We start from the raw sequence: 44,359 nt of genomic DNA, 5'->3' as shown, positions 1-44,359 counted from the left end.
CGACCGATCTGCTCCCGAGGGATACCTCGACGAGGAGGACGAAATCGACTGGGAGCAATGGATGTCGGGTGGTCTCTGCCTGCAGGCGCGGCTCGCCGGAGTGGTTGCGTTGACGGCCGATCCGATCGACCCCGTCATCGTCGAGACATGCAACGAGGGGTGAGCTGAACCGCACGCCGGACCGAGTCGTAGTGCCCCGCGTTTCTACCCACGCATGTAGTCTTCAGAACACGGTGACCCCGACGCCCGCCACGCCTCGCCGTGCGGACTCCCCTACTGCGTCGGGAAATGCATGAACGCTTCGTCTACTCGCACCCTCAGAGTATTTGTTGCAGGCTGGGTAATACAGGATGGCTCCTTTCCCCGCGCATCGGTCGGTGATCTCGCGGACGTCGCCCTCGAGCACTACTCCTTAACGGATACACCTTCTCTTTGCGACGAAACGCGCACTGCCATAGCCAGACCCGCCTACAGTCGAGCACCCAGCATGCACCGCGATGGGCGTCTACTGTGGCTGCATCTCGTCTACGGCGACGGCTGGAGCGCCCAGTGGTGGAACGACGAACCCACCGATGGCGAGGTCACTCTGACCGGAACGTTCAACGCGATGCTCACCGACTTCGGTGTGGACGCGCCACCCCGCGTCCACGGTCGCATCCGCCTGATGCATCTCGTAGACGAACAAGTTCGACCGACAGAAAAAGGTTGGACCACTATCGATGGAACCGACCAGCTCACCGAGATCGATGCCATTCCCGTTGCACACGACTGGTGGCCGTCCAAGGACACCAAAGACGGCGACTTCATCGCGTCGGGTGTACTGATCGAAATAGATCTCGACGACCACCCGTCTTCGCTCACACCGTTCGCAGCTGGAGCTGTGACGATCAGGGGAGATTCGATCTGGGTGATGCACTCGTCGGAGCCGGTTCTTTTGCAGGTCGATACGGCGGGAACAGATCCGGTCACCACTCGCTATCTGCTGCCGCTGACCATCGAACCTTCGAACGACCGCTGGTCGCGTCGGATCCACGCCATCGACGACGGCCTCTGGCTCACCTCCGAGCACGATATCCATCTGTGCACCATTTCTCCCGAGGGTGAGCTGAGCATCGAGCGATACGCCACCGAAGGCAGCTGGAGCACCGCGGTCCACGAGGGACAGCTGTATCTCATGGGGCGGACACGGTCGTCCATGAACAGCAACCGACGTCATGGAGTGATCAGGACTTATCCCGATGAAGAGCGAGTTCGATTGCTGGACAGAGTTACCCGACGCATCGTGACCGTCGACGGCCCTGACGGCATCCGGGCTTCCCGAGCAGATCGCGCTACAGCGGCCGACGGCACGCAGTGGTCCGTCGACGGCACAAATATGTTGCGCCGCATCGACTCAGACGGTACGGCGTCGAAGACCGACCTGACAGCCGAGTCGGAGACGGTCACTGTTCGATCGACAACATCGGATGCATTCGCCGACCCTGCCAACGCCGACGTCGTCGCCGCCATCACGGTCGACGTCTCCCGTTTCGTTCCGAAAACACCGCCGAGCCCGTGACCAACGAGTCGATCGCGGGCAGTAATTCTCGAACGACCCGCACAGAGGGACAGCCTTGCGCAGCACTGGGGCGAATTTCCGATATCCGCAGGTGAGGACAAGATTCCTGACGTACTGCCGGCGGGTCGATGCCGTAAGTACCCAGAATATTCGTGAAGGTCCATTCGATGGCTCATGCACAACGGCGTTAAAGAACTGATGGGTTACGTCAGACCGAGCGAAAGCCTGACTTCCTGGACGCGCCGGGGTCTCTTGGCGAAAAGAGGTTCTTGTAGGCGGCTTCGCAGAACAGCGCGATACCTACTACGAGCTGAACGACGCCGAACAGGTCACTCATATCCGGCTCGCGAATCCACGCGATACCAGCACCTGCTATGAATATCCCGGCAAGCAAGCGCACCACCAAGATAACCATCGACCCTGCGGTGCGTGAGTTCTTGTCCATAACCTCTCCTGTCGACGGCGGCGGATCCAGTTTCGACCGGCCGGTCACCTTGGAATCCTCCCATCAGCCTACCGATTCGACACTCACTGCCCTTTCGAGCAACTGACACGAAGCCATGCCTCCGCTTCACTGTGGGCACCTGCGATGGCCGCTGCTGAGAAATCGCGCTGGGGCAAATACGTGCGCAGTGCCTGCACATCCGTAGGTCGACATCTACCGCAGAACCCAATACAGTCGATGAGCATGGGCAACCGACTTCGCCGCGCCGACCAATCCACGCGAGACTATTTGGGCGGTCCCGGAATCAGCCTGTTTGCGCTCGTGCTCGCATTCTTCTTCGTCGTGCCCGGCATCGGCAAAATTGCAGGATTGGATGAGTACGGCATCGCTATAGCTTTCGCAGCAATGGCCGTATGCATTATTGCGACCAGCCGCATACGTAGACGGTTCCGAAAAGAACATTGATTCGCTCGATAGGAGCTTGCGAGACGGCCCTCATACCACCCTACGATCCCTGCTCATAGGCAAGCCAGTTGTCGGCTGGCGAGTCCAGCGAACGCAATGTGTTCTCGTCAGGAGCGCATTGCGCTGTGTACATCCAGCCGTGTCGTGAAATCACGTCGCTTCGCTTGCCGTCCACGAAGTACACGCAGTTGTCTTCCCCGACATAGATGACGGAGAACTGCACACCAGCAATTTCGGTCGACGCGACGCGAGAGTTGCCGTCGCGCAGCATTGTTTGTGCAAGTTCTTCCATCTGGTCGTGTGCCCGATCGAAGTCCCGATGTACTGGCAGATCGATCAGCTCGAATGCAGCAACAGTGACCAAGACGAGCAGCGGTGCGAGCGTACTTGCCCACGTCAGTGTGCGATGTCGTGTCCAGTACTTGGACAACCTGACTGCCCACACGATTCCAGTGGCGATGAGGCCGAGAATTGCCAGCCATACGGTTGTGAAGTCGAGAAGTGTGTCCTCGGGTGAGGGGTATTCCCACCACTCGTACCGCATCCCGGCAAGGAGGCCGAGGAAAAGAGCAGCCGCAACTGCAGTGCCGAGCCCCGGACGACTTTCTCGCCGGGGTTGTTGATCGTGAGTCTCGCTCACGTGGCTACTCTGCGCGGGCGCGGCTTGTGCAGTGCAGCGGCGACCGATCCGAGGACGACCAGTGGAACCGCGGAGAGCAGCTCTCCCCAGTAAGAAGACCAGTTGATCAGCCCGGCGATCGACGCACACACCAGCATTGCGACGGCCGACCAGGAAACCCACTGTCGCATCGTCACTGCGGCGAACAGGGGCGGTGCTGCGAGCAACAACCCGAGACCGATCACCGGCCACACCCCGATTGTGTCGACGATGCGGTCTTCGCACCGATAGTAAGACCGGCTTTCGCCGATCTTCGAGCACTCCAACGACACATCACCCATCGACCCCGACGTCCACACCAAAGCAACGAAGGCCGACGCGACCACAACGGTCACCCACCATATTGCTCTCGACACGTCGGCAGCGTATCCGATCTCAGCTCCGTGCTTCGGACGTCTTCCTCAGACCGATCACCCTCGGCTCGTCGACTACGAGTCGATATTCAACGGTGTTTCAAAACCATGTTCCGTGTCAGCATCAGCACGCCCAGGCCGAGTCCCCAACCAATCATGCAGAGCAGCACGCCCACGCCCGACTGCCCTGTGATGTCCGTACTCGCATCGAAGCAGAACGCGGTCGAGAATCCAGCCGTAATACCCAGTGCTGCAACGCGGCTACCAGTCTTGGCCCAGCGCGACAGGTGTGCGGCGAAGAAGCACGCCAGCACCACCGTGGCACCGCACGCGACCATCTGCCACGTCGGGAATTGATTCGGTGCAGGAAGCCCGGGTCCGCGGAACTCACCTCGCTGCGCGGCCGACCAACTCAACCAGCCTGCGCACGAGAGGAAACCCAACACGAAAGCGAGCAGTCCGGTGGACCCCACACACCGAGCGAGCCGGTTCCGGCACCGTCGTCCGACTTGGATGATCTGAACCAGATGCTCAGGGCACAGAATGCTGAGGGCACGCCAACAAAGATGAAGACGATCCGCAGAAATTGCGACATCGAAAAGTCGACTGCCATGCGTTCGACGCTAACAAAACCTACGGCGCGATCCGACGGGCTCTTACGGTGCGGCACTCAGTAGTTGTCGGCTCACACGAGCTCTCCGCGTGCCGGATCATCCTCGTTACCTCCACGACCGCCAATCATGACGGCGATCCCGATACCCTCCAGAGATGGCTGTGATGAAAGAGATCGACAAGTGGGTCGGCAGCCGGTTGACGGGTGTGCCTACGCGGTCGAAGCCACCCGGCCCCATTCTGCTGGCGTTCGTCACGGTCGCAGTCATCGTGTGGGTGTGTGTGGACCGAAACTGGTGGCCGTCCCCTTTCGGTTCGTACGCGTGGCTCGATCCCCTCCTCGCCGCAATCGTGTGCGTGCTGGTATTTCTCGTGACCGGCCTGATCTGGGCCATTCGCACCCTCTACGTTCTCGGCCGCGATCAGCGATGGTCGTGGTGGGTGGTACCGGCCCCTGCTGTCGTCCTCGCCGGACTCGCCTTCCTTGCGCTGATGCCATCGACATCGTTGCTGGACGTGCGCAGCGAATTCGATGCCATCGCAGTCGACCTACATGACAATCCTGGAGTGTGGCGAGAGCGATTCGAGATCGGCCCGTTCGACATCAGAAGTGCCCACAGTTCACCATCGGGCGAGGTGTATTTCACCGACAATGCCAGCATTTTCAACACCACCATCGGATGGGTCTACTCCCCCGACGCCGAACCGTCGGGTCTCACCACTGTCACCCACCTCGACGGCCCCTGGTACGAGTACACGTCCGTGTGGCGTTGACTAGCTCACCTCTACTGAATAATAAGCGCAGCAATGATTTTCGAGCTGTGCGCCGATTCGACGCCCGAAAAACTGGGTCGACGTCCGAGCACAGCAATTCTCATGACAACGACAGCCAGGCAACAATGGACACGAGTGTCAGGCGACCGATCCGGCTACGGCCAACGCGATTGCTTGCAATAGAGGTCGGTCCACACTGGTTGCACGCGCCGCAATCTCCACGTCCACTCGGGTGCCCGAGGGTTTGACCAACGTGACCTCGTCGATCGGGTCGCCGTCGAGAGTCATGCTGCTCGCACCCGGATTATCGTCGCGAAACTGCGACCCATCCGGCAATGTCACCGCACCCCAGGGGTTCTCGGACGGCTCGTAGTCCGCGTCGATCACTCTGATCGTAAGGGTGCCGTCGCCGGCCATCACGGCTCCGCAGGCTCCGGCCGATCCCGATGGGGAGGTTCGCATCGAGCCCAGCGGCCTGTCCAGTTCGACTGGCACCCCGACCGCCCGCCAGAAGTCATCCAGCGAGGCATTCAGGCGATCGACGGCCCGGGACGAGAACTGCCCTGCGCCCTCGGAATTGGTGTCACACGAAATCGGAAGCGGGAGCATTCCATCCGGAACCGGTGTGGACCAGAGCAATTCCGGCCGCAGCGCTATCGTGCGCAACTCCTCGATCGACAATGGCACGGTACCGGTGGACTCGTAATCGGCGTTGTAGTCCGACGACGAGGCCACTACGACGGAACCATCGCGTGCATACATACGCACGACATTGGAGTAGATACGGTCCCCGTCGATTTCGGTCCAGGTGTCCCGAGTGTCGATAACGGTTCCGTCGGACAGGGTTTCGCGAGCATCGAGCCATCCGGCCTGGCACGGCTTGGGGCTGTCGGCGAGGCGGGTGACGTTGACCGTCACCGAACCTTCGACGCCGTCGCGAGAGACCAGTCCGTCCGCGGTGGTGCCAGGGTCATATGCCGCGTCCGCGCTGGGCACCGGCTGGAAAACCAGCGGATCGCCGAAGGACCAGACCACAGATCCAGCCAGCACGTCGACTCCCGCCGGCAGAGCATCGCGGACCGCGACCGACATCGCATTCGCCTTTTCCGGGGTCAACCACGGGTAGTCGGGGTTGTCGTAGCGCTCCTGGCCCGAGGTCGCGACGCCGTAGAACTGCTCTTCCTCGGGCGGCTCCACGGATTCGCATCCAGGAATATCCACCGGGTACTCGACCGGCTCACTGAGATAGCCCAATCCGGACTGCCCCATCGGTTGGTGGGTCAGACCTGCCGCAGCGACACCCAAGGCGACGACCACACCGACGACCACCCCATCGGTCCGCACACCGCCACGCCGCAAAGACATTCGCACGGCCGCAGCCTAACGCGGCCAGACTCGACCCGATCAGGTGCCAGGAGCGGAGCCCGCAGGAGCGACCCAGTTAGGTAATCGACACCAGTTGGGTGATGTCGTCGAAGGGCAACGGGCCGTCGACGACGGCTCCGACCACGGCGCTGTTGAGGATGATCGATCCGCCGTGGTTGTCCAGGAATGCGGTGTCGGATGCGTCTCGTCCGGTGGCGATGCGTACCAGGGTCGATCGCGGCGCGAGGCACGTTGCGTCCACCACTCGCCACTGGCCTTCGACGAACGCTTCGGCGACCGCGTGGAAGTCCATCGGATCGCAGCCCGGCGCGTACACCGCAACGAGGCGAGCAGGGACGTTGACGGCCCTCAGCAGTGCCACCACGAGGTGGGTGTAATCACGGCACACACCGGCACCGGCGAGCAGGGTGTCGACGGCGCCGTCGATGGGATCGCTGCTGCCCGGCACATAGCTCAGCCGTGCACCGACCCATGACGACACCTCGGCCAGCAACTTCTCCGACGGTGGGTAGGAGCCGAATTCCGTTGCTGCGAAACCGAAGAACTTGTCTGCCTCGGAGTAGCGGCTGGGCCGCAGATACAGCGAGAGATCGTAGTCCGAGACCGGAGCCGGCTCGGTGTTGCCGTAGATCGTTGCCGAGTACGACGCCTCGAGCTTGCCGACTCCGGCATACAGCTTGTGGATACGGGTGCCGTGAGCACCGCTGATCTCTTGAGCTTCGATCGGCTGACCGTCGAGTGTGAACGACAGTGCTTCCCACACGTCGGTTCCTGGATGTGGTGCGATCGCGATCTGGAACTCGAGGGTGCTGGCCTCGGTCACGTCGACATCGAGGTACGCGGAGACGTCACGTTTCATCGTGCCGATCCTGCCATCTTCGGGCCTTTCGCGCAGATCATGACTCATCGGTGAGACGTTCGCCGGTCACCAGGAATATGACGCGTTTGGCGACCTCGACCGTGTGGTCGGAGTAGCGCTCGTAGAATCTGCCGAGCAGCGTGATGTCCACTGCTGCCGGCACCCCGTGCGGCCAGTCGGGTGCAGAGGTCAGCATGAACAGGCTGCGATGCAGTGCGTCCATTTCCTGATCCTGAATTCGCAGGTTGGCCGCGAGTTCGGCATCTCTGGTTTCCAACACGCGCTGGGTGGCCTCGGCCTGCGCGACGGCCACTCGGCCCATCTCCTCGAACACACTCTCGACCTCAGGGGGGAGCACGTGCGCAGGGTGACGGCGACGGGCCAGCTCGGCGATGTGGACGGCCAGGCCACCCATCCGCTGCAGATCGGCCACGATGTTGATTCCGGACACGACCCGTCGGAGATCGTGCGCGACGGGTGCTTGCAGGGCCAGGAACCCGAATGCGCCGTGTTCCCACTCGACCGCGAGCATGTCGATTTCTTCCCGGTACTCGATTGTCCTCTCCGCGAGGACGATGTCCGCCGTCAGCAACGACGCAGTCGCGTCGATCATTGCCTTCTCGGCAATTCGCGACATCTCGGACAGATTCGACGCCAGTGAATCCAGCGTTTCCGCGTAGCTGTCCCGCATAAAGTACTCAACCCCTACCGCTCCGCCCGTGTGGGCGTGTAGGCCTTACCCCCGAACACACCTTTCTACACCCCCAGCGGCCCTGTGGGACTCTGAACCGCATGACTGTGTTGAAGTCGATCGCGCTCTTCGGCGTCGCCGCCCTGCTCGAGATCGGCGGCGCATGGCTGGTGTGGCAGGGAATTCGCGAGCATCGCGGATGGCTGTGGGCAGGAGCGGGGGTGATAGCCCTCGGTGCCTACGGATTCGTGGCCACCCTGCAGCCGGATGCAAATTTCGGACGCATCCTCGCCGCATACGGCGGGGTGTTCGTCGCAGGATCACTGCTCTGGGCGATGGCGGTGGACGGCTTCCGGCCCGATCGGTGGGACATCGCCGGAGCGTCGATCGCACTGATCGGTGTCGGGGTGATCATGTACGGCCCGCGCTGACTCGCACGGGCCGTACAGGGCAGATCAGCAGTTGGACGGTGCAGGCACTCCGTAGAACCGGTCCTTGATCCAGTTCTGCGCCTCGCCGAGGCCGAGGATATCCGGAATCAGGTGTCCGGCACCGGATCCCGGCACGATGGCCGGAACCTGCGCGGCGCTCAGCTGCACGGTGGCACCCTTGCCGCACCAGTCACCGGCCAGGCCGACGGCCTGTCCGTGGGGCACGATGTCGTCGGACGTACCGGACTGGATCAGCACCGGCGCATTCGGCGTGCGCTCACCGATCTTGTTCTTGGCCAGGATCTCCTGAGCCCTGGGCAACCGGTCGAGTACCACCGACAGCGGCTCGCCCGTCTTGGTGTACTCGTTGGTGCGGTGCAACCCCACGTTCAGAATCGTTTCTCCGACACACTGATCGGCGACCAGATTCAGCATGGCCTTACCCGCGTCGTTGATGTTCCCGTCGACGATCGGCTGTAGATCGGGGTCGGAGTTCAGCAAACCGTTGAGGGTGTAGCCGATGACGCCCGTCAGGATGGTGCCGTCGACCTGCTCGAGCGTCTGCTTCAGATCTGCCGGCGGTGCGCCCGCATAGGTGCCGACGAGGTTCATCTCCGGTGCGTACTCACCGGCGAGTTCCGCTGCGGCAGCGGCAGCGCCACCACCCTGCGAGTAGCCGTAGGCGGCCACCGGTCCGTCCGCGGAAATCTTGGTGCCCTGTAGTTTCTGGGCTGCGCGGGCCGCGTCGAGCACAGCGTGAGCTTCCGATGCCCGGTTGACGTAGGTGTGCGCGCCGGGAGTACCGAGGCCCTCGTAATCGGTGATGACGACGCCGTAGCCCTGAGACAGCAACGAGTACGCCGCGAGCACCTCGTACTCCACCATGAAGCCGAGCGGTGGGGTGTAGGTGATGAGGTTGTTGAGCATCTTCGACGGCGCGCACTGATCGCCCTGCCCCTGAGTGCCCGGTGCCAGTACGACGAGCGGACGAGCACCCGGCCCGGTCCACTCCGCGGCGGGATCGATGTAGGTGCCGGTGACGGCATTTGCGGCGTCGTTGGAGTCGTTGCTGCGGTACATGATTCGAGTCGCGGCACCGGGCAGCGGACCGCCGATTCCGGGTACCGACAGAGCGAGATTCGAAGGCTCCGAACGGAGTACGTCACCGGGCGAGCCGGCGGGCAGCGGGCTCGGTGGAATGTAGAAATCGGATTCGACGGACGAACCCGTCGACGGCGCTGCCGACACCGCCGGCGCCGTCACCCCGATGAACACAGCTGCTACCGCTACAGCCGAACCGAACACGCGCTTGGAACGCAACTGATAACCCCCAACGTCGAACACTTGTTTCCAAGTGAGCGCCACCCCGCGTAGCACTTATCGTGACGCACCTTACGTGATCGATCACACAACGCAAAGAGCTACTTCGGAATCCTCACGATCAGCGCCGACGACGGTGCATAGCCGTCTTCGCCTCGTCGACCTCATCGTCGGTGAACGGACGCCCAGGGAGTTCCGATCGCGGGACGCCGTCACCCCGAAGGCCGTCGAGCAAAACGGTGAAATAACGACGCCAGTTCGAGGCATCGACTGTGCCGGAGAACTCGACGGTCGAGCCGATCATGCCGAGAATCGGATAGAAGTCGTTGACGGCAATGTCGGGACGCAGCTGCCCGGACGCCAGCGCTCGATCGACGATCTTCTCGAAGAACGGATCGATACGCCGTCGTACCTGCGCGATGCCCCGGCACCCCTCGTCGGACCCCAATACGACGTCGCCGAGACCGCGATTCAACGACATTCCCTCGCAGACATCGGCCAGGAACTGCACCAGTCCCTGCCACGCATCCGGGGCTTCGAGTGCGCTCTCGGCGTTCGCGAGCATGTCTTCGAGGCGTTGCTCGAAGACGCCGTCGATGAGTTCTTCCTTGCACGAGAAGCGTCGATAGACGGTGCCGACGCCCACCTTGGCGTGGGCAGCGACGTCATCGAGAGTGATGTCGATGCCGCGTGAGGCGAACAGCTCACGGGCCGCATCCACGATGCGGCGTCGATTGCGTTCGGCATCCGCCCGCAGGGGCTTCGATGCCGTTGTGTCTGGCCTCACACTCATTCGATGTCCGTTTCACCCGATAAGCGGAGGACATTCCTCCACTTAGCTGCTACCTTGGCTCTACAACCGGAGGGTACACCTCCGCATAGTCGAACCGAGGACACTATGACCACCCTTTCATCGGAGAACGTGGGCGACGCAACATCGTCCACGACGCCGGTCGACGAGCGCTCGCATCGGAATCGCTGGCTGATTCTCGCGACGCTCGGGCTGGCCCAGCTCATGGTCGTGCTCGACGCGACCATCGTGAACATCGCACTCCCCGCTGCCCAGCTCGACCTGGGCTTCGACAACTCGGACCGCTCCTGGGTCGTCACCGCATACGCCCTCGCATTCGGCAGTCTGCTGCTCCTCGGTGGACGGCTCAGTGACCTCTTCGGACGGCGCAACACCTTCCTCATCGGGCTCGTCGGATTCGCACTGATGTCGGCAGTGGGTGGAGCAGCCGTCAACTTCGGCATGCTCGTCGCAGCCCGCGCCGGTCAGGGTGTCTTCGGTGCACTGCTCGCCCCCGCCGCACTGTCCCTGCTGGCGACCACGTTCACCGACGTCAAGGAACGCGCGAAGGCCTTCGGCATCTTCGGTGCCATCGCCGGCGGCGGCGGCGCCCTGGGACTGCTCCTCGGCGGCATGCTCACCGAGTGGGCCAACTGGCGCTGGAGCCTGTACGTCAACCTGATCTTCGCTGCGATCGCCTTCGTCGGCGCATTCCTGTTCCTGGCCAAGCACAAGGTCGACGTCCGCCCCAAGCTCGACATCCCCGGCACCCTGGCGGTCTCGGCTGCACTGTTCTCCATCGTCTACGGCTTCGCTCACGCCGAGTCCGACGGCTGGAGCGACCCCGTCACCCTCGGATTCCTCGCCGCCGGTGTCGTTCTGCTCGCGGTGTTCGTGACCATCCAGACGCGCGTCGAGCATCCGTTGCTGCCGCTGCGCATCATCCTCGACCGCACCCGTGCGGGATCGTTCCTCGCCGTATTCGTCACCGGCGCAGGCATGTTCGCGGTGTTCCTGTTCCTGACGTACTACCTGCAGAACACGCTGAACTACACACCCATCACCACCGGGTTCGCGTTCATGCCGATGATCGCGTCGCTGATTCTCACCGCGACGCTGTCCACGGCGCTGATCCTCCCGCGATTCGGACCACGCATCCTCATGACGACCGGCCTCGTCGTGGCCTCCATCGGAATGGGTCTGCTCACCCAGATCGACATCGACAGCAGCTACGTCACGCACATCCTGCCCGGCCTGATCATCATGGGACTCGGACTCGGTGCCACCATGGCGCCGGCCATGCAGGGCGCGATCTCGGGCGTCTCCCCGGACGATGCCGGAGTCGCGTCCGCCACGGTGAACACGATGCAGCAGGTGGGCGGCTCGATCGGCACGGCGCTACTGAGCACCGTCGCCGCCAACGCCGCGACCGGCTACGTCAGTACCAACATGGCAACGGCAACCGATGCCGCGTTACTGCAGGCCAACGCGGAGCTCGCGAGCTACACCACCACATTCTGGTGGGCATCGGGGATCTTCTTGCTCGGAGCCGTGCTATCGATCACGTTGCTGAAGAAGGGGCCGTTGCCGACGGCTCCCGAGGGTGCGGTCGTCGTCGGGCACTGAGAGCGGCTGCGCCGCATGTGAGCGGAACTTCGTAGTGGGCTACGAAGTTCCGCTCATGCGTTCAGCTCTCGAGCAGCTTTTCCGTCGCGGCCAGCAGCACGCAGGTCGCGACGCCGTCCATCGACTTCTCCAGCTCACCGAGTGAGGGGAAGCTCGGGGCGAGGCGAATGTTCTTGTCTTCCGGATCTTTACCGTACGGAAAGGCCGAGCCGGCGGCCGTCAGGGCAATTCCAGCGTCCTTGGCCAGCGCGATCGCACGTGCAGCGGTGCCGTCGAGGACGTCGAGGCTGATGAAGTAACCGCCCTTGGGTTCGGTCCACGACGCGATCTTCGACGCGCCGAGCCGGTCCTCGAGAATCTGCTGAACCAGCGCGAACTTCGGCTTCAGGATCTCTCGATGCTGGGCCATGTGGGCCCGCACGCCCTCGGCGTCGCCGAAGAAGCGTAGATGTCGCAACTGATTGAGCTTGTCCGGGCCGATGCTCTTCTTGCCGAGGTGCTTCTGGTACCAGGCGAGGTTCTCCTCGGAGCTGCCGAAGAAGCTGACGCCCGCGCCGGCGAACGTGATCTTCGAGGTCGACGCGAACACGAACGGACGATTGGGGAAGCCGGCCTCGGCTGCCATGCCGAGCACGTCGTAGGACGGCGCGAACTCCTCGGTCAACGGATGCACCGCATAGGCGTTGTCCCAGAACAGCCGGAAGTCGGGCGCAGCAGTGGGCATGGTTGCCAACGCGCGAACGACCTCCTCCGAAAACACCGCTCCGGTGGGGTTCGCGTAGTTCGGCACCACCCACATGCCCTTGATCTGCGGATCCGCCGCCACCATGGTGGCAATTTCGTGGACGTCCGGCCCGTCGGGACCCATCGGAACCGGGATCATCTCGATGCCGAAGCTCTCGGTGATCGCAAAATGCCGGTCGTAGCCGGGTGCCGGGCACAGGAAGCGCACGTTCGGCTCGGCCGACCAGGCGCGCGGAGAATCGGGCAGGCCGTGCAGCAACGCCCAGACCACCAAGTCCTGCATGATCTCGAGGCTCGCATTGTTACCGGCGAACAGATTCTTCACCGGTATACCGAGCAGCTCGCCGAAGATGGCACGCAGCTCCGGCAGACCCGCGAGGCCGCCGTAATTGCGGCAATCGGTGCCGTTGCCGTCCTTGAAGTCCGCGCCGGGAAGCGTCAGCAGATCTGCAGCGAGATCGAGCTGCTCGGGCGACGGCTTGCCGCGAGTGAGATCGAGGGTGAGCTTCTCGGCTTTGAGCTGCGTGTACTTCGCGCTCTGCCGCTCGTGCTCGGAGGCGAGCTCCTCATGGTTCATCAGACCCAACTGGGTTTGCGCTGGCATGCGGAGCGGCCTTTCGGTGACTGGTTTCCCCGGACAGTGTTCTTGTCACTGAAATTAAGGGGACCCCGCGCACCCGGCAGAGCCCATTGACCCTTGCTGCCTTCCGGCCCTGGGGGAGTTCACAGGATGCGCGCCGCGCGGGATCCGTTAGGAAGTGTAGCCGCCTCCCGCCGGGCACCGCATCACCACCCTTCGCGCCTCCCGATTTGGGAGATGGTGGGGGTAACCGGGTAAGCTCCCCCACGGAGGATTCGCCTAGTGGCCTATGGCGCTCGCCTGGAACGCGGGTTGGGTTAACGCCCTCAGGGGTTCAAATCCCCTATCCTCCGCCAGGGAAGCCCCTGTGACCCAGTCACAGGGGCTTCTTGCTGTTCTGGGGTAGGCACACCTCGGGCTCGTCCGCCCCGGAGTTCCGCGTCAATGGCACATTGACGCGCTCAGACGTATGCAGTGGACCATTGACGCGGCCGGGGGCCGCGGGGGCGCAGGATCGGGGGCAGGGGTGCCGAACCTAGCGAGCCGACCAACCGCCATCCATGGTGTACGACGCTCCGGTGACCATGCCGGCGTTCTCGGAGGTCAACCAGCCCACCAGCGAGGCGACTTCGGCTGGTTCGACGAGTCGTTTGATGGCGGCCTCGGTCAGCAGCACCTTCTCGAGTACCTCGTCCTCGGGGATGTCGTGCGCCTTGGCCTGTTCGGCGATCTGTTTTTCCACCAGGGGCGTTCGTACGTATCCCGGATTGACGCAGTTGCTCGTCACACCGTGAGCTGCTCCTTCGAGGGCCGTCACTTTCGACAGGCCTTCGAGTGCGTGCTTGGCGGTGACGTAGGCGACCTTGAATTCCGATGCCCGCAGTCCGTGCACCGAAGACAGGTTGACCACTCGACCGAAGCCGCGAGAGTACATGTGCGGCAACGCAGCTCGGATGAGTAGGAACGGAGCTTCGACCATCAGCGTCTGGATTCTGCGGAACGCGCCCGGGTCGAAGTCGACGATCGGTGCGACGGTTTGGATGCCGGCGTTGTTGACCAGAATGTCGACGTCCAACTTCAGACTGTCCAGGGCGGTGGTGTCGAGCAGATCCACCGACCAGACCTCCCCGCCGAGTTCGTGCGCCAATTCCTTTGCCGCCACGTCGTTGACGTCGGCGACGGTGACTCGGGCACCGCGGGCGGCGAGCTCACGCGCGCAGGCGGCCCCGATGCCGGACGCTCCCCCGGTGACGAGGGCGGAGCGTCCGGTCAGGTCGGTCACCGCTGTGCATTCTGATCGAGCAGGCCCACCTCGGCAAGCTCGGCCTCGGAGGCCAGATTCTTGGCGTCGGCGATGTCGATCGTCTCGAGGGCCAGACCCTTGGTCTCCCGAGCCGCGACGACGGCGATCACGGTGACGAGCGCCGATCCCGCCAGGTACCAAGCGATCGGTACCGAGGATCCGTATCGGTTCAGCAGGAACACCGCGATGATCGGGGCGAGCGAACCGGCAACGATCGAGGTGACCTGATAGCCGAGGGACACACCGGAATACCGCATCCGCGTCGGGAACATCTCGGCCATGATCGCGGGCTGAGTTGCGTACATGAACGCGTGGAAGATCAGGCCGATGATGATGGCCAGCATGATGACCACGTTGTGCCCACTGTTGAACATCGGGAAGGCGAAGAAGCCCCAGGTTCCTGCGGCCAGAGCACCGAAGAGGTAGACGGGTCGGCGGCCGACGCGATCGGCGAGCTTGCCCACCATCGGGATGACGCAGAAGTGGATGGCGTGCGCGACGAGCATCCACCACAGAATGGTCGTGGTGTCGGTACCCACTTCGACTTTGAGGTAAGTGATCGTGAACGTCACGACGAGGTAGTACATGACGTTCTCACCGAAGCGCAGGCCCATCGCGGTGAAAACCCCACGCGGGTAACGCTTGATGACCTCGAAGACTCCGTACGACGCAGCCTTGATGACCTCGGCCTGCTTCTGTGCCTCGAGGAAGATCGGGGCGTCGGTGACCTTGGTGCGGATGTAGTAGCCGACGAAGACGATGACGGCGGAGAGCCAGAAGGCCACGCGCCAGCCCCAACTGAGGAATGCTTCGTCGGAGAGCGTGGTGGTCAGAACCAGCAGTACGACGGTGGCCAGCAGGTTGCCGGCGGGAACGCCTGCCTGTGGCCAGCTGGCCCAGAATCCACGGGACTTGTTGGGGCTGTGTTCTGCCACAAGGAGAACCGCGCCGCCCCATTCTCCGCCGACGGCGAATCCCTGGATGAAGCGCAACAGGACCAACAGTGCCGGTGCCCAGTAACCGATCTGGCCGAATGTCGGCAGGCAACCCATCAGGAACGTGGCACCGCCGACGAGGACGAGACTGAACTGCAGCAGCTTCTTTCGGCCGTACTTGTCTCCGTAGTGACCGAAGACGATGCCGCCCAACGGTCGTGCGACGAAGCCGACTGCGTAGGTGACGAAGGCTGCGAGGATCGCGTCGAGCTCACTGGTACCTGCCGCGAAGAAGATCTTGCTGAAGACGAGAGTTGCGGCGGTGCCGTAGAGGAAGAACTCGTACCACTCGACGATGGTGCCCGCCATCGAGGCGGCGACGACCTTCTTGAGACCGGACGGGGTGGCATCTGGATCCGGTTGGGATCGATCTGCTGGCGACTGTTCGTCGACACTCATAACTTCTCCTGTGTTGCTCGGCACTTCGCGTCGCTGCATGTGATGGACCACACATATGCGGGATGTGCTGAGTATTGGTGCAGATCTTCGTCGACGCAAGAGCCATGAACGCAGGCCGGATCTGCAAAAATGCAGACATGACCCTCGGCGGGGCGAAGATCCCCAGTGCAGACGACCTGCTGGTGCTGCTTGCCGTCAGCCGTACCGGTCGCTACAGCTCCGCGGCCGACGACCTGGGCATCAATCACACGACCATTTCCCGACGCATCGCCGCACTCGAGAACACTCTCGGCGGCCGAGTCCTCACCCGCGGTGTCGGCGGCTGGGAACTCACGCAACTGGGCCACGGCGCGCTGGCTGCGGCCGAGGCCGTCGAGGATGCGCTGCGCACTCTCGTCTCGACCGATGCCGGCGCGCTGGAAGGCGTCGTACGCATTTCGGCGACCGACGGATTCAGCGCCTACATCGCCGCCCCGGCCGCAGCGCGGGTACAGCGCGCGCACCCTCGGGTGTCGGTGGAGATCGTCGCTGTCACCCGTCGTGCGTCGCAGCAACGATCGGGCCTGGACATCGAGATCGTCGTCGGCCGACCGCAAGTGCATCGCGCCGAAGCGATTCGGCTCGGGGACTATCGCCTCGGCCTCTACGCCTCACAGGCCTATGTGCAGGAGCACGGAACGCCGGAGGTGCCGGCCGACCTGGCAGCGCACCCGCTCATCTATTTCATCGACTCGATGCTGCATGTGGACGACTTGGATCTGGCCCCGAATTTCACCCCGACGATGCGGGAATCGGTCACCTCGACCAACGTGTTCGTTCACGTCGAGGCCACCCGGGCAGCGGCCGGCATCGGACTGTTGCCCTGCTTCATGGCCGACCGTCACCCCGACCTACAACGAATCCTGCCCGACGCCATCGCCGTGAAATTGACCTACTGGCTGGTCACCCGCACCGAAACTTTGCGGCGACCGGAGGTGTCGGCGGTGGTCGACGCGATCCGCGCGGTGGTCAGCGAGCAACGTACGGCCCTGTTGGGTGAGAACTAGTTGGGTGAGAACTGAGATCGGTGGGCATACCGTCGAGAGCACGGAACTTCCGTCCGAGAAGGAGCGTCCCCTCGATGTCCGATATCGACTTCTATTTCGATCCGGTGTGCCCGTTCGCCTGGATGACCAGCAAATGGGTCCGCAAGGTTCAAGCCCAGCGCGATTACACCGTCGACTGGCGATTCATTTCGCTGCGACTGCTCAATTCCCACATCGACTACGATGCGCACTTCCCACCCGAGTACGAGGCCGGACACACTGCTGGTCTGCGACTGTTGAGGGCGGCTGCTGATATTCGTCGTGAGCACGGTTCGGCCGCGATCGGGCCACTGTACGAGGCCCTCGGCACGCACATCTTCGATACCGAGGTGGTGCCGGACGACGCGAAGAGCCACGGCTTTCGCGGCACCGCAGAATTCCTGGCCCCGATTCTCGAAGAAGTAGGGCTGCCGACTCATCACACTGCAGCGTTGGACGATGCGTCCATCGACGAGGAGATTCGAGCCGAAACCGATCATGCGCTCTCGCTGACCGGCAAGGACGTCGGCACCCCCATCATCGCCTTCGAGCCACCGGACGGCGTCGCTTTCTTCGGCCCGGTGATCAGCCGACTGCCCAGCGACGAAGAAGCAGTACCACTGTGGGACAACGTGATCGGGCTTGCGCGCTTCCCGGGATTCGCCGAGATGAAGCGCAGCCTGCGTGAGCTTCCCCAATTGAAGGCTCTCGGTGTGCAGGAGGACGAAGCCGGCGTGCAACAGGACTGGCACGGCGGGAGCCGACGCCAGAAGAAGTGACTCCTCAGCGCGGCTCCTGTGCACGCGTTGGAATGAGCGCACGCGGTCGCGGGGTTCCGTGAGCACAGACATCGAAGACAGGAGCACGTATGAGTTCATCGACGTTCGTCGACGGTATAGAGGTCATGTGGCGACCGGGTTGCCCATTTTGCATGAGGCTGCGTAGCGGTTTGAGCAAGCGCGGAATAGCCACCACCGACATCGACATCTGGACGGAACCCGATGCTGCCGCGCGGGTCCGCGCCGCGACCGGGGGCGACGAAACAGTCCCGACCGTCTTCATCGGGAGCCGCGCGCTCGTCAACCCGAGTGTCAAGCAGGTCATTGCGGCACTCGAGAGTGAATTGCCCGATCGGGTGGACGAGTTGGTACCGCCGCGAGAGGACACCGGAAAATGGCGCGCGATGTTCGGCTTCGGGAAGCGGGCAACGTCGTGAGCAGCATGTCGGCGTGGGTGGGCGAGCACAGGATTGCGCAGTCGGACGACATCGTGATGGTCGAGGGCAATGCCTACTTTCCCGTCGGTGCAGTACACGACGGCGTTCTCACCTCGACGGCGTCGAAGTCACTGTGCCTGTGGAAGGGGATGGCCAGCTACTTCGACGTCACGGTAGAGGGATCTGCACTGAAGAACGCGGCATTCGAATACCGTCACCCCTCCCCGCTCGCGCGGCGGATCAAGGGTCGTGTCGCGTTCTGGAACGGAGTGTCAGTCCGGAAGGACTGATCCGACGCGCACCTGAATGTGGCCGCCGCGGACGGACGCCGACCGCACCTCAGTCAGCTGTCGGGTCATCGTCGTCCACGGATGCGCGTCGATGTCGGATCCGCCGAGTCGGCACGCCAGGCGAGCGAGCGGCGTCCAGACCGCAGCTGCTCCGGTGGGCTTCTGCATGTCCACGACAGCAACGTCGCCGCCGGGCCGCGTCGCCGCGATCATCGTGTTCAGCGCCGACTCCCATTCCGCCATCAGGGACAGCGCGTAGGTGGCGATCGCAGCGTCGAACCGTCGCTCGTCACCCAGCTCGGCGGCATCCACGGTGGTGGCGTCGGCTTCGATCAGCGTCACGTTGGACCAGCCTGCCGAATCGGACCGGCGACGGGCTTGGTCGAGCATCTGCGCGCTGGCGTCGACGCCGGTGATGGACCCGCTCGGCCCGATCTGCTGCTGCAGGAGCGAGAAGTTGAGCCCTGTCCCGCACCCGATGTCGAGTACGTGACTGCCGGTCGGGAGGGAGAGCAGGTCGATCGCGGCGGCCCGTCCTGCGCGGTAGACCGGCCATTCGAAGGAGATCACGTCGTACAGCTGCGCAGACGCCGTGTACGGGGTGGGTCGTTTCATCGGGGGTGTCCGTTCCAGGTCGGTTTCGGTGTCGAATCGGTCGAACCGGGCACACTCGTGCCTGTGGAAACATCGAGCGTCACTTTTGGAACACTGCTTACCAGTCGAAGGGTTCCCTGAAACGTGCACGATTCCGAACCCGCTGAAACCACCGACGCGCAGGCGCGTGGCTTTCGCCTGTACGTCGAACCGGAGATCGAGGTTCTTCTTCGGGTGGCGACAACCCTGACCGGCCCCTCCGACGCCCAGGATCTGGTTCAGGAAACTCTCGTGCGCGCCTGGCGCAGCGTCGACAGATTCGACGGTCGGCACCCGCGCGCGTGGCTGCTGACCATTCTGCGCAACACCAACATGAACATGCACCGGCGTCGCCGCCCGGACACCGTCGCCGACTTCGCCGACTTCGTCTCCACACGGCCCGCGTTCGGGGTCGATCCACCGGGAACAGAGGAGCACGTGATGACGTCGATCCTCTCCGACGATCTCGAGCGGGCCGTCCAATCGTTGGCCCCGAAGTTTCGAACAGTCCTCCTCCTGGTCGACGTCGACCAACTCACCTACAGCGAGGCCGCGGACCTCCTGGGAGTCCCCGTCGGCACGGTGATGTCACGACTGAGCCGTGCACGGGAACGAGTACGACGTCACCTTCGGCCCACGTTCGTCGCTGCTACCGGAAAGGGACACCCATGATCAGATCCGCACGGATGATGTTGACGTGCCATTGGTCGGCGCGGCGGATACAGCGTTACCTCGACGCCGACCCGGCCGCACCACTCGGCACCGACGAGATCCGACGTCTCGAAGCCCACCTGGCGGTATGTGAGAAATGCCGTGCCGCGGAGCTGGAGTTCAAGCAGATCAGCGCCGCCCTCTCGCGGTGGACCGTCGACACGATGCCCGATGAGGACAGCGTCGAACACATTCGACGCTTCATGGACCGACTGACAGGTGAGAGCAGATGACAGCACGAGAAGTAGGAAGCAGAGCGTGGCCCGAGAAGGCGGATCTCGTGGTCGTTGGGGGCGGCACCGCCGGCATCGTCGCGGCGAAGACCGCAGCCGGATTCGGCATCGGGGTTGTGCTGATCGAACGCGAACGCACCGGCGGTGACTGCCTGTGGACCGGCTGCGTTCCGTCGAAAGCGCTGATCGCGGCGGCCTCGGCCGCAGCTACCGCCAGGTCTGCGCACCACCTCGGTGTCGACGTCGGCGAGATGCGGGTCGACTTCCCGCGAGTGATGGCCCACGTGCGCCGCTCCATCGAGCGCATCGCACCCGTCGATTCACCCGAGGCGCTGACCGCCGCGGGGGTCACCGTGGTACACGGTGATGCGGTCTTCACTGCTGCAGACACCGTGACCGTCGATTCCCGGCCCATCCAATTCCTCCAAGCGGTCATCACCACAGGCGCTCGTCCGACCGTTCCTGCGATTGCCGGCCTCGACTCGGTCGACTACCTCAACAGCGACACCCTGTGGGACCTCGCGTCGCTACCGCAGCGCCTGCTCGTCATCGGTGCAGGAAACATCGGTTGCGAAATGGCCCAGGCCTTCGCCCGCTTGGGTTCGGAGGTCACCCTGGTGGGCCGCGCCGAGACCGTCTTGCCCAGGGAGGACGAGTCGGCCTCATCAGTGCTCGCGGCCGCCCTCGGTGCGGACGGAGTCACGGTGCTCACCTCCACCGAGGTCGTCGACATCGACTCTCGTTGCGCGCGTACCGATTCCGGGAGCACAATCGAGTTCGATCGGGTTCTTGTCGCTACCGGCCGTACTCCGCGCACCGAATCTCTGGGACTCGATGTCGCGGGCGTCGCCGTGGACGAACGTGGATACGTCGTCGCCGACGACCATCTCGCGACCACCAACCCTCGAATCTGGGCGGCAGGCGATCTGACCGGCCATCCTCAGTTCACCCACACCGCTGGGATGCACGGCTCGCTGGCCGCGAGCAATGCCGTCCTCGGACTGCCACGCAAGGTCGACGCGACGGGCACTCCGCGTGTCACCTTCACCGATCCCGAGATCGCTTCTGCCGGAATCGATGTCCGCACTGCGCGACGCATCCCCGGCCTACGGTTGCAGACGCTCGAGCACGGAGAGATCGACCGAGCCGTCACCGAGGGCAGGACCGACGGCTTCACGACGCTCGTGCTCGACGGCAAACACCGCATCGTCGGAGCCTGTGTGGTGGGCCCGCGGGCCGGCGAGACCATGGGGGAGCTCGTCCTCGCCGTCAAACACGGAATGCGCACCCGCGATCTCGCTGGGGCGACCCATCCGTACCCGACGTACAACGACGGACCATGGAACGCCGCGATTGCCGACGTTCGCGCGCAGTTGAATTCACCTGTCCTTGCACGGGCGACCAAGACGGTCGCGAAGATTCGGAGTGCCTGGGTGAGAAGGCGATTCGACTCCTAGCGCCACCTCAGGACAGGGCGCGATACCCGGCGATGATGCGTTGCCCGGAACTCACCGCAACCAGCCCCGCCCAGACCACTGCTATCTGCCATCCCCACTGCGGGAACAGCAGCCAGAGACTGTGCACAGCAATGGTTTCTGCCCCCTCGGCCAGACCGCCGAGGAAAGAGAACGAACGCCCGTCGTCGATGGTCCGCCCGGTGCGCTCGGCGATCGAGGAGAACGCCAGAAACGCGGTGCCGTTGATGTAGTACGCCAACAACACCAGCAGAAACGGCCACCAGGGAGCACCGAACTGCGCCGAGGCTCCTACCGCGACCCCCACCACCGTGGTGCCGTAGACCACGAAATCGGCTGTGATGTCGAAGAATCCACCGGCCCCGCTGCTTTTGCCACCCGCCCGCACACGGGTGCGCGCCACGGGCCCGTCCAGACCGTCGGCGATCCGAGAGACGATCCACAATGCCAACGCGAGCAGCCAGAACTGCAGTCCGGCGGCCAGCGCACTGCCGAGTCCGAGCACCAAGCCGGCAGCGGTGATGCGGTCCGCGGTGATGGCGGGGCGATCCAGCGCAGCGGCGCAGCGGTTCAGTGGGCCTTCGAGGTGGCGACGCAGGTAGGCGTCGATCATCGAGCCTCGCCCGGTGCCGTGGTGGGTGCAGCCGCGGTCAGACCGAGCTTTCGAGCCAGCAGCGCCGAACCCGCCGCGATCGCCAGCACCGCGAGCAGTGCGATGGCGAACGGCCACGACAGCGGCGAGGTCCCGTAGGCCCCCAGCGCCGTGTACGCGATGGTCGCGGGCACGATCCCGACCATGGTTCCCACCACGTAGTCGCGCTGCCCCACCGCGCTGACCCCGGCGGCGTAGTTGACCAGAGAGAACGGGAGCGGTACGAGACGCACGAGCAGGACCGACAGCAATCCGCGCCGGCCGAGCATGGCGTCGAGCCGGCGGAGCTTGCCCCATTCGGTGCGGGCCACCTGACCGCGTCCCAGCGCTCGCGCTGCCCAGTACCCCAGATAGGCCCCCACTGTGGCGGAGAACACCACGACGACCGCGCCCACCGCGAGCCCGAACAGCAGTCCCGACGCGATGGTCAACGTGCTGGCCGGAAACGGAGTGGCCGACAGGACGGCATAGAGCACCACGAACAGCGCGATCCCCCAGACCCCCGCCGACGCCACCCGATCACGAATGAACGACGCGTCGGGCAGGTCGACGGTGCCGGCCACGATCACCACCGCGATGACGACGGCAGCTACCGCGGCCAATTTCAGCGCTGTTCGCCGCCGGTTCCCACTCGCTGGGCCCTCTGCGGTCGGTCGATCCAGGTTCACCATCGCGCCTTTCTTCGGTCGATCGGCCGTGCACGTTCGTACTTGGAAGTCTCCGACTCCCCCAGTGTGTTCCCGATACGTCACATTCAACCCATTACGGTGGAGGCAGCAGCGTCGTCGATGCCTGCTTCCGTGGATCAGGAGGCTCTACGTTGAAGTTTCGCTCACTACGGCGCCAGGTAGCGATCGCAGCCGGCGCGGGGTTGCTGCTCACCGCCTGCGCTGCCCCGGACTCCGATGCCCCCATCGCCGACGCCCTGCCGTGGAACGAGATCGAACAGCAGGCACAGGGTCAGACGGTCTCGCTGTGGATGTACGGCGGTGACGAGCAGGGCAACGCCTACGTCGACGACGTCCTCACTCCCGCTGCCGCCGACGCAGGGGTCACACTCCGCCGCGTCCCCGTCGAGGACACCACCGACGCCGTCAACCGCATCCTTTCCGAACGGCAGGCCGGGGTCACCGACGGTGAGGTCGATCTGGTGTGGGTCAACGGCGCGAACTTCGGCACCGGAAAGCAGGCCGGTGCGTGGCTGTGCGGGTGGACGCAGAACCTGCCGAACATGCAGTACACCGACCCGGCGGACCCACTGCTGAGCAACGACTTCGGCACCCCGGTGGACGATTGCGAATCACCCTGGCACAAGGCGCAGTTCACCCTGGTCTACAACGCAGCCGCCGTCCCGAATCCGCCGACGACGTTCGACGGCGTTCTGGACTGGGCTCAGGCCAATCCAGGCCGCTTCACCTACCCCGCTCCCCCGGACTTCACCGGCTCGGTGTTCGTCCGTGAGGCACTGGTGAACGAATCCGGCGGCGTCGACGAAGTCCCCGCGCAGTTCGACCAGGACTCCTACGATCGCCTCGCCCCGGCCCTGTTCGACCGGCTGAACGCGCTGGCACCCTCGCTGTGGCGCGAGGGAGAGACATATCCGCAGTCCTCCTCCGAGCTCAACGACCTCTACGCCGGCGGCCAGGTGGACATGACCATGACCTACGGTCCGGCCACCCTGACCCAACTCGTCGCCGACGGCACCTACCCGCCCGAAACCCGCGTACTGACTCTCGACGAGGGAACCGTCGGGAACGCGAGTTTCCTGGCCATACCATCGACCTCGGGTAAGTCCGCTGCAGCGCAGGTGGTGGCGAACATCGCCCTCTCGCCCGAGCAGCAACTCGCCAAATCCCAACCCGAGGTGTGGGGCCAATTCACTGCCTTGGACATCACGCGTCTGACCCCGGAAGAGCAGGCGCAGTTCGAGCAACTCCCGTCCTCGCCGGTGGTTCCCTCGTACGAGGTGATCTCGGCGAACGCGCACCCGGAACTGTCGGCGGAGTGGGTCACCCCGCTCGACGAGGGTTGGCGTCGAAGCGTGCTCGCCGGGCAGTGACGGCGTCCCCGAGAAGTCTGCGCGGCACGGTGGCGGTGCTGCCTGCCGTCGTGCTGGTCGTCCTCGTCGTCGGCGGCGGCCTCGGGACAGTGCTGCTGCAGAGCCTGGGATTGATGCCGTTGGTGGGAACACCCGCGCTGTCGGTCGACGCCTACTCCGCATTGAGCGGCGACCTGTGGCGGTCGATGGCGCTGACGGTGTCGATCGCCGTTGTGTCGACGGCATTGGCCACAGTGATCGGGCTCGCAGCCGCCCTGACCGCGTTGTCCGGACGGCGTGCGGCTTTGGTCGCTGCCGGCTTGACGGTCACGGTGCCGCACCTCATCGGAGCAGCGGCGATGGCGCTGCTGCTCGCAGATTCGGGGATGCTGCCCCGCATCCTCGGCCTGACCGACGGGGGCTGGCCGGAGTTGGTCGGTGGGAAGTGGTGGATCGCCGTTGTCGCCGAATACGCCTGGAAGGAATCGGCTTTCGTAGCCGTCGTCGTGGCCGGGACACTCGCCACCCGAGTAGCCGCATTCGACGAGACGGCCGCAACCCTCGGGGCGGGCCGGTGGGCTCGGCTGCGGCTGGTCACTCTGCCGCTGGCTCGGCCTGCGCTGATCGCCTCGGCGGCGATCGCGTTCGCCTATACCGTCGGATCCTACGAAGTGGCCCGCATTCTGGGTCGACCGTATCCGGAGCCGTTGTCGGTGATGGCAATTCGCCTGTTCACCTCGATCGATCTCGAGACGCGCCCGCAGGCCGCGGCCGCCGCGACGATCGCCACCGCCGTGACCGTCGTCGTGGCCGCGGTGGCCCTGCACTTCCTGCGCAGGTCGGCAGCGTGGAAATGAACAAGGTGGAAGTGATTCGGGTTCTTCCTCGTTTCGGCCGGGCTTTCCTGGCCCTGTGGTTCGTGCTGCCGCTGGTTCCGATCGTGTTGTGGGCCGTCAGCAATCGGTGGTCCTTCCCTGGCTCGGTTCCCCAGGAATGGGGATTCGAGGGGGTTCGGAGCGCTGTGGCGGCCGGAGGCATCGATGCGTTCGTGCGCTCGACCTCCCTCGCTCTAGCCGTCGCCGCCATTGCAACACCGTTGGGCGCGTTGGCCGCTCGCGCCCTGGTGAACGGTACTGTGCGCTTTCCCGCTCTCGTGGCCGGGATCCTCTTCGCGCCGCTGGCCCTGCCCCCGTTCGCCGTGGCGTTGGGCCTTGATGTTCTCGTCTTGCGCTCACGCATCCCCAGCACGGTGGCCGTGATCGCATTGCTGACCGTTGCAGCCATTCCCTACACGACGTACCTGATGCGAGTGGCGTTCGGTGCGTACGACATCGGCTACGAGGAAGAGGCGCGCACACTCGGTGCGTCGAGCTTGTTGATTCTGCGGCGCATCCGCATTCCCCTGCTGGCTCCGGCGTTGGCCGGTGCTGCGTTGCTCGCCTTTCTCGTGGCGTGGAGCGACTACGTGATCACCCTGCTGATCGGTGGGGGCAGGCTGGTGACCGTGCCCATTCTCGTCGCCTCGTTCGCAGCCGGAACCGGCAACGACGCGGTGGTGGCCGCGCTGTCGGTTGCCGCTGTCGTTCCGCCGCTGCTACTGGTGCTCATGCTCGCTCGGCTGCGACGAAGGGCGGGGCGATGAGCGTCGAACTGTCCGTACGCGGACTTACCAAAGTGCATGCCGGTCAATCGGCTGCGGCTCTGGATTCGTTGGATCTGACCGTGCCGCCGGGGTCGTGCACGGCGATCCTCGGTCCGTCGGGCTCCGGCAAGAGTACTGCGCTACGGCTCATCGCAGGTCTGGATTCGCCCACTGCCGGCACGGTGCACATCGACGGCAACGAGGTGAACGACGTTGCGGCCGAGAACCGCGGCGTCGGCATGGTGTTCCAACGTCCGATGCTGTTCCCGCACATGAGCGTGCTGGACAACATCGGCTTCGCCTACCGCGCCGCCGGAGAGAGTCGCAAGCGTTCGCGCGAACGAGCCCGGGAGTACCTCGATCTCGTTCATCTCGGCGATATGAGTGACCGGGCCGTGTCCGAGGTGTCCGGTGGGCAAGCGCAGCGGGTCGCGTTGGCGCGCTCGCTCGCCGGTTCACCGCGAGTGTTGTTGTTGGACGAGCCGTTCAGCGCTCTGGACCCGGTGTTGCGCAACGAGATGCACGACCTTGTTCGTGAATTGCGGACCTCGCTGGATCAGACGCTGCTGCTCGTCACTCACGATCAGCAGGAAGCGGCGGTGCTGGCCGATTCCGTGGCGGTGCTCATCGACGGTCGATTGGAGCATCACTCCGATATCGCGACTGCCTACACGCGTCCGAGCACGCTGGCGGTTTCACGATTGATGGGCGGGGTGAACGAGATCGAGGGCGTGTGGGACGGGGTCAGAAGCCATCGCTCCGAGCTCGGGGAGCTGGACGTGAACGGTGTAGATCTACCATCTGGACCTGCTGTGTTGTTGTTGCGGCATGAGCTGATCCGGTTGGGGTCCGACGGTATCCACGGTGTGGTTTCGGGACTGCGGCCTACGGGTTTTCGTAGTATCGCGGATGTGAACGTGGCGTCGACGGTGGTGAGGGTGGAGTTACCGGCGGGGTCTTCGGTGGCGATGGGAGACGCTGTGGCGTTGGACCTTCCTGTTGAAGCGAGATTTGTAGTTGGACGTTGAGGTGGTGACATTTCCTGTGCGAGACACAACCGAGCAATCATCCAGGTTGAATGAAGTCAAGCGACGTGAGCCGCACGGCGAATCCCCCTACGTAGCGCAACAACAGTTTTCGGAAGGGAGATGTTCTCGTGGCTGCATGGTGATGCACCAGGGACATACGAATTCTCCATCGGGCATACCGGCCTGATGCACACCTAAGCTACCTGGCTGTCCACCTTCGTAGCTCCCTACGGGCTGAAACGCGTGCGGTGGCCCACTACCGAACTGGCGGAGGAATTCGAAATGGACTCCGAGTTCTTTCATCCGACTCACCAGAGAGAAGGACGTACCCGACCTACTCGACTACGAGTTCGCGCTGCTCTAGCCCCTAAGGTTCCGGGCTCGTTTTCGATGTGTCTTCGTGCAACAACAGAACTCGCGCCAGCGGCCGAGGCATCGTCCAGTTCGCTCGTCCGAGCACGCTGCGATACTGACCGGATGCACGATCTCGGAATCCAATTTTTCATCGGACTCGAATCTCGCGTCTGGGATGCGTTGACCAACGGCGACGCAGACGCCGATCTCGAATTACTCTCTGCCGACTTCGTCGGGGTGTATCCCACAGGCTTCGCCTCGAGGGCGGACCACGCAAACCAGCTATCCGACGGGCCCAGCATCGCGTCCTACTCGATCACGAAAGCGAAACTGATCGAGGTGTCTACAGATGCAGCGATGCTCTGCTATCGCGCCGATTACCAACGGCCTCAAAGCAGCGTGGACGAGTCGATGTTCATCAGCTCGCTCTGGCTCCGAAAAGATGGCCGCTGGCAGAACACGTTCAGCCAGGACTCCCCCGCCAACCCCTGACAGGGCGACCCAGCTGACCGCCAGAGGCGTCACTGGACAACGCACAGGGCTTCTCAGCAGCACCATAGGAATTTCCTGAGGAAAAGTACAGATAGCCCTTCCAGGGGCTACTGTTGGCTGGTCCACGGGGGCGTCGGCATCATGCACATCACCTGGACGAGAGGCACCGTCGCATATGTTCGACAAGAAATTCATCACCAAGGCCATCAGCAGTAGCTCGGAAAACGGTCTGGATCGCCGACGCTTCATGCGGGCAGCCGGTCTCACCGGATTGGGCGCAGGCGCAGCAATGACCGTGGGCTCGGGCGTCGCATCCGCCTTCCCCTTCGGCTCCTCGGATGGGCCGCTCATCCCCGGAATGCCCGGCCAAGGCCCATCCGATGCAGCGATCCTGAACTTCGCACTCAACCTCGAGTACCTGGAAGCCGAGTTCTACCAGCGGGCGGTAACCGGAAAGGGTCTGCCAGACACCCTCGTGGGCGGAACCGGAACTCCCGGCCCCGTCACCGGAGGTCGGCAGGTGACATTCGAGAGCAAGTTGATCAAGGCATACGCCGAGGAAATCGCCTTCGACGAGCTCAATCACGTGGCGTTTCTGCGCGGAGCACTCGGAAACGCGGCAGTAGCGCGGCCGGCGATCGATCTCGACGCCAGCTTCACTGCCGCCGCCATGGCAGCCGGGCTGATCGGCGCGGGTGAGACCTTCGATGTCTACGCGAACGAGAAGAACTTCTTGCTCGGTGCGTTCATCTTCGAGGACGTCGGCGTCACCGCCTACAAGGGCGCGGCACCGCTGGTGTCGAACAAGACCTATCTCGAAGCCGCTGCCGGCATTCTGGCAGCCGAGGCCTACCACGCGGGCATCATCCGTACGAGCTTGTTCTCTCTGGGTCTCGAGGCTCCCGCGAACGCCATCTCCGACGCGCGAGACAGCCTCGATGGGCCGGACGATCTGGATCAGGGAATCACGCTCGACGGTGCAGCCAACCTTGTTCCGTTGGACGCCAACGGAATCGCGTATTCCCGCTCACCCGGCCAGGTGCTCAATATCGTGTACCTGAATCCGGCTCCGGTCAGGTCCGGCGGATTCTTCCCCGCAGGCGTCAACGGCGAGCTCAACACCAGCGGCGGATAGCCGAAGCTCTCGCTCGGGTGGTGCCGCATGACTGGGCACCACCCGAGCGGACCTCAGCTGCAGCAATCAGGGGTCTTCGAGCCCGACACGAGCAGCGGAAGCAGCTTTCGCAGTTCCTGATTCTCACCCGGATCCAGTACCGAGTGCTGGACGCACGCGGGTACGAGTTCACCGGTCTCGGGGTGCGCCATCGAATAGGTGCAGGCCACTAGCCTCTCCTGAGTTTCGAGCAGCACCGGATCCGATGCGGTCTCACCGGATTGCATCAGTTTCCATGCGGGAGCGACGTTTTCGGCATCCATGAAACGGTGGACGACGAAGTTCATCGGGCGAATGTCTCTGCGAACAAGCGCCTGAACCACTTCACCGGTGCCACATCGTCGCAGGACGCTCGCGAACCACCGCCCCGCCACGGCGATGCCACTCGGATGACCAACCAGCACTCGGAGCAGTTTCAGAACCAGCGTCAGCGGATCGGAACCGCCGAAGTTCACTCCGCCCAGATGGGTGAAGAACTCGTCGCGAGCGCGTTCCTCTGCCGGGCGTCCGACGTCGAGGAACGAATGCCACGTCGAGCCGACCATGAAGCCCAAGGCCGTTCTGTTGCAGCGCGGATCACCGAACTGGATCGACTGGTACGAGATCGGTTGTCCCATACCGAGTTCGATCTGCTCCCAGACGGTATCGATGTCGATTTCCCGGTAGTCACCGCTCCAGCGCCGCTCGTCTCCGACGAAGGCCGCGGGCTGGAAGGAGACCATCGAATAGCCGCCCATGCCGACCACATCGCTCACCACCGCGGCAACCTCGTCGATGTTGTCCGGCGTGACGGTCATGTTGTGCGCGAGATACGACGCCACCCCATGCTCGTTCTTCAATCGGGTGAACATCTCCGCGAAGCGTCGCCGATAGGGAGTGAGTTCGGCTTCTGTTCGCGGGCGCGGGATTCCGCTCCGTCCGCGCATCAGCTTGTCGAAGTGCGCAGCAAAGGACACCCGCGAAAATCGTGCCTGCCCGTCGCCGTCGAGCACCACAGCTTGCAGGTAGTCGTAGTCGAAGTCGCCATGGGTGAACGACATCGGCTCGCGTCCGTACTGACGCATGATCGACAGTGCCGCGGCGTGGACTTCGGGATCGAGCAAACTCACTTCGCCGCCGATCAGTTGTGCGTGCGCCCGCGGACCGCGTCGTTCGGCCAGGAATGCCAGTTGCGCCTCGACTTCTCGCAGCGTGTGCTCACCGTCGATGCGTACCTTGTTCGCATCCGCGCTGTGGTAGCAGGGACTGCAGGTGAGGTTGCACTTCGGGAATACCCCGTGGGTTCCCTCGCAGCCCACCGCATGCCGCCCCAGCGTTTGTGCCGGCGTTCGGGCCGCAGGTGGAAGCGCCGCCCACCTCTCCGTCAGCGCCGCTCGGGTACGGGGATCGACCGGACGCGTGCGAATCTCCATTCGACGCGCATAGGCCTCGACCTTCTCACGCACTGTCATCCTCGGCCTCCATGTCATCTCGCTCAGGAAACCCGGCCTAACGTCGCGTTCACTTCCAGTGTGCCTGCGCAGTGTGCACAGCGCCCAGACGCGCCCCGGCCCCGCCTCCCGTCCCCGGCCCCCAATCCGTCGCCCCCAATCCGTCGCAAATGCGCGCGCGTTTGCCAGGTGCGCGCAGATTAGGCCCCGTTGGGCCGCAAGTTCGCGCGCTTTCAGCGAACGCGCGCGCGTTTGCGAAGGGGGCTCCCGCGTGAATCTACGATGACTTCATGCCCGCCGGACGCTTCGCTCCCAGTCCCTCGGGCGATCTGCATCTCGGCAATCTGCGCACGGCATTGCTGGCCTGGCTGTTCGCTCGCTCCACCGAACGTCGGTTCGTGATGCGCGTGGAAGACCTCGATCGCGTGAAACCCGGATCGGAGCAGCGTCAGCTCGACGACCTCGCGGCCATCGGACTCGAGTGGGACGGCCCGATCACGCGTCAATCCGAGCGTCGGGAGATCTACGACGCCAGGATTCGCACGCTCACTGCCGCCGGAATGACCTACGAGTGTTTCTGCACGCGTCGGGAAATCCAACAGGCCGCCTCTGCACCCCACGCTCCCGACGGCGCGTACCCAGGAACCTGCCGAAACCTGAGCACCACAGAGCGAGCTAAAAAGGACCGTCCACCGGCTATTCGTCTACGTTCCCAAAAAACGCACTTCACCATCGTCGACCAGCTGCACGGACTCTTCCGGGGCCAGGTGGACGACTTCGTGGTGCGTCGATCCGACGGCGTTCCCGCGTACAACCTCGCCGTCGTCGTCGACGACGGTGCGCAGGGCGTCGACCAGATCGTGCGCGGCGACGACCTCCTCACCTCCGCGCCTCGGCAGGGATATCTGGCTCAGCTCCTCGGCCTCACCCCCGCGACCTACATTCACGTTCCCCTTGCGCTCAATGTCGAGGGCAAGAGGTTGGCCAAGCGCGACGGCGCGGTGACGCTACGCGAACGACCCGATGCGTGGTCGCTCATCACCGCCTCTCTCGGTATGCCGAACGCGAAGAACGCCGAGGAACTGCTCGAGCAGTGGAAGCCGACGCTCGTGCCACGCGAGCCGTGGGTGTTCGACCCGTCAACCGCCTGATTCGCAGAACGCCGATCATCGGTGCTTGGATCGAGCGGTGACTACTACCCGACACACCGCCCCCGACGGCGGCACCGAGTCTGGGCAGGCCACGTTCGCTCACATCAGCCGGGGCTACTACCCCGCCATCGTCGCGCTGTTCGTCGCGACGCTGCTGATCTCGAACGTGGCCGCCAGCAAAGGTGTCGCCTTCTTCGCCTCGTCCGACGTCATGCTCGGACCGTTCCAAATTCTGCCGATCAACACCGACGGCGCGTTCTTCCTGTTCCCCCTCGCCTACATCCTCGGCGACGTGCTCAGCGAGGTCTACGGGCTCAAGGCCACGCGCCGCGCGATCTATCTCGGTTTCGGCTCCCTGCTGCTCACCTCCGTGTGCTTCTGGATCGCCATCGAACTCCCCGCCGCCTCGTTCTACGAGAACCAGGCCGCCCTCGAAAGCGTCGTCGGCGTCGTCCCCCGACTCGTTCTCGCCGGTCTCGCCGGATACACCGTCGGGCAGCTCCTCAACTCCGTCGTCCTGGTCAAGATCAAGGAACGCACCAAGGAGAAGCATCTGTGGGCACGCCTGATCGGATCGACCATCGTCGGCGAGTTCTTCGACACTCTGATCTTCTGCTCCATCGCTGCCGGTGTCATCGGCATCAGCACGTGGGCTGATTTCGTCAACTACGTGATCGTCGGCTTCATCTGGAAGACCCTGGCCGAGATCATCGTCCTGCCCATAACGTATCGCGTCATCTCGTACATCAAGAAGCGTGAGCCGTCGTACCAGGAAGCGCAGGCCCTCTAGCCGACGCGCGTTGTGTCGATCCATTCCCGGCTGACCTCGAGGCAGCGCTCCCGCGCTGCCTCGAAGGTCGCGACGGCCCGGGTTCCCGGCCAGTCCTCCGGCGTCATGCACGGGGGAAGACCCGGGTCGACGTACGGAATGACGCGCCACTCGTCGAGCAGAGGCGCGAACGTGACGAAGGCTTCGCGCGCGTCCTGGACCGGGACCTCGGCGTCGCAGGCGGCCAGGAATGCGCGATGCCGATCGGCGATCCCGGCCAGGTCCCACCACTGGGCAGCGCTCTCACGCAGGGTGCCGGGAGGCGCGACCTCCGAAGTGACGAAGGTCGTCACGTACCGCGAGAGCTCCAGCGCGTCGATGATGGCACCGGCCTCGTCCGCGAGATACTCGGGCGCGATCCACAACCCGGGGGACACTGTGCCGCAGCCTATTCCGGTGAGGCGACGCCTGAGTTGGTGGCGGGCCGCACGTTGCGTCTCTGGAATGGTGAACGAGATCAACCGAAACGGATCGCCGTCGGCCATCCGCCGAAACCCGAAGATCCGGCCGTCTCCGCGAGAGAACATCGCGTCGGCCTGCTCGGTGATGCGATAGCCGGTGCGGCCCCGGTGAATACTCGATTCGACGACGCCCTTCTTCTTCAGCCTGGTCACCGCGATGCGGGTGCTCTCCGATGGCACTCCGAGCGCGTCCATCCAGACGACGAAATCGGCGATGGCGAACCATCCACCGAGGGTGCGAACATAGGCTCCGAGCACCGTGCGCACCAAGGACGTGGCGCTTCCCGGGCGGGAGTCGAGATCGTCGAGAATCGCCCCGGCGACGCTATGCGCGGAGTTCGTCACGAATCGCCACGATCCCCAGATACACCTCACGATAGGACGTACTGAGCGGACTCAACCCCAACCGGATACCCTGCGGTGCTCGGTAATCCGGGATGACGCCCTGCTCCCAGAGCCGTGCGGTGATCGCCTTGAACTCGGGATGATCGATGGTCACGTGACCTCCGCGTCGAGTCGAATCCTCGGGGGACGCAATCTCGACGCCCAGCGGCACCAACATCTCGCGGACCAGTTCGAGGGCGTACTCGGTGAGCGCAACCGACTTCGCGCGCACCGCGTCCATTCCCACCTCGGCCAGCATCTCGATGGTGTCTTGCATCGCGATCATGCCGAACACCGACGGCGTACCACTGATGACGCGTCGAATGCCTTGTGCCGGAACGTAGTCCTGAGCCATCTCGAACGGATCGGCTCGGCCCATCCACCCCCAGATCGGCTGGGTGAAATCCGCGAGAAGATCGGCCCGCACGTACGCGAAGGCCGGCGAACCCGGACCGCCGTTGAGGTACTTGTAGGTACACCCGACGGCCAGATCCACTCCCCAGGAATCCAATTCGAGGGGAACCGATCCGACGGAATGACTCACGTCGAGTAGCAGCAGAGCGCCGCCTGCGTGCGTTATCCGCGTGGCGTCGGCGACGTTTGCGAGGAAGCCGGACCGGTAGGCGACATGACTGATCACCACCAGCGCGGTGTTCTCCCCCACCACCTCGGCGAGTTGCTCGCTGGTGACTCCACTACGCCGGTCGGTCTCGATCCACCGCAGGGTCAGATTCGACTCGCCCGCAATGCCTTCCAGCAAGTATCGATCGGTCGGGAAGTTGTCGCGGTCCAGCACGATCTCGGTGCGGCCCGGCCGCAACGCTATCGCCGCCCGCGCCAGCTTGTACAGCAGCACCGTCGTCGAATCGCCGATAGTGGTCTGCCCGGGCGCGGCTCCGAGCGCGGCCTCGGCCAGCGCGTCGCCGATGGTGACGGGGAGGTCGAACCACTGCTCGTCCCAGCCGCGGATCAGGCGTCCGGCCCAGTCCTGCGTCATGAAGGCGTTGATCCGTTCGACGCTCGCCTTCGTCGGTCGACCCAGCGAGTTGCCGTCGAGGTATGCGCTGATCGACGGGTCGTCGCTACCGAGGAATTTGTCGCGATAGCTGCGGAGCGGATCCCTGTCGTCGAGCTCGCGTGCACGTTCCATCATCGTCCGATCTCCGTTCTCACTGCGAGTAATTCGGGGAAGAAGGTGAGTTCGAGAGCCTTCTGCAAGAATCCGACGCCACTCGATCCTCCCGTCCCGCTCTTCATTCCGATGGTCCGGAGCACCGTCCGCATATGCCGGAAACGCCAGAGCTGGAAGTTCTCCTCCAGATCGACGAACTCTTCGAATGCCTCGTACACGGCCCAATGTTCGGTGTGGTTCTCGTAGACGAATGTGATCAGCGGCATCAGGTCATCGTTGAACGTGTACGCCGTGGTGATGTCTCGACCCAACGCAGATTCCGGCACCTCGTAGCCCTGCCGCGCCAGTGACTGCCAGAACGCGTCGTACAGGCTCGGCTCGTGCAGCAGCGTCGAAAGTAGTTGATGTGCAGCGGGATCGGACTCGAATACTGTCAGCATGCCCGCGTTCTTGTTGCCGAGCACGAACTCCACGGCCCGGTACTGATACGACTGAAATCCCGACGAGTTGCCGAGAAAGTCACGGAACTGCGAGTACTCGGTGGGGGTGAGCGTGGCCAGCACCGACCACTGCTCGGTCAACGTCTTCTGAATGTGTTTGACGCGAGCGACGCACTTGAGTGCGGTAGCGATGTCGTCGGCATCGAGCGCTGCGCGGGCGGCCAGCGTCTCGTGCAGCACCAGCTTGAGCCAGAGCTCGGTGGTTTGGTGCTGAATGATGAACAGCAGTTCGTCGTGATGCTCCGGGGTGCTCACCGGCTTCTGGGCACTGAGCAGCGCGTCGAGGTGCAGGTACGAACCGTAGCTCATGCGATCACTGAAATCGGTCACGACGTTCTTCTCGATCGCCCGGGTATTCGCTTCGACACTCATCGCTTGTCCTCGAGGTGGTGGGCTGATGACGCCAGCGTATTACAAATGCTTGCCGACCGCTAGATCGGTGACATAGGCGAGTTTCGAGAATGCCTGCGGTGGCCTATCCTCGAAGTAGTCGGATCGAGTGAGGAATCGAAGTGCGTAGAGCATCCGGAGGGCTGGAGGAGTCCATCCTCACGCTGCTCGGCGAGCATACGGAGTTGGCGGTGGCGCAGGCCCGCGAACTTCTCGGATCCGATCTCGCCCACACCACGGTCATGACCGCGCTGGTGCGCCTGCACGGCAAAGGGCTCGTCGATCGCGAGCGACGCGGCCGATCCTTCGTCTACACCCTCAATGCCCCGGTCGATGAAATCCCCGCGCTTCGTGCCGCGATGCGGATGCGCACCGAACTGGGCGCGAGAGCCGAACGCGCCGATGTGCTGGCCAACTTCGTGGCCTCACTCGATCCCGAGGACGAAGCCACGCTGCGGGAGCTGCTGGCGAAAGCAGAATCAGTCGAGCAGCATCGATGAACCTGCTCCTGATCATTGCAGTGCTGCCGTGGGTGATGTCAGTGCTGCTCCGATCCGGAGCCGAGCATCTCGATCGCCTGCTCAATCCCTCGACCGCCGTCGTACTGCTGCCCATTCTGTCCATGGTCACCGCGTTCTCGGTGGCAGCGTCCTTGGCTGCGCTCGCGGCGGTGCTGCTGGAATCGGCTGAGATCGCACGGGTTTCGGTGGGAGTAGCCATCTCCGCGTGGATCCTGTGGCGTTCGGTGCAGGTGGCCCGCCATGTTCGACGCGTCGCGGTCGGAGCGTCGATCGCGTCGGAATTCGGTGACGAGGCGCGAGCGACGGACGGAATCGTGCTGGTCGACACCGATGTTCCCGACGCCTTTGCCGTTCCCTCCGGCGGCGGCGCCGTCGTGATCACCACGGGCCTGGCGGAGGCGTTGTCGGACAGCGAATTACGCGCGGTGATCGAACACGAGCGCGCTCACCTGCGGCATCGTCACAGCGTGTGGATCCAGATGTGTGAGATCGCGGCGCGATTCGATCCGATTCTGCACCCGGTCCCCGCGACGGTGCGGCATGCCGCCGAACGGCAGGCAGACGAGAGCGCTGCTGTACTCGGCCGTCGGGATACGTTGTCTGCCATCGCCAGAACCGCCTTGTTGCGGGCCCACCTGGACCACGGAACTCGCACTCTCGCCAGCACCGGCGGCGACGTCGTGCGCCGCGTGCAGGCACTCAGCGAACCACCACGGCATCGCCCCGACCGCGGCATTCTCGCGGCGGGGTTGGTACTGATACTTGCTTTCGTCGTCATCTCGACGGCGTTGTTCGACGTCGTGCAAGATGTGGTGTCACCCGAGACCGGAGAAGCCCCCACCTCGGTTTTCCGCTGAGGTCCGGCGTCAGATACCCGCGACCCCTGCCAGTTGACCGATCGCGTACGTGACGGCCATCGCGATGGCACCGCCGATGACGACTCGGGTCACCGCCGGCCGACCCGGCGAACCGCCGAGACGCGCGCTGATGCTGCCGGTCAGTGCCAGAGCCACCAGCACCACAACGAATGTCACCGGCACTCGGAGCGATGCGGAGAACAACAGAATGGACAGCAACGGCAGCAGTGCTCCGCTGACGAAGGACACTGCCGACGATCCGGCAGCGTGCCAGGGATTGGTCAACGCATCCGGGTCGATTCCCAGCTCGATGTCCACGTGCGCGGCGAACGGATCGTGGTCGGTGAGTTCGCGAGCGACGGTCTGCGCAGTCTCGGCCGACAAACCCTTGGCCTCGTAGAGCGCCGCGAGCTCGGCCAGTTCTTCCTCGGGTTGCTCTTCCAACTCTCGGCGTTCTTTGATCAGCAGCGAACGTTCGGTGTCACGCTGTGTGCTGACCGAGACGTACTCACCCAGGGCCATGGACACGGCTCCCGCGACGAGCCCCGCGACGCCGGCCGTCAACAGCGATCCGCGGTCGGTGGTGGCGGCTGCGACACCGACGACCAGACCCGCGGTGGAGACGATGCCGTCGTTGGCCCCCAATACGCCGGCCCGAAGCCAGTTCAGCCGACTGGAGAGATCCCCGTGCGGTTCGTGTTCGTGCAGGCTCGGTTCTGCGTCAGCCATTGTCTGCCGTCGCTGATACGTCGTCCCATGCGGCGCGGGCGCCGGACTCTCCGATTCTGTACACCTGGACCATTGTGGCCACTCCGATCACCACAGCCAACACCACCACTGCAATCGACTGCCAACGCACGGGTGCGTTGCCGCGACGCTCCCGCAGATGCAGGAACACCAGCAGCGCAGCGACGACCACCAGACCGATGGAGAAGTAGATCATCGAGTCACCGACTTCGGTGTGCTGTTCGACGGCCGCGGTCTCGGGCACGCGCTTCTCGAGCCATTCACCGGCGTCGGTCGTCAGCGGCGTCAACACCACGGTGATCAGGGCCAGCGCTGCGATGAGCCAGACCAGCCTGCTGCGCACTGCCGTCCAGATACTGGCGGCGATGGCGAGTATTGCAGTCAGCGGTGCCAGCACCACGATGAAGTGAACCAGCAGAATGTGGGCCGGTAGGCCGTTGATGGTGGACATGCGTTCTCCCGCTGAATTCGAAGTCGCGTGCACATCACGCACCGGCAATGCTACACACCGTGTAGTAGTTGCGGCGACGGTTCGACCGCAGCCAGATCTCGCCACGGCAAGTCGGGTTCTGCCACAACCGCGTGCACGATCCGTTCCAAACGCCGACCGAGCTCCACAACGGTGCTCGAGTCGAAGAGCGTTGTGGGATAGACGATGTCGATATCGGTCTCGATAGCCTTACCTTCCTCGTCCCGACGTTCGGTCACGTGGAAGTGGAGATCGCATTTCGCGATGTCGATCGGCCGAGGCGTGACCTCGAAGCGAGCGTCTCCGAGATCGAAGGTCGCAGCAGTGAAGACGTCCAAGGAGAGCGCCACCTGGAAGATCGGGTGACGTGAATCCGTCGACTCCGCAGCGAGATCGGCCGCGACATCTTCGAACGGCACCGACGCGTGATCGAAGGCCCGCAGTTCGCTCGCGCGGGCCAACTGCACGACGTCCTCGACGGTCGTGGCAGATGTGATGTCCGTTCGGATCGCGACCGTAGTGGTGAAAGTACCGACGAGCTGTTCGAGGTTCGGGTCGTCGCGACCGGCAACTGGGGTCCCGACGACGATGTCGGTGGTCGCCGTCTTCTCCGCGAGGAGGATCAGCAACGCTGCGCGCACCACGGTGAATCGTCCTGTCCCACAGCGTTGCGCGAGAGAATCCATCTCTTCGCCCACCGACCTGCCGAGGTGGAGCGCAGTGCGTGCGCCGGCAAAATCCCACGTCAGGCCTCGCGCCCGGTCCAGTGGCAACTCTGCAGTACCGGGCACACCTGCCAGTTCTGCGCGCCAGAAGTCCATCTCTCCCGACACATCGCGGTCGGCGGCCCACACGCTGTAATCGGCGTACTGCAAGGGCAATTCGGACCACGCCGGGACCGCACCGGTCATCCTGGCGTGATACGCCAGTACGAAATCCGACGCCAACAGACCCAGAGACCAACCGTCCGCCGCACTGTGGTGAACGGCGCAGGCGAGCACGTGCCGATCGGGCTTCACCGCGAACATTCGCGCGCGGAGAGGGAATTCGGCTCGAACATCGAACGGTTGCTCGACAATCTGCGAGACCGCAGCGGCGGAGAAATCGACGACGTCGAGGTCCGGTGCCGCCACAGTGGGGTCCGGCTCGAGCACCTGCACCGGACCCGCATCGGAGTCCGGGTATCGAGTGCGCAGCGTGGTGTGCCGTCCGATCAGGTCGGTCAAGGCCTGCGAGGCTGCGTCGGCATCGAGATGCCCGGAGATCGAGACTGTGAACGGCAGGTTGTAGAGCGGCAGCCGAGCGCTTCGATCGAGGTGGCGCTGCTGCGGAGCGAGCGGGACGGCCGCGACCCCGGCCGCCATCCCTCGCTCAGGTCGTGAATTGTGCTGCACGCCGAGCAGAAGACGGTCGTCGATCCGTGCCGCCAGGGCCTGAACGGACGGGGCCGCGGCGAGGTCGCGTACGCCGATATCCACCGATCGCTCGGCACGCACCGAAGCGACGACCCTGGTCGCCGCCAGCGAGTCACCACCTAGATCGAAGAACGATGCGGCGCAGTCGATCTCATCCCTGTCGAGGACGCGTGAGAACGCTGCCGCGACCATCTCTTCGGTGGCACCGAACGGTTCGGCTCGAGGACCGGTCGACGGCATCGACAGGTCCGGGGCCGGAAGCGCAGCGCGATCGATCTTCCGATTGATGGTCAGCGGAATGTCGTCCAGAACCGAGATGGTCGAGGGCACCATGTGCGCGGGCAACCGATCTGCGAGATCATTGCGAATCCGCAGGGTGTCGAGCACCTGGTCGGTGCGCGCAGCAACGACGTAGCCATCTATGCGCAGGTCACCGTTGTTGCTACGGCGCAGTGCCGATGTCGCCGCGGCGACGTCCGGGTGTGCACGCAGTGCCGCGTCGACCTCACCCAGTTCGACGCGATTGCCGCGAATCTTGACCTGATCGTCGGTACGGCCCAAAAATTCCAGCGTTCCGTCGGTGCGTACACGCGCCCGATCCCCACTGCGGAACATCCGAAGCCCGCTGATGCCGAACGGATTCGCGACGAAGCGAGCCGCAGTGTCCGCGGTACGACCGAGGTACCCACGGGCGACACCGGGGGTCTCGATGTAGATTTCGCCGACAGCACCGATCGGGACGGGACGCAGAGCGCGATCGAGTAGGTGAATCACCGCACCCACCATCGCTCGACCGATTCCGAGGTTGCTGCCCTGGTGCAGCGACGCGGTCATCGTGACACTGCAGGTCGTTTCGGTGGGTCCGTACGCATTGAGCAGTCGGCGACCGGCCGACCACCGGTCGACCGTGTCCTGCGGTGCGGCCTCACCGCCGATGATGATGGCGCCGACGCCGCCCAGCTCTGCAGGGTTCAACGTCGCCAATGCCGATGGCGTGATCAGCAGATGCGTAATCAATTGCTGGGCAATCAGTTCTGTCAGTTCGGTGCCGCCGTAGCTACCGGCAGGCGCGATCACCACGGCAGCGCCCGCTGTGGCCGCGGCGAGTACTTCCACGACGGCCGTGTCGAATCCGGGCGACGCGAGATGACAGACGCGCGAATCGGCGTCGAGGGCGTAGCTGCTCCGAATCTGTTGCACCAGAGCACCGATGCCATCATCGGTGACGACGACACCTTTGGGAGTTCCCGTCGATCCCGAGGTGTAGATGACGTAGGACGCCCGGTGGGGTGCCGACGTCGCGGACCCGCTCGAACCTTCCGCGTCGACCACATCGCCGAGGTGCAGCCACTCCAGATCGCCCAATTCTTCGGCTTCGGAGCAGATTCCCAGCACAGCTCCGCTGTCACGCAGCACGAACAGCGCTCGCTCGCGGGGATGGTTGGGGTCGACCGGGACGTACACCGCACCCACTCGTGCGATCGCCCAGAACGCGACGATCCCGGCAACGGATCGGCCGATGCGCACCGCGACCCGGTCCTCCGTGCCGATTCCTCGGTGCCGCAACGTGCACGCGAGTGCGTCGACCCTGGTGGCCAGGTCACCGTAGGTCACGGCGATGTCGGCATCCTGGATCGCAATTCGATTGCTGTGCTCCATGATTGCCGTCGAGAACACGTCGTCGAGCGTCCCCCGCTCCGTCGCGGCAGCGCCCACCGACGCAGGCGTCGATTGCGATTCGCCCGGCAGGAGTAGGTCCAGCTCTGCTACTGCAGTGTCGCCGCGGCCGGATTCGGAGAACCGATCGAGGAAATGCAGGAACCGATCGTGGTGTCGAGCGAGGTCGTCGGGCGTGTACGCGGCAGGGTTGGCCTCGAAATCGATGCGTGGCCGCACTCCGGCACGCCCCGGATAGATGTTCACCGCGAGATCCGCGACCGGGCCCGTGGTCAAAATGTTGATCTCGCCGTCGAAATCGCCCATCGCCACGGTGTTGGCGAACATCATCACGTTGATCGTCGGGCCGAAACGACCCGCATGCAGAGCATTTCCGCTTGTCGCTGCCGGTGGTCTGCTGCGCTGATGCCGCAGCACGCCGCCGATCGCCACCTCGGTGGACTTGACGGCGCTGTTCACCGTCGCCGATCCGACGCCCGGCAGTCGCAGTGGCACCACATTGGACAACGAGGACCCGGCCCGGCGCAGCAGTGCTGTCGGCCGCGCCGAGACCGGCAACGACAGATCCACGTCTTCGGTGTCGTTCATGCGCGCGAGGTACGCCGCGAATGCAGCGATCACCACCGTCGACGTGGCGTGCTGCGCCGCGCCTGGTGCGCTGAGGGAAATCGATCGATCCTCACCGACCACGATGGGCATCGATGCCGGCTGAGCCGTCCGGCCGAGAGGCTCGGTGTATCCGAGATCGGTGGACTCCCAGTGGGCCAGATCGCGGCGCGCGCGGCTGGACGTGCGATAGCGCTCGTCTTCGGCCAGCAGTGCCTCGGGAGTGGTCGGCTCGATCTGCGCGGGCTCGACGCCGTCGTGCGCGGCGGCATACAGCGCGGCCGCCCGCTCGAGCACCTTCATCGAGGCATATCCGTCGAGTGCGATGTGATGGGCCCTGGTGTACCAGAACACGCGATCGTCCCCGACCCGGAGGACACGCAGACGCACGAGTTGGCCGTCCATCAAGAAGGGAGTCCGGCAATCCTCGTTCATCCACCTGGTGGCCGCATCGGCCGGATGATCGTGTCCGCGGAAGTCGAGGCTCTGCACCGAGTCGGTCTCGCGGGGCAGGAACCGCTGCATCGGGGTGCCATCCACCTCGTGAATCCGCAACGTGGACGACGAGAACTCCCGGTGCGCCCTGCTTCCGCACTCGGCCAGAACGTCGACGTCGACGGCACCGACGACGTCGACGTAGTACGCAATGGTGAAGGGGACCTGGGGCATGAACTGCTGCGCCAGCCAAATATCGGCCTGGGACGAACTCACAGGCACAGCGTCGTCGATCATGGTCCCCCCACAGCAATCCTATTACTACATACTCAGTAGTAATAGGCTACATCGCCGGTCCAGCGGGTCGATTCCGCAAGTGCCGCGCACAGGCCTGAAGTGGGGTGATGCATGAATTGTCGTATGGTGGCTCCGTGCCGCAGAGCAACCATTATCACCATCTGATGTTCGGCCCTGCTGCGGTGGCGCGGCAGAAAGTCGACGGCAGCTACAACGCGTACGGCTCGCAGACCGAGCGCCCCGACGACGGCCCGACGCCTCTCGACGATCGCGAAAAGGCCATGATTCGTGCGCTGGATCAGTTCCAGATCGCCACCGTTGCCGAAACGGGCTGGCCCTACATCCAGTATCGGAGTGGCCCGAAGGGATTCCTGCAGGTCCTCGACGACCGGACGTTGGGATTCGCGGACTTCGCCGGCAACCATCAGTACGTGACGGCAGCCAACCTCGATCACGACGATCGCGTCGCGCTGTTCCTGGTGAATTACCCTCTGCGCCAACGGCTCAAGCTCTACGGCCGGGCCCATACCGTCGAGGCAGCCGACGACCCCGAACTGCTGGAGCGCCTGAAGAACCTCGGGGACCGAACCGTGGGGGCAACCTGCGAGCGCAGCGTCGTCATCGACGTCGAGGCTGTCGACTGGAACTGCACCCGCAGCATCATCCCCCGCTACGACGCAGAATATCTCGCGGAGCTCTCGCAGGTGTATCAGCGCAAGGCCGCCGAGAGGGAAGCTGAACTACTGCAACGGATTTCCGTACTCGAATCTCGACTCACACAGTCTTCGGCGCATAGAAACGACCCAGAAACTCCGTCTTGAACTCCGCGAAGCGGCCCTGCTCGATCGATGCCCGGATGTCGTCGACCAGCTTGACCGTGAACCGCTCGTTGTGGATGGTGCACAGCGTCGACGCGAGCATTTCCTTGGCCTTGAACAGGTGATGGATATAGGCCTTGGTGTAGTGCGCGCAGGTATAGCAGTCGCAGCTGTCGTCGATCGGAGTGAAGTCGCGTCGATGCTTGGCGGTGTTGATGTTGAAGCGGCCCGTCGGCACGTAGATCGCCGCGTTCCGCGCCACGCGTGAGGGATTGACGCAATCGAAGGTGTCGGCCCCGTTCTCGATAGCGGTGAAGAAATCGTCCGGCTCGCTGATTCCGAGCATGTGACGCGGCTTGTGTTCGGGCAGTTCCTCGTTGACCCAGCGAGTGATGGTGCCGAGGTTCTGTTTCTCGAGCGCGCCGCCGATCCCGTAACCGTCGAAGCCTCGGCCGGTCTCACCGGTGATGGTCTCGAGATCGTGGGCGGCCTTGCGTCGTAGATCCTCGTACTGCGCGCCCTGCACCACCCCGAACAGCGCCTGGTAAGGCTTGTCGGCACGCTCGATCGTGAGCCGCTCGTGCTCGAGCACACATCGCTTCGCCCAGGCCTGGGTTCGATCGACCGACATTTCCTGATAGCCGCGGGTATTCATCAGCGTGGTCAGCTCGTCGAAGGCGAACATGATGTCGGCACCGAGGCGATGCTGAATCTGCATCGACACCTCGGGAGTGAAGCGATGCTTGGACCCGTCGAGATGAGACTTGAACGTCACGCCGTCGTCGTCGACGTGGGCCAGTCGCTCCTTACCCTCGGCGATGACGTCGTCGGACTGCACTCGTGCGACGTCCATGGAGATGACTTTCTTGAAGCCGACGCCGAGCGACATCACCTGGAATCCGCCGCTGTCGGTGAACGTCGGCCCGTCCCAGTTCATGAACTTGCCCAGCCCGCCCGCCTCGTCGACGATGTCCGAGCCCGGCTGCAGGTACAGGTGATAGGCGTTGGCGAGTACCGCCTGTGCGCCGAGCTCCTTCATCGCCTCCGGCAGCACCGCTTTGACGGTCGCCTTGGTGCCCACCGCAATGAATGCGGGGGTGGCGATGTCGCCGTGCGGGGTGTGGATGGTGCCGGTGCGTCCGAGTGCACCGTCGAGCCGGGTGCCGATGTCGAAGCCGAAACTGGAAAAACTCACCGCGTCAGTATGCGGCTTCGCCGCATGTGAGTG

Annotated in this window: 46 protein-coding genes, 1 tRNA gene and 1 other RNA gene; 24 read left to right on the top strand and 24 right to left on the bottom strand. The window is 64.1% G+C overall.

What is annotated here, in order from left to right:
* The first annotated feature begins 487 nt into the window (after nt 1-487).
* Nucleotides 488-1,558, top strand: coding sequence for a hypothetical protein (locus tag RHODMAR_RS06550; RefSeq protein WP_008712590.1), 1,071 nt, complete (start codon nt 488-490; stop codon nt 1,556-1,558).
* 208 nt (nt 1,559-1,766) lie between these two features.
* On the opposite strand, the gene RHODMAR_RS06545 is transcribed toward RHODMAR_RS06550, so the two are convergent.
* Nucleotides 1,767-2,003, bottom strand: a complete 237-nt coding sequence (locus tag RHODMAR_RS06545; protein ID WP_008712589.1) for a hypothetical protein — start codon at nt 2,001-2,003, stop codon at nt 1,767-1,769.
* A 243-nt stretch (nt 2,004-2,246) separates the two neighbouring features.
* Here RHODMAR_RS06545 and RHODMAR_RS06540 point away from each other — a divergent pair, with 243 nt between their 5' ends.
* Complete coding sequence (locus RHODMAR_RS06540; RefSeq protein ID WP_157226015.1) at nt 2,247-2,468, top strand: hypothetical protein; 222 nt, start codon at nt 2,247-2,249, stop codon at nt 2,466-2,468.
* Between the two features lie 40 nt (nt 2,469-2,508).
* On the opposite strand, the gene RHODMAR_RS06535 is transcribed toward RHODMAR_RS06540, so the two are convergent.
* The 3 genes from RHODMAR_RS06535 to RHODMAR_RS06525 all read right to left on the bottom strand — a co-directional run bounded on the left by RHODMAR_RS06535 (nt 2,509) and on the right by RHODMAR_RS06525 (nt 3,973).
* Nucleotides 2,509-3,108 carry a hypothetical protein gene (locus RHODMAR_RS06535; protein WP_157226014.1) on the bottom strand — a complete coding sequence of 200 codons (600 nt, stop codon included), beginning with the start codon at nt 3,106-3,108 and terminating at the stop codon, nt 2,509-2,511.
* Nucleotides 3,105-3,503 (bottom strand): hypothetical protein, encoded by a 399-nt coding sequence (locus RHODMAR_RS06530; protein WP_042938228.1) that lies wholly within the window; start codon nt 3,501-3,503, stop codon nt 3,105-3,107. Before RHODMAR_RS06530 ends, RHODMAR_RS06535 begins: the two co-directional genes overlap by 4 nt.
* An 86-nt stretch (nt 3,504-3,589) precedes the next feature.
* On the bottom strand, nt 3,590-3,973 hold the full coding sequence (locus tag RHODMAR_RS06525) for a hypothetical protein (protein WP_008712583.1): 384 nt from the start codon (nt 3,971-3,973) through the stop codon (nt 3,590-3,592).
* Nucleotides 3,974-4,268: 295 nt separating this feature from the next.
* Here RHODMAR_RS06525 and RHODMAR_RS06520 point away from each other — a divergent pair, with 295 nt between their 5' ends.
* Entirely contained in the window at nt 4,269-4,886 is a 618-nt protein-coding gene (locus RHODMAR_RS06520) for a hypothetical protein (RefSeq protein ID WP_008712582.1), read from the top strand.
* A gap of 138 nt (nt 4,887-5,024) precedes the next feature.
* On the opposite strand, the gene RHODMAR_RS06515 is transcribed toward RHODMAR_RS06520, so the two are convergent.
* The 3 genes from RHODMAR_RS06515 to phoU form a co-directional block, all read right to left on the bottom strand.
* Nucleotides 5,025-6,257 carry a hypothetical protein gene (locus RHODMAR_RS06515; RefSeq protein WP_157226013.1) on the bottom strand — a complete coding sequence of 411 codons (1,233 nt, stop codon included), beginning with the start codon at nt 6,255-6,257 and terminating at the stop codon, nt 5,025-5,027.
* Between the two features lie 70 nt (nt 6,258-6,327).
* Complete coding sequence (locus tag RHODMAR_RS06510) at nt 6,328-7,131, bottom strand: transglutaminase-like domain-containing protein (RefSeq protein ID WP_008712577.1); 804 nt, start codon at nt 7,129-7,131, stop codon at nt 6,328-6,330.
* Nucleotides 7,132-7,168: 37 nt separating this feature from the next.
* Entirely contained in the window at nt 7,169-7,822 is a 654-nt protein-coding gene (gene phoU, locus RHODMAR_RS06505) for a phosphate signaling complex protein PhoU (protein WP_008712575.1), read from the bottom strand.
* Between the two features lie 101 nt (nt 7,823-7,923).
* On the opposite strand from phoU, the gene RHODMAR_RS06500 reads away from it, so the two are divergent.
* On the top strand, nt 7,924-8,253 hold the full coding sequence (locus RHODMAR_RS06500) for a YnfA family protein (RefSeq protein ID WP_008712573.1): 330 nt from the start codon (nt 7,924-7,926) through the stop codon (nt 8,251-8,253).
* 24 nt (nt 8,254-8,277) lie between these two features.
* Here the strand turns inward: RHODMAR_RS06500 and RHODMAR_RS06495 are convergent, their stop codons facing one another.
* Nucleotides 8,278-9,573 (bottom strand): lipase family protein, encoded by a 1,296-nt coding sequence (locus tag RHODMAR_RS06495; protein WP_042938240.1) that lies wholly within the window; start codon nt 9,571-9,573, stop codon nt 8,278-8,280.
* A 121-nt stretch (nt 9,574-9,694) separates the two neighbouring features.
* Nucleotides 9,695-10,366 carry a TetR/AcrR family transcriptional regulator gene (locus RHODMAR_RS06490; protein ID WP_008712571.1) on the bottom strand — a complete coding sequence of 224 codons (672 nt, stop codon included), beginning with the start codon at nt 10,364-10,366 and terminating at the stop codon, nt 9,695-9,697.
* A gap of 105 nt (nt 10,367-10,471) precedes the next feature.
* Between RHODMAR_RS06490 and RHODMAR_RS06485 the strand changes: the two genes are divergently transcribed.
* Nucleotides 10,472-11,989: an MFS transporter gene (locus RHODMAR_RS06485; protein ID WP_008712570.1), complete on the top strand. Its 1,518-nt coding sequence runs from the start codon at nt 10,472-10,474 to the stop codon at nt 11,987-11,989.
* Between the two features lie 61 nt (nt 11,990-12,050).
* Here the strand turns inward: RHODMAR_RS06485 and RHODMAR_RS06480 are convergent, their stop codons facing one another.
* Together RHODMAR_RS06480 and ffs are read right to left on the bottom strand one after the other, a co-directional pair.
* On the bottom strand, nt 12,051-13,337 hold the full coding sequence (locus RHODMAR_RS06480) for an aminotransferase class I/II-fold pyridoxal phosphate-dependent enzyme (RefSeq protein ID WP_008712569.1): 1,287 nt from the start codon (nt 13,335-13,337) through the stop codon (nt 12,051-12,053).
* Nucleotides 13,338-13,391: 54 nt separating this feature from the next.
* Nucleotides 13,392-13,486, bottom strand: an RNA gene (gene ffs, locus RHODMAR_RS27450) — signal recognition particle sRNA small type.
* A 95-nt stretch (nt 13,487-13,581) separates the two neighbouring features.
* Between ffs and RHODMAR_RS06475 the strand changes: the two genes are divergently transcribed.
* Nucleotides 13,582-13,669 (top strand) — tRNA-Ser (locus RHODMAR_RS06475).
* Nucleotides 13,670-13,848: 179 nt separating this feature from the next.
* Here RHODMAR_RS06475 and RHODMAR_RS06470 read toward each other — a convergent pair.
* Both RHODMAR_RS06470 and RHODMAR_RS06465 read right to left on the bottom strand, forming a co-directional pair.
* Nucleotides 13,849-14,595, bottom strand: coding sequence for a 3-hydroxybutyrate dehydrogenase (locus RHODMAR_RS06470; RefSeq protein WP_008712568.1), 747 nt, complete (start codon nt 14,593-14,595; stop codon nt 13,849-13,851).
* Nucleotides 14,592-16,010, bottom strand: coding sequence for an MFS transporter (locus tag RHODMAR_RS06465; RefSeq protein WP_008712566.1), 1,419 nt, complete (start codon nt 16,008-16,010; stop codon nt 14,592-14,594). The genes RHODMAR_RS06470 and RHODMAR_RS06465 overlap by 4 nt, the downstream gene beginning before the upstream one ends.
* A gap of 137 nt (nt 16,011-16,147) precedes the next feature.
* On the opposite strand from RHODMAR_RS06465, the gene RHODMAR_RS06460 reads away from it, so the two are divergent.
* From RHODMAR_RS06460 to RHODMAR_RS06445, 4 genes are all read left to right on the top strand, one after another.
* A complete protein-coding gene (locus RHODMAR_RS06460; RefSeq protein ID WP_008712565.1) occupies nt 16,148-17,056 on the top strand; it encodes a LysR family transcriptional regulator in 909 nt (302 codons plus the stop codon).
* Between the two features lie 74 nt (nt 17,057-17,130).
* Complete coding sequence (locus tag RHODMAR_RS06455; RefSeq protein WP_008712563.1) at nt 17,131-17,853, top strand: mycothiol-dependent nitroreductase Rv2466c family protein; 723 nt, start codon at nt 17,131-17,133, stop codon at nt 17,851-17,853.
* Between the two features lie 89 nt (nt 17,854-17,942).
* A complete protein-coding gene (locus RHODMAR_RS06450) occupies nt 17,943-18,290 on the top strand; it encodes a glutaredoxin family protein (protein ID WP_008712560.1) in 348 nt (115 codons plus the stop codon).
* A gap of 5 nt (nt 18,291-18,295) precedes the next feature.
* Nucleotides 18,296-18,580 (top strand): DUF427 domain-containing protein, encoded by a 285-nt coding sequence (locus RHODMAR_RS06445; RefSeq protein ID WP_042938239.1) that lies wholly within the window; start codon nt 18,296-18,298, stop codon nt 18,578-18,580.
* On the opposite strand, the gene RHODMAR_RS06440 is transcribed toward RHODMAR_RS06445, so the two are convergent.
* Nucleotides 18,563-19,195 (bottom strand): class I SAM-dependent methyltransferase, encoded by a 633-nt coding sequence (locus tag RHODMAR_RS06440; protein ID WP_008712556.1) that lies wholly within the window; start codon nt 19,193-19,195, stop codon nt 18,563-18,565. The two genes, RHODMAR_RS06445 and RHODMAR_RS06440, sit on opposite strands and share 18 nt — an antisense overlap.
* Nucleotides 19,196-19,318: 123 nt before the next feature.
* Here RHODMAR_RS06440 and RHODMAR_RS06435 point away from each other — a divergent pair, with 123 nt between their 5' ends.
* The 3 genes from RHODMAR_RS06435 to RHODMAR_RS06425 are packed head-to-tail and all read left to right on the top strand — an operon-like array spanning nt 19,319 to nt 21,614.
* Nucleotides 19,319-19,885 carry an RNA polymerase sigma factor gene (locus tag RHODMAR_RS06435; protein WP_008712554.1) on the top strand — a complete coding sequence of 189 codons (567 nt, stop codon included), beginning with the start codon at nt 19,319-19,321 and terminating at the stop codon, nt 19,883-19,885.
* A complete protein-coding gene (locus RHODMAR_RS06430) occupies nt 19,882-20,157 on the top strand; it encodes a zf-HC2 domain-containing protein (RefSeq protein ID WP_008712553.1) in 276 nt (91 codons plus the stop codon). The genes RHODMAR_RS06435 and RHODMAR_RS06430 overlap by 4 nt, the downstream gene beginning before the upstream one ends.
* Nucleotides 20,154-21,614: a dihydrolipoyl dehydrogenase family protein gene (locus tag RHODMAR_RS06425; RefSeq protein WP_051047835.1), complete on the top strand. Its 1,461-nt coding sequence runs from the start codon at nt 20,154-20,156 to the stop codon at nt 21,612-21,614. The genes RHODMAR_RS06430 and RHODMAR_RS06425 overlap by 4 nt, the downstream gene beginning before the upstream one ends.
* A gap of 7 nt (nt 21,615-21,621) precedes the next feature.
* Here RHODMAR_RS06425 and RHODMAR_RS06420 read toward each other — a convergent pair whose 3' ends face one another.
* Nucleotides 21,622-22,245, bottom strand: coding sequence for a CDP-alcohol phosphatidyltransferase family protein (locus tag RHODMAR_RS06420; protein ID WP_042938223.1), 624 nt, complete (start codon nt 22,243-22,245; stop codon nt 21,622-21,624).
* A complete protein-coding gene (locus RHODMAR_RS06415; protein ID WP_157226012.1) occupies nt 22,242-22,955 on the bottom strand; it encodes a TVP38/TMEM64 family protein in 714 nt (237 codons plus the stop codon). Before RHODMAR_RS06415 ends, RHODMAR_RS06420 begins: the two co-directional genes overlap by 4 nt.
* A gap of 149 nt (nt 22,956-23,104) precedes the next feature.
* Between RHODMAR_RS06415 and RHODMAR_RS06410 the strand changes: the two genes are divergently transcribed.
* The 6 genes from RHODMAR_RS06410 to RHODMAR_RS06385 all read left to right on the top strand — a co-directional run bounded on the left by RHODMAR_RS06410 (nt 23,105) and on the right by RHODMAR_RS06385 (nt 28,973).
* On the top strand, nt 23,105-24,343 hold the full coding sequence (locus tag RHODMAR_RS06410; RefSeq protein WP_008712549.1) for an ABC transporter substrate-binding protein: 1,239 nt from the start codon (nt 23,105-23,107) through the stop codon (nt 24,341-24,343).
* Nucleotides 24,340-25,179 (top strand): ABC transporter permease, encoded by an 840-nt coding sequence (locus tag RHODMAR_RS06405; protein WP_198289407.1) that lies wholly within the window; start codon nt 24,340-24,342, stop codon nt 25,177-25,179. Before RHODMAR_RS06410 ends, RHODMAR_RS06405 begins: the two co-directional genes overlap by 4 nt.
* Entirely contained in the window at nt 25,176-25,964 is a 789-nt protein-coding gene (locus tag RHODMAR_RS06400; RefSeq protein ID WP_051047833.1) for an ABC transporter permease, read from the top strand. The genes RHODMAR_RS06405 and RHODMAR_RS06400 overlap by 4 nt, the downstream gene beginning before the upstream one ends.
* Nucleotides 25,961-26,992 (top strand): ABC transporter ATP-binding protein, encoded by a 1,032-nt coding sequence (locus tag RHODMAR_RS06395; RefSeq protein WP_008712543.1) that lies wholly within the window; start codon nt 25,961-25,963, stop codon nt 26,990-26,992. The genes RHODMAR_RS06400 and RHODMAR_RS06395 overlap by 4 nt, the downstream gene beginning before the upstream one ends.
* Nucleotides 26,993-27,469: 477 nt before the next feature.
* Nucleotides 27,470-27,838 carry a nuclear transport factor 2 family protein gene (locus tag RHODMAR_RS06390; protein ID WP_008712541.1) on the top strand — a complete coding sequence of 123 codons (369 nt, stop codon included), beginning with the start codon at nt 27,470-27,472 and terminating at the stop codon, nt 27,836-27,838.
* Nucleotides 27,839-28,013: 175 nt separating this feature from the next.
* Nucleotides 28,014-28,973: a ferritin-like domain-containing protein gene (locus tag RHODMAR_RS06385; RefSeq protein WP_008712540.1), complete on the top strand. Its 960-nt coding sequence runs from the start codon at nt 28,014-28,016 to the stop codon at nt 28,971-28,973.
* A 53-nt stretch (nt 28,974-29,026) separates the two neighbouring features.
* On the opposite strand, the gene RHODMAR_RS06380 is transcribed toward RHODMAR_RS06385, so the two are convergent.
* Nucleotides 29,027-30,463: a hypothetical protein gene (locus RHODMAR_RS06380; RefSeq protein WP_008712534.1), complete on the bottom strand. Its 1,437-nt coding sequence runs from the start codon at nt 30,461-30,463 to the stop codon at nt 29,027-29,029.
* Nucleotides 30,464-30,732: 269 nt separating this feature from the next.
* On the opposite strand from RHODMAR_RS06380, the gene gluQRS reads away from it, so the two are divergent.
* Complete coding sequence (gene gluQRS, locus RHODMAR_RS06375; RefSeq protein WP_008712532.1) at nt 30,733-31,593, top strand: tRNA glutamyl-Q(34) synthetase GluQRS; 861 nt, start codon at nt 30,733-30,735, stop codon at nt 31,591-31,593.
* Nucleotides 31,594-31,630: 37 nt separating this feature from the next.
* Nucleotides 31,631-32,383 (top strand): queuosine precursor transporter, encoded by a 753-nt coding sequence (locus tag RHODMAR_RS06370; protein ID WP_008712530.1) that lies wholly within the window; start codon nt 31,631-31,633, stop codon nt 32,381-32,383.
* Here the strand turns inward: RHODMAR_RS06370 and RHODMAR_RS06365 are convergent.
* The 3 genes from RHODMAR_RS06365 to RHODMAR_RS06355 are packed head-to-tail and all read right to left on the bottom strand — an operon-like array spanning nt 32,380 to nt 35,271.
* The gene (locus RHODMAR_RS06365; protein WP_008712526.1) at nt 32,380-33,228 is read right to left on the bottom strand and encodes a PaaX family transcriptional regulator; all 849 of its coding nucleotides are present in this window, start codon (nt 33,226-33,228) and stop codon (nt 32,380-32,382) included. The two genes, RHODMAR_RS06370 and RHODMAR_RS06365, sit on opposite strands and share 4 nt — an antisense overlap.
* Nucleotides 33,209-34,417 carry a kynureninase gene (locus tag RHODMAR_RS06360; protein WP_008712524.1) on the bottom strand — a complete coding sequence of 403 codons (1,209 nt, stop codon included), beginning with the start codon at nt 34,415-34,417 and terminating at the stop codon, nt 33,209-33,211. The genes RHODMAR_RS06365 and RHODMAR_RS06360 overlap by 20 nt, the downstream gene beginning before the upstream one ends.
* Nucleotides 34,417-35,271, bottom strand: a complete 855-nt coding sequence (locus RHODMAR_RS06355; protein WP_008712523.1) for a tryptophan 2,3-dioxygenase — start codon at nt 35,269-35,271, stop codon at nt 34,417-34,419. Before RHODMAR_RS06355 ends, RHODMAR_RS06360 begins: the two co-directional genes overlap by 1 nt.
* Nucleotides 35,272-35,411: 140 nt before the next feature.
* On the opposite strand from RHODMAR_RS06355, the gene RHODMAR_RS06350 reads away from it, so the two are divergent.
* Nucleotides 35,412-35,789 carry a BlaI/MecI/CopY family transcriptional regulator gene (locus tag RHODMAR_RS06350; protein WP_008712521.1) on the top strand — a complete coding sequence of 126 codons (378 nt, stop codon included), beginning with the start codon at nt 35,412-35,414 and terminating at the stop codon, nt 35,787-35,789.
* Entirely contained in the window at nt 35,786-36,667 is an 882-nt protein-coding gene (locus RHODMAR_RS06345) for a M56 family metallopeptidase (RefSeq protein WP_008712519.1), read from the top strand. Before RHODMAR_RS06350 ends, RHODMAR_RS06345 begins: the two co-directional genes overlap by 4 nt.
* Before the next feature lie 9 nt (nt 36,668-36,676).
* Here the strand turns inward: RHODMAR_RS06345 and RHODMAR_RS06340 are convergent, their stop codons facing one another.
* From RHODMAR_RS06340 to RHODMAR_RS06330, 3 genes are read right to left on the bottom strand one after another with little or no spacing between them, the layout of a single operon-like run.
* The gene (locus RHODMAR_RS06340; RefSeq protein ID WP_008712517.1) at nt 36,677-37,396 is read right to left on the bottom strand and encodes a VIT1/CCC1 transporter family protein; all 720 of its coding nucleotides are present in this window, start codon (nt 37,394-37,396) and stop codon (nt 36,677-36,679) included.
* Nucleotides 37,389-37,865, bottom strand: coding sequence for a DUF2231 domain-containing protein (locus RHODMAR_RS06335; RefSeq protein WP_008712514.1), 477 nt, complete (start codon nt 37,863-37,865; stop codon nt 37,389-37,391). The genes RHODMAR_RS06340 and RHODMAR_RS06335 overlap by 8 nt, the downstream gene beginning before the upstream one ends.
* A 50-nt stretch (nt 37,866-37,915) precedes the next feature.
* Nucleotides 37,916-42,292 (bottom strand): non-ribosomal peptide synthetase, encoded by a 4,377-nt coding sequence (locus RHODMAR_RS06330; protein ID WP_198289406.1) that lies wholly within the window; start codon nt 42,290-42,292, stop codon nt 37,916-37,918.
* Nucleotides 42,293-42,420: 128 nt separating this feature from the next.
* On the opposite strand from RHODMAR_RS06330, the gene RHODMAR_RS06325 reads away from it, so the two are divergent.
* The gene (locus RHODMAR_RS06325; protein ID WP_008712509.1) at nt 42,421-43,134 is read left to right on the top strand and encodes a pyridoxamine 5'-phosphate oxidase family protein; all 714 of its coding nucleotides are present in this window, start codon (nt 42,421-42,423) and stop codon (nt 43,132-43,134) included.
* Here RHODMAR_RS06325 and tgt read toward each other — a convergent pair.
* Nucleotides 43,088-44,326: a tRNA guanosine(34) transglycosylase Tgt gene (gene tgt / locus RHODMAR_RS06320; protein WP_008712506.1), complete on the bottom strand. Its 1,239-nt coding sequence runs from the start codon at nt 44,324-44,326 to the stop codon at nt 43,088-43,090. The genes RHODMAR_RS06325 and tgt overlap by 47 nt on opposite strands.
* Nucleotides 44,327-44,359: the final 33 nt, after the last annotated feature.

Origin of the sequence: Rhodococcus sp. AW25M09 (assembly GCF_000333955.1) — a bacterium.
GTDB lineage: Bacteria > Actinomycetota > Actinomycetes > Mycobacteriales > Mycobacteriaceae > Rhodococcoides.
The sequence above is the reverse complement of the archived record's forward strand: the minus strand, read 5'-3'. Positions and strand labels throughout refer to the sequence as shown.

Coding starts and splice junctions, on each gene's coding strand:
- RHODMAR_RS06510 (WP_008712577.1), bottom strand. CDS start 7,131: ATGAAACGTGACGTCTCCGCGTACCTCGATGTCGACGTGACCGAGGCC.
- RHODMAR_RS06460 (WP_008712565.1), top strand. CDS start 16,148: ATGACCCTCGGCGGGGCGAAGATCCCCAGTGCAGACGACCTGCTGGTG.
- RHODMAR_RS06355 (WP_008712523.1), bottom strand. CDS start 35,271: ATGAGTGTCGAAGCGAATACCCGGGCGATCGAGAAGAACGTCGTGACC.
- RHODMAR_RS06380 (WP_008712534.1), bottom strand. CDS start 30,463: ATGACAGTGCGTGAGAAGGTCGAGGCCTATGCGCGTCGAATGGAGATT.
- RHODMAR_RS06500 (WP_008712573.1), top strand. CDS start 7,924: ATGACTGTGTTGAAGTCGATCGCGCTCTTCGGCGTCGCCGCCCTGCTC.
- RHODMAR_RS06445 (WP_042938239.1), top strand. CDS start 18,296: ATGTCGGCGTGGGTGGGCGAGCACAGGATTGCGCAGTCGGACGACATC.
- gluQRS (WP_008712532.1), top strand. CDS start 30,733: ATGCCCGCCGGACGCTTCGCTCCCAGTCCCTCGGGCGATCTGCATCTC.
- RHODMAR_RS06540 (WP_157226015.1), top strand. CDS start 2,247: ATGGGCAACCGACTTCGCCGCGCCGACCAATCCACGCGAGACTATTTG.
- RHODMAR_RS06400 (WP_051047833.1), top strand. CDS start 25,176: ATGAACAAGGTGGAAGTGATTCGGGTTCTTCCTCGTTTCGGCCGGGCT.
- RHODMAR_RS06390 (WP_008712541.1), top strand. CDS start 27,470: ATGCACGATCTCGGAATCCAATTTTTCATCGGACTCGAATCTCGCGTC.
- RHODMAR_RS06520 (WP_008712582.1), top strand. CDS start 4,269: ATGGCTGTGATGAAAGAGATCGACAAGTGGGTCGGCAGCCGGTTGACG.
- RHODMAR_RS06415 (WP_157226012.1), bottom strand. CDS start 22,955: ATGGTGAACCTGGATCGACCGACCGCAGAGGGCCCAGCGAGTGGGAAC.
- RHODMAR_RS06450 (WP_008712560.1), top strand. CDS start 17,943: ATGAGTTCATCGACGTTCGTCGACGGTATAGAGGTCATGTGGCGACCG.
- RHODMAR_RS06480 (WP_008712569.1), bottom strand. CDS start 13,337: ATGCCAGCGCAAACCCAGTTGGGTCTGATGAACCATGAGGAGCTCGCC.
- RHODMAR_RS06485 (WP_008712570.1), top strand. CDS start 10,472: ATGACCACCCTTTCATCGGAGAACGTGGGCGACGCAACATCGTCCACG.
- RHODMAR_RS06420 (WP_042938223.1), bottom strand. CDS start 22,245: ATGATCGACGCCTACCTGCGTCGCCACCTCGAAGGCCCACTGAACCGC.
- RHODMAR_RS06345 (WP_008712519.1), top strand. CDS start 35,786: ATGAACCTGCTCCTGATCATTGCAGTGCTGCCGTGGGTGATGTCAGTG.
- RHODMAR_RS06430 (WP_008712553.1), top strand. CDS start 19,882: ATGATCAGATCCGCACGGATGATGTTGACGTGCCATTGGTCGGCGCGG.
- RHODMAR_RS06465 (WP_008712566.1), bottom strand. CDS start 16,010: ATGAGTGTCGACGAACAGTCGCCAGCAGATCGATCCCAACCGGATCCA.
- RHODMAR_RS06335 (WP_008712514.1), bottom strand. CDS start 37,865: ATGTCCACCATCAACGGCCTACCGGCCCACATTCTGCTGGTTCACTTC.
- RHODMAR_RS06340 (WP_008712517.1), bottom strand. CDS start 37,396: ATGGCTGACGCAGAACCGAGCCTGCACGAACACGAACCGCACGGGGAT.
- RHODMAR_RS06360 (WP_008712524.1), bottom strand. CDS start 34,417: ATGGAACGTGCACGCGAGCTCGACGACAGGGATCCGCTCCGCAGCTAT.
- RHODMAR_RS06325 (WP_008712509.1), top strand. CDS start 42,421: ATGCATGAATTGTCGTATGGTGGCTCCGTGCCGCAGAGCAACCATTAT.
- RHODMAR_RS06395 (WP_008712543.1), top strand. CDS start 25,961: ATGAGCGTCGAACTGTCCGTACGCGGACTTACCAAAGTGCATGCCGGT.
- RHODMAR_RS06455 (WP_008712563.1), top strand. CDS start 17,131: ATGTCCGATATCGACTTCTATTTCGATCCGGTGTGCCCGTTCGCCTGG.
- RHODMAR_RS06425 (WP_051047835.1), top strand. CDS start 20,154: ATGACAGCACGAGAAGTAGGAAGCAGAGCGTGGCCCGAGAAGGCGGAT.
- RHODMAR_RS06545 (WP_008712589.1), bottom strand. CDS start 2,003: ATGGACAAGAACTCACGCACCGCAGGGTCGATGGTTATCTTGGTGGTG.
- RHODMAR_RS06550 (WP_008712590.1), top strand. CDS start 488: ATGCACCGCGATGGGCGTCTACTGTGGCTGCATCTCGTCTACGGCGAC.
- RHODMAR_RS06440 (WP_008712556.1), bottom strand. CDS start 19,195: ATGAAACGACCCACCCCGTACACGGCGTCTGCGCAGCTGTACGACGTG.
- RHODMAR_RS06490 (WP_008712571.1), bottom strand. CDS start 10,366: ATGAGTGTGAGGCCAGACACAACGGCATCGAAGCCCCTGCGGGCGGAT.
- RHODMAR_RS06385 (WP_008712540.1), top strand. CDS start 28,014: ATGTTCGACAAGAAATTCATCACCAAGGCCATCAGCAGTAGCTCGGAA.
- phoU (WP_008712575.1), bottom strand. CDS start 7,822: ATGCGGGACAGCTACGCGGAAACGCTGGATTCACTGGCGTCGAATCTG.